The sequence below is a fragment of the Arthrobacter rhizosphaerae genome, assembly GCF_023062595.1.
GTDB classification, from domain to species: Bacteria; Actinomycetota; Actinomycetes; order Actinomycetales; family Micrococcaceae; genus Arthrobacter; species Arthrobacter rhizosphaerae.
The window spans coordinates 1-57,671 of sequence record NZ_JALLAN010000016.1 but is presented as its reverse complement, the minus strand read 5'-3'; the positions used below and the strand labels follow the sequence as shown (position 1 = coordinate 57,671).

Here is a 57,671-nt window from a genome sequence, read left to right as displayed (position 1 = left end):
GCAGGGAAGGGGTAGTGAGCCCTTCAACGGAAAGTACGACGTCGTCGGCGCAGTCTGCAGCGTCGGCCGGCGGGCGCTGGTTACCGGAAATCGAACGTCCCACCATCAGCGAGATGACCTCCTGCATGCTGGTTTGTTCGGTGTCCACAGTGTCCACGTACTCGCCGTCACGGATAACGGTAACGCGCTGGGAAATCTGCTTGAGCTCATCCATTCGGTGCGAAATGTAGATGACTCCCGTCTCTGGCGAGACAAAGCCGCGGATCAGTTCGTGCAGGGTGGCCACCTCGGCATCGTTCAGGGCAGCAGTGGGCTCGTCCATGATGATCACCTTGGAGTCATGGCTCAGGGCCTTGGCGATCTCCACCATCTGCTGTTTGGCCACCGTCAGGTCACCGCAGCGCTCCCTTGGATCCAGCTTGAGGCTCATCCGGTCGAACAGGTCCTGGGTCTTCCGGTTCAGTGCCCGCTCACTGAGCATCCCAAAGCGGCGGGGTTCCCGGCCAATGTAGATATTCTGGGCGACGGTCAGGTCGGCCATGAGGTTGAACTCCTGATGGATGATGCTGATGCCCAGCTCCTGGGCATGCTTGGGTCCGGCTGGTGTAAAGGCCACACCGTTGAGTTCAAACGTTCCCTCGTCCGGGACGTAGATGCCGGAAAGCAGCTTCATCAAAGTGGATTTGCCTGCACCGTTTTCGCCCACCAGAGCCAGCACTTCACCGCGTCGAAGGTCCAAATGCATGTTGTGCAGTGCCCTGACGCCTGGGAAGCTCTTCTCCACGCCGTGCACCGACAACAGTGGTGTCTGATCCGCCGTCATGCTTTCACCTCGTCCTGCTTGGTTAGTGTCGATTCCGTTTCCGGGGCCGTTCCGTCCTCAGGCAGAGCTGACAGCGCGGAGGTTTCCAGTCCATAGGTCCGGACCGCTGTGCCCTCGAGGAAAGCGTGCCGCTCTGCGGGGCTCAAGTCGGCCGCCAGTTCGAGCAGTACCTCCACGGTGCGGCGGTAGGGTGCTCCGAGAGTGCTTACCGGCCAATCCATGCCGATCATCAGCCTTTCGGGTCCAAAGGCTTCAAGCGCCTCTTCCCAGAGGGGACGCAATGCCTTGGCCGTGTATTCCAGTCCTGGCAAGTGCAGACCGGAGACCTTGGCCACCGTGTTGGGCAGTTCAGCCAGAGCCCGGAATTCGCGGCGCCAGCGCTCCAACTCGCCGCATGACCCGTTGCCGCCGGAGGTGACGGTGCCCGAGAGCGGGGGTTTGCCCAGATGATCCAGCACCACGGTGAGTTCCGGAAGGTCCTTTGCAAGGTCTACCGCACGCTGGAGATGCCTCGGATAGGCGTCCGGGACATCCAGTGTCAGTCCCTTGGCGGACAGCAGCTTCAGTGATTCCCGAACCTCAGGTAACGCCAGGAAGTTATCCCGGGGGTCGTTGTGGACCAGGTGGCGGACACCGCGGAACTTTGGGTTCTGGCCCAGGCGTTCCAGCGCTGCCTCGGCCTGGTCAGGCTCTTCCAAAGGGATCCAGCCCACGACGGCGAGCACCCAGTCGTTGCGGTCAGCTGCGGCCAGCATAAATTCCGTATCAGAGAGGGCGTCGTCGGCCTGCACCAGCACCGCTCCGCTGACGCCGGCGTCTACGAGCGTTTCATGTGCCTCTGCTTCGCCGTAGCTGCGGAAGAGAGAACCATGCTGAGGACCGAGCCACGAGTAGGGTCGCCGCGGCGCCCCCGGTTCCGTTGGCTGGTCGGCGGCAGGCGGCAGTTCCCAGAGATGAAGATGCGAATCGATCATGACGGGATCAATCCTCGGCGTGAAAACTCGCTCCAGAGTTCCTCGGGAACCTCTTCAGCCATCCGCGTGGCATTGTCGAGGATCTGCCCAGGCGACGTGGCCCCGACTGTCACGTTGACCACCGCCGGGTGCCGCAAACCAAACTGCAGCGCCGCCGTCGGGAGCTCTACGCCGTAGCTGGCGCAGATCGCTGCCAATTGGCGGGCGCGTTCCAGCAGCTCGTGCGGTGCCTGCCCATAGTTGTAATGGGCGTCGTCGGGAACGTCCTGCCGGGCCAGCAGCCCGGAATTGTACGCTCCGACGTTGACCACGCCTGTGCCCTTTCCGATGCAGCGCTCCATCAGCGGCACCTGTGGCTGCTCCAGCAGCGTATACCTGCCGGCCAGCATCACAAGGTCCAGGTCGGCCGCCTCCACGCATTCGAGGGCAGCTTCGGCTGAGTTGAGTCCGACGCCGATGGCGCGGACCAGTCCCTCAGAGCGCAGCTTTTCGAGAGCGGGAAGTCCCTCATTGATGCCTCCCGCGAGGTCATGCATGTCAGCATCGTGCAGGTAGGCGATGTCCACCGCGTCCAGGCCCAGGCGTTCCAGCGATTCCTCGATGCTTTGCCGGATTCCGCGCTCTGTGAAATCCCAGACGCGGCGGCTGGCGGCTGGCACGTCGAATCCTTCCGGATCGCGTTCGTTGTCCGTGGGGGTCTCAGCCGCGGTAACTCCCTGCTTGGGTGCAAGGAGGCGTCCGACCTTCGTGGAGATGACAAATTCCTGCCTGGGCTTGCCTCGGAGGAAGGCACCGAGGCGGTGTTCAGACAAGCCCAGGCCGTAGTGCGGGGCTGTATCGAAATACCTGATGCCTGCATCCCATGCCGCCTCCAGGGTTGCCGCGGCAGTGCTGTCGGTCATGGCACGGTAGAGATTGCCGAGCCCGGCAGTGCCGTAGCCGAGCTTGCCGAGCTGCAGGCTGCCCGGTCCCCGGCTGCCGGCGTCGGTAGATGTGTGTGCGCTCATGGCAGCTCCCAGACCAGCGGAACACCTGAATCGTTGCCGCTGTAATCGTCTTCGATTTCCAGTAATTCAGCCATACGGGCCTGCCAAGCAAGGTTCGCTGGGTGCTGGGCAAGGTCACGGCGCATGGCCTTGTAATCCTCCACTTCCACCACATGAATCAGCTCCAGGCCACTGCGCCAGATGCGCCAATTGGCAACGCCGGCGGCCTTCAAGGCAGTGACCAGCTCGGCCGGGATGGCAGCGTGCGCGTCGGCATAGGCCTGTGCTGCTCCCGGCTTCAGCCGGGTGTGCAGGACGATGGTCTCAGGCATCAGCCGCGGCTTCTTTGAGGGCCAGTTCCCGCTCGGCAGGCTGCTGACCGTCCGCGGCATCGCTGCTCCAGGTGGCGCCGTCGGGGAAGCTGAAGACGGACAGCGTCTGCCGGTGCATTTCGGCGCCGGCGCCGGGTGCTGAGGGCGGCCAGTAGCAGCCTCCGCGGACATCCACGGGGGTGACGAAATGCTCGTGGAGGTGGTCCACAAATTCAATCATACGGTCGTCCTTTTCTCCGGAGACAGCGATGAAATCGAACATGGAAATATGCTGAACGGCCTCGCAAAGGCCAACCCCGCCGGCATGCGGACACACCCGGATGCCGAACTTCGCGGCAAGCAGCAGGATGGCGATGTTCTCGTTCACTCCAGCCACCCGTGCAGCGTCCAGCTGGAGCACTCCGATGGCGTCTGCCTGCAGAAGTTGCTTGAACATGACCCGATTCTGCACGTGTTCGCCCGTGGCAACGGGGATTGGCGCCACGCCACGGGCAATGGCGGCATGTCCCAGAATGTCGTCCGGGCTGGTGGGTTCTTCAATCCATGCGATGTCGTAGGGCGCCAGATGTGCCATCCAGTCAATGGCTTCCTGGACATCCCACCGCTGGTTCGCATCGACGGCAATTTTTATATCAGCACCCACAGCCTCGCGGGCTACACGCACACGTCGGATGTCATCCTCCAGCGAGGCGCCCACTTTGAGTTTGATCTGGGTGAAGCCGTCCGCAACAGCTTCCTTGGCCAGGCGAGCAAGCTTCCGGTCGCTGTACCCCAGCCATCCAGGGGTTGTGGTGTAGCCGGCATAGCCCTCAGCGAGGAGCCTGGCGTGCCGTTCAGCCCTGCCCGGCTCGGCGCGGCGCAGTATCTCCAGCGCTTCCTCGGGGGTCAGCGCATCACTGAGGTACCGGAAGTCAACCAGGGCCACGATCTCCTCGGGACTCAAGGAGGCCAGCAACTCCCACAGCGGAAGCCCCGCACGCTTGGCCTTCAGGTCCCACAGGGCATTCACCACGGCGCCGATCGCCATGTGCATCACACCTTTTTCCGGGCCCAGCCACCGCAGCTGGGAGTCATGGACCAGGAGGTTCCACGTGCCGCCCATGTCGGCCAACAAGTCTTCGACGTTCTGGCCCATAATGTGGGGTCGCAACGCGTCAATGGCTGCAGCCTCAACTTCGTTTCCACGCCCGATGGTGAATACGAAGCCATGTCCCTCCAGCTCATCGCCTGCATCCGTGCTGATGATCAGGTAGGCCGCTGAGTAATCGGGATCCGGGTTCATGGCGTCGGAGCCGTCCAGTTCCTGGGACGTGGGGAAGCGGATATCAAAGGTTTCTACCGCAGTAATGACGCTCATAGTGCTCCTGACTGTGCAGCCGCCGGAAGTGGCGCTTCGTGGCCGACCGGGCACATCATGAAGCTGCCGGGTCGGGGAATCTGGGATTAACCTAAACATCCGATGTTTCACTTGTCAATGGGTAACTAATGCGTACTATTAGGGAAAGCCCGCAGCAAAAGCTCGGATGTTAGCGGCATACCGTGCGCCAAAGTCAGAGGAGATCATGAATATCAAGCTGGCCCGTTTGGGCGAACGCGGCAATGAAGAGCCGGCGGTGGTCATCAGTGACGCCAACGGGGACGACAAGTACTTCAGCCTGGCACCACTGACGCGGGACATCGACGGCGTCTTCCTGGCAAATGAGGGCATCTCCCGCACCCGGCAGGCCCTCGCAGCAGGGACATTGCCGGAGCTTTCGGCCTCCGGCCTCCGGGTCGGAGCGCCCGTAGCCCGGCCCGGCGCCATCGTCTGTATAGGGATGAACTACGCTGCCCACGCCGCCGAGTCGGGTGCAGCGCCGCCGGAGATTCCAGTGGTGTTCCTCAAGCCGTCAAACACCATCAGCGGACCATTCGACGCCGCCCCCATCCCGCCGTCGTCGGAAAAGTACGACTGGGAAGTGGAACTCGGCGTGGTCATCGCACGGGAGGTCAGTTATCTTGCTGACCCCGCCGATGCCATGGATTATGTCGCTGGCTATGTGGTGGCCAACGATCTCTCCGAGCGCGATTACCAACTGCCCGGCGCGGCGGGCCAATGGACCAAGGGCAAATCCCTGCCGGCATCCACACCGCTGGGCCCCTGGCTTGTTCCCGCAGATGAGATTGATCCCGGCCGGCTGAGGCTGCGGTCCCTGGTCAATGGTGAAGTGCGCCAGGACTCCTCAACAGCGGATCTGATCTTTGACGTGGCTACCCTGGTGCACCACGTCAGCCAGTACATGCTGCTGGAGCCGGGCGACGTGATCCTCACCGGCACCCCTGAGGGAGTGGCGTTGTCAGGCCGCTTCCCGTACATCCAGCCGGGGGACGTAGTAGAGCTCGATATAGAAGGACTCGGCCGCCAGCGCCAGGAGTTTTACCGGCACGGAACAGCCCAGTGACTACGTTAGGAAACAGTCCAGTGAACAGCGAATTTGAAGGCCTGGTGGCCCTCGTCACCGGAGGAGCGTCGGGGATCGGGGCGGCAGTCGCGGACAGGCTCGCGGCAGGCGGCGCCCAAGTAGCTGTCCTGGATCTGGATCCCGACGGCACGCCGCACTTCGGAATTGAATGCAATGTTGCGGACGACGCCTCGGTGCGGACCGCCGTCGAAAGGGTCACTGCCCGCTTCGGCCGGCTGGACATCGTGGTGAATAACGCGGGCATCGGAGCCATGGGTGATGTTGCCGCGAACGACGACGGCGAGTGGGCCCGCGTGCTGGACGTCAACGTTGTGGGGGTCGCCAGGGTGACCCGCGCGGCCCTCCCCCACCTGCGCCAATCACCTGCAGCAGCCATCGTTAACACCTGCTCCATCGCGGCCACCGCAGGACTGCCCCAGCGGGCCCTCTATTCAGCGTCGAAGGGCGCGGTCTTGTCCTTGACACTGGCCATGGCCGCCGACCACATCCGTGAAGGCATCCGCGTGAACTGCGTCAACCCTGGAACAGTGGACACTCCCTGGGTCTCCCGGCTGCTAAGCCAGGCGGCCGATCCTGAGGCCGAGCGGGCTGCCCTCAACGCACGCCAGCCGCATGGCAGGCTCGTGGCTGCCGAGGAAGTGGCTGAGGCTGTGGCTTACCTGGCGAGCCCGCGGTCAGGGTCAACGTCCGGCACGGCCCTGGCGGTCGACGGCGGTATGCAGGGACTGCGGCTCAGGCCCGTCAGCTGATCTTGCGACGGTAGATGGTGGCCGCGAAGGTGTAGGCGACCACCAGAATCCCGACCAGCCAGACAAGGGCGATCCAGATGTCACTGCCGACGGGCTCCCCTGCATACAGGGCCCGGATGGTGTTCACGATGGAAGTCACGGGCTGGTTCTCGGCGAACCATGCCACCGGGCCAGGCATCGAGTCGGTGGGCGCGAACGCCGAGCTGATAAACGGCAGGAAGATCAGCGGGTAGCTGAACGCGCTGGCACCGTCGACAGTTTTCGCCGATAGCCCGGCGATCACGGCGATCCAGGTCAGGGCGAGGGTGAACAGGATCAGGATGCCGGCGACTGCGAGCCAGGCGGTTACGGATGCTCCCGTGCGGAACCCCATGATCAGTGCGACGGCGATGACGACCGCCACGGAGACCAGGTTCGCAGCCAGCGACGTGAGTACGTGCGCCCAGAGCACGCTCGACCTCGCGATCGGCATGGACTGGAAGCGTTCGAAGATGCCGCCCTGCAGGTCGAGGAACAGCCGGTACGCGGTGTACGCGACGCCGGACGCGATGGTGATGAGGAGAATGCCCGGGAGCATGTAGTTAAGGTACGACTCGTCGGATCCGGTGTTGATCGCACCGCCGAACACGTACACGAACAGCAGCATCAGGGCGATCGGGGTGACCGCAGTGGTGATGATCGTGTCGGGGCTGCGGAGGATATGGCGCAGCGAGCGACCGGTCAGGATGCCGGTGTCGCCCAGGACGTGGGTGCTCATCGTGGTTCCTTTCGTGCCGGGACCGTGTCACCGACGAGGGCAAGGAAGACATCCTCAAGGGAGGGCTGCTTTTCGATGTATTCGACCTTGGCGGGCGGGAGGAGTTGCTTGAGTTCGCTCAAGGTCCCGTTCTGGATGATTCTGCCTTTGTGCAGGATGGCAATGCGGTCGGCGAGTTGTTCGGCCTCGTCGAGGTACTGCGTAGTGAGCAGCACCGTTGTGCCTTGACCGGCAAGCTGCTTCACTGTCTGCCACACCTCGATGCGCGCCTGGGGGTCAAGTCCGGTGGTCGGTTCGTCCAGGAAGATGATGGGCGGGTTCCCGATCAGGCTCATCGCGATGTCGAGCCGGCGCCGCATGCCGCCCGAGTACGTTGAGGCCTTGCGGTTCCCTGCTTCTGTGAGCGAGAAGCGTGCGAGCAAACCATCGGCGATTGCGCCGGGGTCATTCAAGTGACGCAGCTTCGCGACCAGTACGAGGTTTTCCCGGCCTGTGAGCACCTCATCCACTGCGGCGAACTGGCCGGTGAGGCTGATCGACTCGCGCACATCACCTGGTGATGTGGCGACGTCGTGGCCATTGACAGTGGCAGTGCCGGCGTCGGCCTTCAGCAGCGTCGACAGGATCCGCACGAGCGTAGTCTTGCCCGCACCGTTCGAACCGAGCAACGCGAAGATGCTGCCCGCGCTTACCTCGAAGTCGACGCCCCGCAGTACGTGCAGGTCCTTGAATGACTTCTCGATGCCCTGGACCCTGATCGCTGGTTCGAGGGCCTGGCTGGTGGTCATGCTGTGGTCTCCTTCCCGTTCTGACTGGTAGCGGCGTCGATCGCCTTCATCAAGCGGGCGCGCTCCTTGTCGATCCAGCGCGTTCCGCCATAGGCCTGGGTGAAGGTCTCGGCGAACTCCACCGGATCCTCACCTACGATGCTGCGCACCGGCGTCCCGTCGACGGCGGCCCGCTCCCAGAGGTCGGCGAAGTCGCCGAACATCGTGATGAGGGTGTCGCCGTCAGTGACTCCGCCGTAGTACATGAAGTACCGTTCGAAGGCCTTCGCGGCGCCGCGGTACGGCTCGGGGAGTGCCTCGATGCGGGCCTTGTACTGCCGGTACTGTTTCTTCTGCTCGAGCGAACCGGTGAGGGCTTCTATCCACTTTGCGGCCATGATTATTTCTCTCCTTGTTCCTGCGCGTGCTCAATGTGGTGGTGGAGCTGTTCGATCCGTTGTTCGAGGAAGCGCCAACTCCTCCAGAACTCTTCGAGGTAATCGCCGCCCAGTGCGTTCAGTGAATAGACCTTGCGCGGCGGCCCCTTCTCGGACGGGATTTTCGCGACGTCGACGAGCCCGCGCTGCTCGATCCGGACCAGCAGTGCGTAGACGGTGCCCTCGACAATGTCGGAGAAACCCTGCTCACGCAGCCGCGCTGTGATCTCGTATCCGTATGCCGGCTGCACGGCCAGGATCGCCAGGACGATGCCTTCCAGCGTGCCCTTGAGCATCTCGGTCATCTGCTTGCCCATGAATCCTCCCTTGACCTACCTAGTAGTGCTGACTACTGGTACATAGTAAGCATGACTACCGGTAGATAGCAATACTGAATACCGCACTGGGAAGGGAGATTTACGGTCTAACCGATGATCGGTCGTTCTTCCGGCAGTTGGTAGAGCCTGGGGCGGGAGGAGAGTGCGATGGCTGAGGCGACAGTGATGGTGCCTATGCGACCGGTGTACATGAGGGCCATCAGGACCCATTCGGCGCTGGCGGGCAGATTGTAGGTGATACCGGTACTTAGGCCGACGGTGCCAAAAGCGGAGATCGATTCGAACAGCACCTTTTCGAGGCTGTAGTCGGTGAACATGAGAAGCAGCATGGTGCCGGTGACCACTGCGGCTACACCGAGCAAGGCAACAGTGAGCGCTTGCCGTTGTGAGGATGAGCTGATGGAGCGGTGCGCGATGGTGACCTGGTCGCGGCCGCGGATTTCGTTCCAGATCGCGAAGCCGAGCACCAGGAATGTGGTGACTTTGATGCCACCGGCTGTTCCTGCACTGCCGCCGCCGATAAACATCAGAACGTTGGTGACCATTAGGGTTTCCGGTGTCGCGAGGCCGTAGTCGATGCTGTTGAAACCGGCGGTTCGGGGGAAGACGCCCCCGGCCAGTGAACCGAGCAGCTTTCCTCCGAAACTTAAGGGGCCGAGGGTTTCAGGGCGGTTCCATTCGAATGCCGCGAACAGGGCGATACCGGCGGCCAGCAGCAGCAGTGTGCCATAAATCGTCAGGCGGAGGTGGACACTCCAGTTTTTGATCCTGGTTTCGCCTCTGATGAGTTGAATGATGACGGGGAAACCCAGTCCCCCGGCGACGATGGCTGCGCAGATGGGCACGATGATCCAGGGATCTTCGGCAAAGCCGATCAGGTTGTCACTGTAGAGGCCAAAGCCGGCATTGTTAAAAGCCGAGACGGCATGGAACATGCCGTGCCACAGGGCTGTGGCAGGGTTGTCGTCGTAGGCGATCCAGAAGCGGACTGTCAGGACCAGGGCTGTGACGGCCTCAAAAAGGATCATGATCCTGGCCACTCTGAACAGCACGGCCCGGACGTCGCCGAAGTTCAGGGTGTGGGTTTCGGATTGCGCCACGAGCTGGCCGCGTACGCCGATACTCCTGCGGACGAGGAGTGCCAGTAGGGTCGCCAGGGACATGATGCCGAACCCTCCCACCTGGATCAATCCGAGAATCACGCCTTGGCCGAACGGCGTCCAGAATGTTGCCGTGTCCACGGTGATCAGGCCGGTGACGCAGACAGCGGAGACAGAAGTGAAAAGAGCTGTTGTGAAGGTGTCGCCCTCGTCTCCGGTCCGCGACACTGGCAGCATCAGCAAAAGTGCGCCCACAATTATCACAGCCAGAAATGCCAGCGGCACCAAGCGGACCGGATGCAGCAGACCCCTCGCAAGGTACTCTCCTCCGTCGGCGAGACCCTGCAGTGTTCGACGGAGGATGGGATTCACTGTCATGCCGGGTCACCTCGTATTGATTCTGCTTCTGCTGCGATGTAGCCGATACCGTGTGGGCGCCCGACGGTCTTCCTGCGGGTACTCACCCGACGTGGATGCCCGGGCGGCGGGCGGGGTCAGGTTCGTTTTCGCGGATGATTTCCCGGACTACCGGGGCGGTATCGCCGCGTCCCAGGAGCAGGTAGCGCATCAGGTGGGCAAGGGGGTTGCCTTCGGACCATTCGAAGTAGGCGTGCGGACGGACGCCTGTGGCGTCACGCAGGGCCAGGAGGATCGCAGCTATGGCGTTGGGAGCGGCCGGGCTTTGGGCACGGAGAACCCGGTGGCCGTCTACTTCGACGCCGCGGACTTCCAACGTGTCGCTGAAGTCAGAAGGGTCCGTGATGTCAATTTCGAGGAAGATGACGTCGGCCGTCCCGGGTACCGGGTTGTTTTCGCGCTGGACTGCTTCTTTATCCGCGTATTCGGCACCGTTACGCGCTTGGGGACGGTTGGCGATGAGATTTATGCGTCCGTCGAACTCGAGGGTGTCGATGATGAAGCGGCGCGCCTCGTCGTCGAACTTAATATTGTCCACGCGCAGTTCGGTGGTACGGCTGACTCTGGAAACAAGCGAGACGGCGACGATGCCGAGAATAAAGAACCCGGAGATGGTGATGCCATCTGGTTTCTCGATAACGTTGGCCGCCAGGGCATAGAGCATCACCACAGTCAGGACAGTGAAGCCGATGGATGCGCTGCGTTGTTTCTTGCGGATGGCGGAAATGGTGACAGCGATGGCTCCGGATACCATCATGGCGAGGATTCCGGTGGCGTAGGCTCCGGCTTGAGCGTTGACGTCGGCGTTGAAACCGATGGTGATCAGGACACTGATGGCGGTATAGACGAGCACTACGGGGCGGACGGCGCGGGACCAGTCCGGCGCCATGCCGTAGGAGGGCAGGTACCGGGGGACGATATTGATCAGGCCTGCCATCGCGGAAGCGCCCGCGAACCAGAGGATCAGGATGCTGCTGATGTCGTAGACGGAGCCGAAGCCGTCACCGAGGCGCTCGTGGGCCAGGTATGCCAATGCCCGGCCGTTGGCTTCGCCTCCGGCCTGAAATTCCTCGGCGGGAATCAGCACGGTGGTGACGAAGCTGCTGCCCAGCAGGTACACGCTCATAATCAGTGCCGCCGCCGTGAGGAGCTTGCGGGTGTTCTTGATCCGGCTGGCCAGCCTTTCCTCGGGTGTGGTGCCCTTGGAAGCAACCAAGGGCATCATGCTGACACCGGTTTCGAAACCGGACAGGCCCAGGACGAGCAGGGGAAAAGCGACCAACGCTGGGCCGATGATCCCGCTGAAGCCGCCGCCGGAAGAGGTCAAAGCTTCGGTCCAGTTACCGAGTGATCCGGGGGTGGCAAAAATGTCTGCTATCCCTGCCCCGATGATGATGGCGTTCATCAGCAGGAAGACAGCCACAAGGGGAATTGCGACCGCGACGGCTTCGGAAAAGCCCATCAGGAACACCGCGCCCAGGATCAGGAGGAGAACCACGGTGATGGCGACAGCCTGCCCTTCAAGGAAAGGCGGCAGGTAAGGGTTTTCCAGCAGGTGCACCGTCGCGTCTGCCGCTGAAAGGGTGATGGTGATGATCCAGGAAGTGGCGACAAAGCCCAGCAGAACCAGCACGAAGATCTTCCCTTTCCAGAAGGGCAGGAGCCGCTCAAGCATCGCCACGGACCCTTGGCCATGCGGGCTCTCCTTGGCCACCCGCCGGTACATGGGCAGCATCCCGAGCAGGGTCAGGGCCACAATCAGCAGCGTCGCCAGCGGCGAGAGTGCACCGGCAGCAAGGGCTGCGATCCCGGGCAGATAGGACAGCGTGGAGAAGTAGTCCACCCCGGTCAGGCACATAACCTTCCACCAGCTCTGCTGCGTTGCATGAGCCTCAGACGTCTCCGGACCTACAGGCTGGTTTACCCGGTGTTCAAGCAACCACCTGACCAGGGGGCTGTCGGGTCTGGTCTTCTGTTCAGGCTTGGGGACGCTGGCAGGAATGGTGAATCGGGCTGAAGCCGTCAAGGAGATCACTTTCTGTACTGCCTGAAATGGGCACAACGGGGTACCTGTTTCAGGCGCGGCGCTGTGCTGATAACCACCGGACGGTAGCACTGGGCCGGACCTGCCAAGGCGTATTTCCGCGGATCCTTATGTTTTCTTAACGCCCTTCCCCTGCGGGAACTTGCTGAGGATGATAATCGGCGGGCTTCCGCGGGGACTGTCCTGGCTCATCCCACGTGTACCCAGGGCCGCTTGGTAACGTCCGACTCGGCTTCGCGCAGTACCTCACGGGTGACCGGCGCGATCTCACCTTCACCAAGGAAGAGGAACCGCAGCAGGTTCGCCACCGGATTTCCTTCAGTCCAGCGGAAGTAGATGTGGGGCATCAGGCCTGTTGCGTCGCGGATGTGGAAGAGCACCGAGGCGATGGTATTGGGCACCACGGGACCGTGAACCTCCAGGATGCGGTAGCCGTGTCGGACAACCCCGCGAACGTGGAGTTCTGTTTCAAAGTCGGAGGAATCGTCAACGATCACCTCAAGGAAGAGGGCCTCGTGTGCAAGGGGAAGATGGCTGACCTCGATCGCGGATATGAGTTTGTCCCGGTATGCCTCTGCGGATGTCCGGAGTGGCTCGTGGGCGATGATGGTTATCGGCCCGTCCAGGTTGGAGGACATAAACTCCAACGCCTCCTGGTCAAGGTGGACGCGGGTGGCGTGCAGCTCGAAAGAACGCCTGACACGGGACAGCAGGGACACAACAACAATTCCCAGAATGAACACGCCGGCAATCCTGATGCCCTCGGGGCGTTCAATAATGTTTGCCACGGTTGTGTACGTAAACACGACAGCGATGACTCCGAAGCCGATGGTTTGTTTGCGCTCCTTCCGCCGTCGCGCGGACAATGTTACGGCTACGGCTGCAGAGGTCATCAGCACCAGCACACCGGTGGCGTAGGCACCGCCCTGGGCATCGACGTCGGCCTCAAAGAGGTATGTAATCAGGAAGCCGACCATGGTGAACACGAGCACCAGCGGTCGCACAGCTTTGGCCCACTCGGGTGCCATGCCGTAGCGGGGCAGGTACCTGGGAACGAGGTTCAGGAGTCCGGCCATCGCGGAGGCGCCGGCGAACCACAGGATCGCGATGGTGCTGATGTCATAGACGGTGCCGAACCCTACGCCGAGGTATTCGTGAGCGAGGTAGGCCAGGGCGCGGCCGTTCGCCTGGCCGCCGTCCTGGAATTCGTGCTCGGGGATGAGCACCACCGTAATGAAGCTGGTGGTGATCAGGAAGGAACTCATGATCACCGCGGCGGTGGTCAGCATGCGCCGGGTTCCGCGGATGCGCCCTGTTGGGTTGTCCTCGGTGTCATCCGCATCTCCCCGGACCTGGGGCATCACAGCCACGCCGGTTTCGAAGCCCGACAGCCCTAGTGCCAGCTTCGGGAACACAATGAGTGCAACGGCGACGGCCATCAGCGGGTTGCCGTGGGACGTCCACAGGGTTGTCCACCAGTCCCCGACGGCGACGGGATGGTTGATGACGCCAACGATCGTTACTGCCACCACCACAGCATTGAGGCCAAGATAGATGATGACCAGGACGACGGCGACGTTGATGGCTTCCTTGAATCCGCGCAGGAACACCGCTGCCAGGAGAGCGAGCAGGAAAAGTGTGACGAGGACGTTCTGACCATGAAGCCAGCCGGGGACGATCGGGTTCTCGATCAGGTGGGCGCTGGCATCAGCGGCCGACAGCGTCATGGTGATCATGAAGTCCGTGGCAGCGAACCCCAGGAGTACAAGGACGAAGAGCTTGCCACCCCAGCGTGGCAGCAGGCGCTCCAGCATCGCGATGGACCCCTCCCCGCGAGGGCTTTCCCGTGCGACTCGCCGGTAGACAGGCAATGCGCCGAACAAGGTGACCGCTACCAGCACGAGTGTGGCCAGCGGAGAAATAACACCCGCAGCCAGGGCAGCGATGGCCGGCTGGTAGCCGAGGGTGGAGAAGTAGTCCACACCTGTCAGGCACATCACCTGCCACCAGGAATGCTTCTTTTCCTGCTGCGAGGTCACGCCGCCGGGACCCTGGTGGCTGCCTTTGCTGTCCTGGAGTCCGAAGAGCAGCCAACTTTTGACTGCTGCCTTGCCGCTTGGCTGCTGAGCCGAGGGGTCAGCCGGCGGCCTGCTTAAAGTGGTCACTGGTTCCTTTCCGTGCGGCGCACCAAGCACCGCGACCAGAGCCGAAACTAGCAGCGGCAGGGAACCGGAATTTCGGAAAGGGGAGTTTTTTGATGAATCCTTTACGCCTGTATTCTCCGGGAATGCACCACTCACAAGGACGGCACGTAGCCCCGGTCAGGGCTCGAAGCGGTATCCCATACCGGCTTCGGTGAGCAGGTGCCTGGGCCGGGCGGGATCGGCTTCCAGTTTGCGGCGGAGTTGTCCCATATAGACGCGGAGGTACTGGGTTTCACTCCCGTACGCGGGACCCCAGATCTTTTTCAGCATCTGCTGCTGGGTGATAAGGCGCCCCGGGTTGCGGACCAGGAGTTGCAGGATGGCCCACTCCCGCGGAGTCAGACGCACTAACTCGCCGTCCCTGATGACCTTCCGATTGATCAGGTCAACACTGAAGCCACTGGCCTCGACGACGCTGAGCTGTTCGCCGCCGTCGGAGGCCGTGAGGCGCCGTTCCGCGACGCGCAGCCGGGCAAGGAGCTCGTCGAGGCCGAAGGGTTTGGTGACATAGTCATCCGCCCCGGCGTCCAAGGCCCGGACCTTGTCCTCGGATCCGTGCCTGGCGGACAGCACGATGATTGGGGTGCCGGCCGTGCGGCGGACCCTGGTGATGACGTCCACGCCATTGATATCGGGCAGTCCAAGGTCAAGGACTATGAGGTCAGGATGGTGGTTTTCCGCGTGCTGGAGCGCTGTCATTCCGTCGAGGGCGACCAGGACCTGATATCCCTCTGCCTGAAGGTTGACCTGGAGTGCGCGGAGCAGCTGCGGTTCGTCATCCACCACAAGAACTGTTCTCATGAGGCACTTCCGGCGGAGAGGGGCAGGCGGATGATCATGGTCAGCCCGCCCCCCGGGGTTGGTTCTGCCGTCAACGTTCCGCCCATCGCTTCGGTGAAACCCTTGGCAACGGCCAGTCCGAGCCCGATCCCTAGACCTTCCGGAGCGTCGTCGAGGCGCTGGAAAGGCAGGAACATGGCAATGACGTCAGTGGCCGGGACGCCTTGGCCATGGTCCACAACCCGCAGTTCACCGCAGGGCCGCCCATCGACGGTGCCAACCACGGAAGCGCTCGAGGGTCCCAGAATGACGACGTCGGACTCGGGCGCGTATTTGAGGGCGTTCTCCACGATGTTGGCAATGACCCTCTCCAGCATGCCCAGATCGGCGTCAACCGCCGGCATGTTCGGGGCCAGTTCCACGCGCAAGCGTCCGGCGGGTATTCCCCGCAGCGAGTCTTCGATGGCATCGCGCCAAGTGACTGGAGCGGTCTGCGGCGTGATGGCGTCGCTGGAGATCCTGGACATGTCCAGTAGATTCCCGATGAGAGCCTCCAAGCGGTCCGAGTACGAGTCGATGGTATGCAGCATCTCGGCCTGGACCTCTTCCGGCAACCGGGATTGCTGCCGCTGGAGGGCGGTGACTGCCAGTTTGATTCCTGCCAGCGGTGTCCGCAGGTCATGGCTGACGGCACGCAGGATTGCAGTCCTGATCTTGTTCCCCTCGGCAAGCTTCGTCGTTTGCTCGAGGCTTCGCTTGAGTGCCTGCCGTTGTTGCAGCAGGAGAAGGTGTGCCCCGTGGGCTGACAGGAGCCGGCGCTCCCCGGCAGTGAGGGTTCTGCCGGACACGACCACGGCGGTCACCGGATCAGCCAGTTCAGTAGTTTCTGTACCGGAGTCCGGGGTTCCCGGAGGGAGGGGCGGGGCGTCGCCGGCATACGCCTTCAAGTCCCACTCCTCCTGGTTTGCGGCGGCCCCTCTCGTGAACAGCCCGGCCGATCGGACGCGAAAGGTTTCCCGGACTTTTTCAAGAAATGCTCCAACGGTGTCGTCCGCTAACAGAGCACCGCGGGCCAAATCAGCAAGCGTGGCTGCCTCCGCACGGGCGAGGGCGGCCTCACGCGATCGTTTCGCGGAGATGCCCACCACCAGGGACACGGCCACTGCCACACCCAGGAAAACCACAAGGGCAAAGAGGTTTTGGGGATCATCGATGCTGAATGTGCCTATGGGTCCCGTCTCAAAATAGTTGATCAACAGTGAGTCCAGGATCGCTGCAACCACGGCCGGCCAGAGGCCTCCGATGAAGGCCACAGCTATAACGCCCGTCAGGTGAACCAACACGTGCGTCGCAAGGTTCAGCTCCGGGCCAAGGGACATCAACGCCGTGGCCAGGACCGGAAAAAGTACTGCCAGCAAAAAACCCAGGCCCGTTCTGGTCCGGCCCAGGAGCCCGGGCACCCGCCGTGGCAGTGACCGGGGTGCCCAGGGGTGCGTCACCATGTGGACATCAATGTCACCTGAGTCCCGGACCACCTTGGCCGCCACGCCGCCGCCCAGGAACCTTTTGAAACCGCGGGACACGCCCACCACGATCTGGGTGGCGTTCACGTCGCGGGCAAACTCAAGCAGGCCGTCGGCCGGGTCATCAACGGCCACCGTGTGGTAACTTCCGCCGAGTTCGGTCACCAGGCGGTGCTGGATCTCCAGGTCCTGCAAAGACTCTGCGGCTGCACTGTCAGCACGGCGGGCATGAACCGCCAGCAGATCGCCGCCGCTGACCCTGGACAGGATCCTGGATGCGCGGCGGATGAGCACTTCCCCCTCGGGGCCTCCGCTGAGTCCGACAACCACGCGTTCGCGTGCGGGCCAGCTGGTGCGGATGCCCTCCACCTCCCGGTACTTCGCAAGTCCTTCATCCACCCTGTCGGCAAGCCAGATAAGGGCGATCTCCCGGAGCGCCGAGAGGTTGCCGAGCCTGAACTCGTTGGCGAGCGCAGTGTCGATCATGTCCGGCGGATAGACGTTGCCTTCTGACAACCGTTGCCGCAGCAACTCGGGGGAAACATCGACCAGCTCGATCTGGTCGGCCCTCCTCACAACGTCATCAGGCACCGTTTCAGGCTGGGGGACCTCCGTTATGGCGGATACAACATCACCAAGCGACGTCAGCTGCTGGATATCCATCGTCGAAAGGACATCGATGCCGGCGGCCAGGAGCTCCTCCACGTCCTGCCAGCGCTTTTCGTTGCGGCTCCCGGACGCGTTGTTTCGCCCATATTCGTCAACGATGGCCACCTCAGGATGGCGGGCCAGGACGCCGTCGACGTCCATTTCGCCGGCGTCCGATTCCGGCTGCGCATCCCCTGCCCCAGCGGCAGCGGCCGGTATGGCTTCCAGCCCTGTCAACAGATTTCGCGTCTGCGGCCGGCCCTTGTCATACGCGGCGGCCACCACAACATCCCGTCCGGCGGCCACGAGATGATGGGCTTCCTGCAACATGGCATACGTTTTGCCGGCACCTGGAGCTGCGCCCAGGAAAATGCGAAGAGAGCCCCGTGACATCCTCACATTCTGTCAGCCCTGACTGGGGGACGCGTCCGTTTCTACTGGCGCAGACTTGGGGACCGGCGCTTCGGCGCCAAAGCTCCCGAGCAGCGTAAGGGAATCGGCCGACGGCGACCCCGGCTTGGCGGAAAACACCCGCAGCACCTGATCCGGGTCATCCAGGCGTGCCAAATCTTCGAAGTTCAGTTCCAGGTCTCCAACGATCGGGTGATGGAGGCGGACTACACCGGCCGATCCTTTGGCCACGCGGTGTCCTGCCCACCACTGGCGGAAGTGCTCGCTGCGCACCGCGAGTTCGCCCACCAGCTGATTGGCCCGGGGATCGTTGGGATGCCGTCCGACGTCCGAGCGGAGAGTTCCCACGGCTTCGGACGCGACCGCCTTCCAGTCCCGGAAAAGCTCCCGTGCGGACGGATCGAGGATAAGCCAGCGGGTGAGGTTCCGCTCCGTTTCCGGCATGGCCGGGAAGTCGGCAAGCAAAAGGAACGCAAGAGGATTTCCGGCCAGAACATCGGTCCGGCGCCCCAGGACCAGGGCCGGCACATTTCCCACGGCGTCGAGAAGCTGCAGCAGCGCAGGACGAACGCCCTGTACCGGTAGCGGCAAGGACTCCTCACAGTTTTCGAGGAGGTCGATCATGTGGGTGTATTCGCCCGGACTCAGCCTCAGTGCGCGGGCTACCGAATCCAGCACCGCCCGGGAGGGATGGATGTTCCTGCCCTGTTCGAGCCGGGTGTAGTAATCAGTGCTGACATCGGCCAAGCCCGCGATCTCCTCGCGCCGCAGGCCAGGCACACGGCGGGCACCCGACGTCGTGTTGATCCCGGCTTGCTCCGGACTCAACCGTGACCGCATCGCCTTGAGGAACTTTCCAAACTCCACGCTCTGACCCATGGTTTCCATTGTCCATGGCCCGACTCGTGATTCTGGCAACTCCGTTGAAGCGCTTGGGGCTTCCTTAGCTCAGCTTTGGTTCTCCCATCTCCGGTACACCCTCAGCCCATCACTGTGAAGGAACAGTGCCCGGCCCTGTCCTTCGTCCTGCTGCAGCCAGAGGACGCTGCCATCCATGGCGAGCATGTCGATCCGGCCAGACGTTATGACTCGTCCGTGCCTGTGGATCTCCACTTCATCCGTGCGGGAAAGTGTTGACCAGTTGAGAACAGGTTCAGGCGTCCGGGGTCCAGTGTGGGTCTTAGCCGTGCGAGAGCGGATGTCCATCTCGGTGATCCTTCATCTAGTGCGGTTCGGCAGAAAGTTCTTCCGGGTAGTTATAGAAGGAGGCAGGGCGACCATTTGGTCACCCTGCCTCCCTTTGCATGCTGCGCTGTTCGCGCGCCCGTCCTTCGGGCTACCTGTTGCGATGGAGTGCGGGAACGGCAGCACGCTCACCGGACAATGAGTCCGGCAGCCATGGCGTTCGGTCAGAGTTTGTCAGACCGGACAGCGAGTACGGGACAAGTGGCGTCCAGCAATATGCGCTGTACGGTGCTTCCCAGGATGAGCTTGCCGACCATGGACCGATGCCTCAGTCCAATGACAATCATTTCGGCGTTGCGGTCCTGTGCGATCTGGATGACCGCGTCCCCCGGATCTGCCAGGATGGAGGATTCGATCGTCAGTGCGAGCCCGGCATCGGTGAGTTGGCCCTCCAGCTCCTGCAGTTCCTGCTCATCCAGGTCGTGGTGGCCACGGCCAACATTGACGATGAGCAGGTCTGACTTCCGCAGATGGGCTTCCTTGATCCCCTCCGTCAACGCCTCCCTGCCTTCGGGAGCGGGTGCGTAGGCTACGAGTACGGTCATTCTTGATTCTCCAATGGCTTTCGATGGGCAGTGCTTCGGACGCTAGACGATTGTGTTGAGCCATCCCTGCGGAAGGTCGATGGGCAGGAGCGATGGCAGTGCCAGGAGTACGACGTACAGCACCAGGGTATAAACGACGGCCGTCTTGACCCGGGCCCGTGCCACGATCAGCAGGAACGCCGGGATAAAGATCGTGACTGCAATCAGGTATCCGAAGGCGGCCGTGAGAGCCAGGAAGCCTGTCATCCATAGGAAGGTCTTCAACGCGAACTTTGCATCAAGGGTCCAACCTGCCTTCGTGGTCTGTGTGTCAAGGATCCCCTCTGCCTCCGCCGCAAGGGTCGCATCTGCTTTCGGGGTTCTGTCGCGAAGCCTTCTCCGGGTCTCAATGAAGAGCAGGATGCCGGAGAAGATCAGGCCTCCGGTGCTCACCAGCTGGGGGACCAGCCTGGCTTCCGGTGAGAATGAGAAGGACGCGATGAAGGCCGCGGCGAAGGCGACGAAGAAGATTCCTGATGCTACGAGGGACCAGGTTGAATTCTTCAGCGGGGCTTCGTCGTCCTCGGGCTGCTCGTCGCGGTGTCCGTCGTCGACATTGGTGTGGCGACGGGCGCGGATGAACTTAATGAACGCCCAGATCATCGGCAGGATCAGGATTGCCAGGAAGAACAGAACACCGGGGCGGGCCATCCAGTCGAAGCCTTCGTACAGGCTGTCGGTGAGGAAGTAGTAGCGTTCCAGCGGGATTGCCAGGACGAAGCCGATCAGGAAAGGTGCCCGGGGGAAGCCTGTCGATTTCAGCAGCCAGCCGAAAGCGCCGAGGACGATCATGATCCAGAGGTCGCCGAGCTGGCCGCCTTCCTGGAATGATCCCAGGAGCATGATGGCTACGAGGCCTGCCGCCAGTACAGCGAAGGGGACCTTCGTCAGCTTGGCGAGCTGCTTGACGCTGAGGAAGCAGAGCAGCGCGCCAAGAACGGAGGCGATGGCGAATGACCAGACGATCAGGTACATAAGGTCGAGGTGCTCGGTAATGATGGACGGGCCGGGCTGGATACCGTAGGTGAGGAGCATTCCGAGAAGCATCGCGGAGGGGACCCCGCCAGGGATGCCGAACAGCAGGGTGGGGATCAGGTCGCCGGCCTCCACGGAGTTGTTGGCGCTTTCAGGGCCCACGATGCCGCGGGGGTCGCCCTTGCCGAACTGCCGCTTATCCTTTGCCGTTGCGACGGCCTGGCCGTAGGCCATCCAGGTTCCTGCCGTGGCGCCGACGCCGGGCAGGACGCCGGCCCAGATGCCGATGAGTGCTCCGCGGATGACCTGAGTCCAGTGGGTGAGCCACTCTCGGATGCCTTGTCCCCAGCCGCCGCCGAGGGTGATGACTTGCTTTTGTCCACGGCGTTGGCTGGCGCGGGACGCAATTTCGGCCAGTCCAAAGACACCAAGGGCTACAGCAACGAGGGACAGGCCGTCGCCGAGGAACAGACTGCCGAACGTAAAGCGCTCCTCCGCCGTAGTCGGTGACGTCCCGACCATCCCGAGGATCAGGCCAAGGAGGCCTGCGGAGACTCCCTTGATGATATTTCCCCGGGAAAGGACGGCGGCAAGAGCCACACCGAGGACGGTCAGCATGAAGAGCTCGGGACTGGCAAAGGAAAGGACCAGAGGCCGGGCCAACGGGATGGCCAAGGTCAGACCGACGGCGCCGATGATGCCGCCGGCCATGGAGGACAGGAACGCCAGCGTTAGGGCCCGCGCCGCTTGTCCTTTCTTTGCCATGGCGTATCCGTCGAGCATGGTCACGCTGGCTGAGGCGGAGCCGGGGGCGCCGAGCAATACCGCCGAGACGGTGTCCGAGGTATGAACTACGGCCAGGGCGCCGATCAGGAGTGCCAGGGCCTGGGGCGGTTCCATTCCGAACGTGATGGGCAGAAGGATCGCGACGGCGCCCGTCCCGCCGAGTCCGGGGATGAGGCCCATGATCAGGCCGGCGACGGTGCCGATCAGGAGCATGATGAGCAGGGAGGGGTCAGCGAGCGATGCCAGCGCTGCCATTGCGGAGTCAAGCATGATGGTCCTTACTCAACGTGGATGTTGTATTTGCTCGCGAGCAGCCCTGTGACATAGGACCGGACGGAGCCGCTGACTTTGTAGGCGTCCCGGACGCGGTCGGCTGTGCCGGGGTCCGCAACCAGGGGGTAGCCGCCGAGCACTTTGGCGGCCTTCTCTTGGAATCCTTTGTCTTCTCCGAGTTTTTCGCTGGACTGGCGCAGCAGCTCGTAGGCGCTTTCGGGGGTCTCTTGTGGAACCCAGAGTCCTTTTTGGTAGGTGTAGGTCAGTCCGAGCAGGGTCTTGTAGGCCTCGTACTTTTCGCCCGAGGGTTTCTTGCCGTGGAGCGTTTCGTATGCTTCGGCCACCGTGGGCACGTCAGGGAAGTTGGGGTCACGGACGACGTCACCGGCTTCGTTCAGCTGGCCGAAGGACATCAGGACGACGGCTTTGCCTTCCTTGACGATGCCTGCGACGGCGGAGCCGTAGGCGGAGGTCGTCTGGTAGTCCAGGTCGATTTCCCCGCGCTGAAGGGCAAGGTTGACAGGGCCCCGGCCCTCGAACCCGAAGGTGCTTGTCACATCGGCTTCGAGCAAGTCGAAGGCTACCAGGGTGGTGATGTCCAGGCCTGTGGCGCTGATACCGCCGAACTCGAGCGGCTGGTCCCTGTTGATCAGGTCTTCCAAACCGGCCACCCCTGCTTCGGCACGGGCGTAGATGACTCCGCCGGTGCCGTTCACAACCACAGGCTTAAGGTCTTCGAAGGAGTACTTCACGGCCGAACGTCCCAGAACCCACGGCACCACGGTTGAGGCCGTGCCAACCAGGATCTCCGTGCCATCGGTCTTGGCTGAGCGGGCGAATCTGTTAGTGCCCAGAATGCCTTCGCCGCCGGCGTCGTTCACGGGTGCAAAACCGGGCCGGCCTGGAACATAGTTAGTCAGTTCAGTGCCGATGAACCGCGCCCAGGTATCTGTTCCGCCGCCTGAGGCCAGGGGAATCAGGAATTCGAGGGTTTCGCCGCTGAAGTCGCCATCTTCGGTGCTGGAGGGCGGGTTCAGCAAACTTCCACCCAGGACGGTGGTCGCGGTGCCCAGCAGCGCGAAGGCGCCTACGGCTGTAAGGATGGTGCGCCGGGAGTGCTTGGGCGGATCAGGCTGTTCGCCTTGCCCTTCGCTACTTTCCGGAGAAAGCCCGGGCGGTTCCAAGGATGACATTTTGCTCGTCATTGAGAAATCCTTTGGTTAGGGCCTACCTCAATGCAACACCACTCCGGCGTCAATAAGAGGTCAGCCTGTTGTTTTTGTGTTCCGCTTACCAGGACTCTGGCAGCAGCAGTTCGGCGTCCGCGATGAGGCGGGCGCTCCGAATGGTTCCGACGACTGGCACGCCGTCGCGTATCTCCGCCCATGTCTGGACGATGCCGGCCGGAGTGCGCATGATCAGCCCGGATGAAGGATCAGTTGTGAGGAGGTCTCTGACCACCGTGCCTTCTTGCTGCGCGGCCATGGTCAGTGCGACGCTCCCCGTGATAGCCAAGGCCGGATGAAGCCTTCCCATAGACAGCATCCTCACGTTGAGGTCAGCTTCGTCGTCCTGGGACGCTTTGCTGACCAGTGCCAGCTTCGGTATCGCCCGTGCGGCTTCAGCTCTTGTGGCCGCAAGTCCCATCCGAACGGCGGCATCCCTGCGAACGTCGTCCAAATGGACAAGGAGTGCAGCCTGGCTGTCGATGTCTGCGGCCGTCTCTGTACCGGTGAGGCCGATGGACTCCGCGTCCAGAATGATCAGGGGAGCACCTGCATCGATGAGCGTGGCCGAAACTTCACGCCCGTCGAATGTCACTTTCTCCACCGGTTCGCCGGTCGGGAACAGTTTTCCGGTGGTCCTCCCGGCTGGGTCCAGGAATCCCATGCCCACCGACAGCCCGGGGAACGGAACTCCGGGAATCATCTGGGTGCCTGGATCCTGAAGTTTGCCGTCCGGCGTCGGAACCTTCTGAAGGATGAGCTGGTCGGTGTTGGTGTTCAGCGTTCGGACCGATGTGTTCTCCTGGCCGGGAGCCACCCAACCGCGTTGGATTGCGTACGGGGCAACTACGGCTGAGCAGTTGCCGCAATTGCTGCCCCAGTCCACCCGCTGCTCGTCAATGGCAACCTGTGCGAAGGTGTAGTCGACATCGGCCTCTTCGCTGAGGGATCGGGACAGGATGACTGCTTTGCTGGTGGTGGACGTTCCGCCTCCGACACCGTCTACCTGACGGTTGTCGGGGCTGCCGAAAAGACGCAGAAGAACTTCATCCACTGTTTTCCCGGGAACCTGCAGGTTGTCCCACTCAAACACCCAGCATTTGCTGGTTCCGCCCCGCATCCACGCCGCTGGGATCTTGAACATATTTGCTTTCACACCTTCCCTGGCCCTTTATTTGGGGCTCGCAAGCCCTGTCGGCTGGTCTCAGTGTGATCCGTGGCTCAGATGAATTACAAGCGCCAATAAATGCACATCCATGCACTTATACTTCAATCATCAGCCCTTGAAAGCGCCCGGGTCAGAGGGATTCAACCGTGCCGAGCGACAATCCAGTCATTCAATCTGCGAAATTGCGCCCTGCCTGAAGCATGCGCATAAGATTGTGCAGGGGGAGTAAGAAATACTTCAAAGGAGGCGAGCGCTTGTGCTTAACATTCGACGACTCGAATTGCTGTTGGACGTGGTCGAGCTTGGCTCGATTACCGCTGCTGCAGAAAAGCACGTGTACTCCCCGTCGGGAGTGTCACAGCAACTGCGGCGCCTGGAAGCCGAAATCGGGCAGCCGCTTCTTCAGCGGCAGACCCGCGGCATGGTTCCGACGGATGCCGGGCATGTTCTCGCCGCGCACACGCGCCGCATTCTGCGCCAAATGGCGGCCGCGGAGGCGGATCTCGCGGAAATCGCAGGGCTTCATCGTGGCAGCCTCACGATGGGCACCTTTCCCACTTTGGGTGGTTCCTTTCTTCCGCTCGTGATCAGCCGGTTCAAGAAGGAGTACCCGGCGATCGAGCTGCACGTCCGCAGCAGCCGTTTCGAGGAACTGGTTGAAATGCTGGAAAACGGCCAGGTTGGGATGTCTCTTCTCTGGGACTACGAATGGAACCGGATCAACCCGAGGGACTTTGCCTTAACTACTGTCTTCGAGGACGCCACAGCGCTCATTGTGGGCAAGGACCACCGACTCGCGCGTCGGAAGCAGGTGGACATGGCAGACCTTGCCACAGAAGAATGGATCGTCCGCGGTGAGGCCCATCCGGTGGTTGAAGTGCTGCAGAGAAGCGCACGTGCGGCAGGGTTCACTCCACGGATCGCTTTCCAGGCCAACGACTACCAGGAGGCCCAAGCCATGGTCAGTGTTGGCCTTGGTATCGCGCTGGCTCCGCGGACAGCAGTCGTTAATAAGCACCCAGGTGTCAGCATAGTTTCCCTCGGTTCGAGCGCACCATCCCGAAGGGTGCTCCTCGCTCACCGCCACGACAGGGTACGCGCCGCCGCGGAAATGGCCTTCCAGGCAACGCTCCTGGAGGTCGCCAAAGATACCACCGCGGACTTCCGGTGAGGAACTCCGGGCGGTGGTTGTGGATGCTGATTGCATCAGCAGTCCTTTGCCAGATCGCGCTCAACCTGGCAAGGCCACTTATCTCCTACAAGGTGCTGGCGCTCGGCGGCGACTCGGTAGCAGTGGGCCTGACGTCAGCCTCCTTTGCCCTCCTTCCGGTGGCGATCGCCCTCTGGCTTGGGCGGATGTCAGACCGGCGAACATCGATGAGAGGCATCACCGTGGCAGGGACGCTCTTACTCACGGCCGGCCCATTCCTCCTATCCGCCGCCCCATCCCTCCTGCTCGTTGGCATCTCCAGCGCGGTGCTGGGCGTTGGGCATTTATGCTTCACGATTGCCGGACAGTCGGCCATCGCACGATTCGTTCCGCTCAGCCGGATGGATGCGGCCTTCGGCTGGTTCACTGCAGCGTTCTCCCTCGGCCAACTCCTTGGTCCACTTGCTGCAGGCCTGGCCATGGGTTCTGCAGGCAACGCGTCGGCAGCCGCCCGCCTCATGGACGCCAACGCAGCATTGCTACTTGCTGGGGCAATAGCCGTGCTGGCCATTCCGGTAGCCCTTGGGGCAACGACGAAAAAACGCGCAACTGCCCCGGAAACCTCAGCCGCAGCGCCTGCGAAGACTCCCACATCGAAGTCTGTGGCCCACCTTCTGGGTATCCCCACCGTGAAAACCAACATGCTCGCCAGCCTTGCATTGCTGGCCACGACCGACATCATCGTTGCGTTCCTCCCTCTGCTGGGAGAGGAAAAAGGGATCGCCCCCGTCGGCATCGGAATCCTGCTGGCCGTCCGGGCGGCCGCCTCCATCACGTCCCGTCTGCTCCTATCCGTAATGCTGACCCGATGGAGCAGAACCGGACTCATAACCGCCAGCCTTGTAGGGGCGGGGGTCTCCCTGTCGATCCTGCCGTGGCTGTTTGGGAATCCTGTCTCGGCGGCGGTCCTCTTAGCCATCGTTGGATTTTTCCTCGGACTCGGACAACCGATCACGATGACCCTGATCACCCAGGCTGTTCCTCCGGACGCACGAGGTGCCGCCCTGGCGCTGAGGCTGCTTGGCAACCGCCTCGGACAGGTGGTCCTGCCGATCGGCGCAGGATTGCTGGCAGCCCCAGCGGGACCGGGCGGAGCTTTATGGATGTCGTCAGCAGTTCTCTGCGCCGCGTCCATCAGGTGGCCCAGAAGGTCCTGATCGAGCAGTCCGCCGAGGGTAGGTTTCCGAGTCCTAGGAAGAACAGGGACAGGCAAAAGGGTTTATCCCGGGACGGGAAGCACCTAGGTTGGAGACAACCTCCGCAACCGCAGTGCTATCCGCTGCGCCTGTGGGGAATGACTGTTCAATTCAAGAGAGCGAGCTTCAAACACTATGGAATTCCGGTATCTGGGCAACAGCGGCTTCAAAATCTCCGAAATCACGTTCGGCAACTGGCTCACCCACGGCTCACAGGTGGAAAACGACGTCGCCACCCAGTGTGTGCAGGCGGCCTTGGACGCTGGCATCAGCACTTTCGACACCGCCGACGTTTACGCGAACACTTCCGCAGAAACCGTCCTCGGAAACGCACTCAAGGGTGAACGGCGCGAATCCATCGAGATTTTTACGAAGGTTTTCTGGCCCACCGGCCCCGGCGGAAAGAACGACGTCGGGCTTTCCCGCAAGCACATCATGGAGTCCATCAACGGTTCGTTGAGCCGGCTGCAGACGGACTACGTGGATCTGTACCAAGCCCACCGCTACGACGTCTCCACTCCCCTTGAGGAAACCATGCAGGCCTTCGCGGACGTCGTCCGACAGGGCAAGGCACTCTACATCGGCGTGAGCGAGTGGAATGCGGAGCAGATCCGGGCTGGTCATGCACTCGCGAAGGACCTCGGCATCCAGCTGATTTCCAACCAGCCGCAGTACTCCATGCTGTGGCGGGTCATTGAGGAAGAGGTTGTTCCGACGTCGGAGGAACTGGGCCTGTCCCAGATCGTCTGGTCACCGCTTGCTCAGGGAGTCCTCACCGGAAAATACCTTCCCGGCCAGCCTGCACCGGAGGGCAGCCGGGCCACCGACGGGAAGGGCGGCGCCGACATGGTCAAGGGCTGGATGAAGGATGACGTCCTCACCGGCGTACAGAAGCTGAAGCCGATCGCGGACGAGGCCGGGCTGACCATGGCGCAGCTGAGCATCGCCTGGGTCCTGCAGAATCCGAATGTGGCCGCCGCCCTCATCGGGGCTTCCCGCCCGGAGCAGGTTGAATCGAACGTCAAGGCCGCCGGAGTGAAGCTCGAACCGGCCGTTATGAAGCAGATCGACGACGCCATCGGCTCCCTCGCCGAGACCGACCCGGCAAAGACCATCTCCCCGAACCTGCGCGACGTATAGAAACCCAAGAGCCGTCACCCGTCGTCGGCTTCGACGGTGACGGCTCTTGGAACGCCTTTGGAATGAACCCGCCACTGGGTCAATTCGGGATCCGTGCAGCTGACGTTCACGTTACTGTCACCTCCCGCTGATACGTTCTGCGGATGAACCAGCTACTGCCCGACCCTCTGTCCCTGATGGTGAACGATCTCTCTGACCGCGCTGGATACGACGATCAATTCCTCGGGACCCGTGTTCCCCTCCCCACGCTGGACGACGTCGACACTGCCCTGCTCCCATACACGCACTTCTCAGTTCTGATGCGGCTGGACAAGCGACTGGCCGCCGTAACGGCCCTCTGCGTTGATGGTGGGAAGCTGATGAACCTGGACCGCGATGGAATCCAATGGAGGTTGGACCCGAGGTTGTCCGAGGATCAGCAGACAGGTGAAAGGGTCTACGCCCGCAACGACATCGACCGCGGTCACCTGGTCCGCAGGGCATCAGCCGTGTGGGGTGACACCGTGGCAGAAGCCGCCATGGCGAACGAAGACACCTTCCACTACACAAACGCTGCGCCACAGGCGGCCAAGTTCAACCAGGGCCTGGAGCTTTGGCTGGGTCTGGAGTCTTACCTGCTCGAGAACGCGGCCGACAACCGCCGTCGCCTTGTCATTTTCACCGGCCCCATCTTCGGTGAGGCCGATCCCGTCTACCGGGGTGTCGAGATCCCCTTGCAGTACTTTAAGGTCGCCGTGTTTATCGAGAGCGGCGCGCTGGCTGCCACCGGGTACGTCGTAGATCAGTCACCACAACTCGCAGAGCTGCCGGATGTGCCGCGGCCCGGGGTCGGGGAAGACGCTCCTCCGCTTGGACCGTTCCGCACGTTCCAAGTACCGATCCGGGATATCGCCGCTCTAAGTGGCCTGGAACTCGCCCACCTGATAGCCCTGGACCGGATGCCCATCGCGGCGGTATTGCCATCCGCCCGCCTGGGTTCGGCCTGGCGGCGGCTCCACTCTCCGGAAGACCTTGACCTGGACTTCGATCTCCCGGCGTAACCAAAGTTCAGGATCTCTCCCGGCTACCTTGGCGCTACCTGTGGTCGCATATGCTCGAAGGGCACTCATTGGCTCAACGACGAACCACACGGGAGACACCTCATGACCACCTGGCGGATCAGGGATTTTCATTCGGCCGACCTTGACGGGATCCTGCACCTGTGGGAATCCCTCAAAGCCACCAACGTCGAACCCGTCTATGCCCTGTCTGAAGTTCTGGCCTCCTGCGAGAAGGACTACGCCGTAGTGGCGGTGCAGGGCGAGCAAGTGGTGGGTGCCGCCGTCGGACGTGCCGCCCATGACCAGGGGTGGGTGGTTTTCCTGGCCACGCTGCCTGAGTTCCGCGGCCGGGGAATCGGCACTTCACTGTTGGCCGCCGTCGAAAACCGGATGGCGCCGCACGGGCTCAACAAGCTCTCCGCGTTGATGCCGGAATCCGAGACCCGGGTGGAGGCCTTCCTCAGCCGAGGCTTCCAGCTCAAGAAGAACCTGCGCTACTTTGAACGCAAAATTCCAGTGGCACGCCAGGAACTGGAACCTTTGGGCCTGCTGGGCGGCCGGGTGCTGGCCCGGAACCTCTGGGAGAACGTCGCCGGCATGCACAACGAGAAGGAGCTGCTGGAGCGGCGCCTGGTCCTGCCGCTGGCCGAGGCCGATCTAGCCGACGAATACGGTGTGGTGCCGCCGCGGGCAGTGGTACTGTTCGGGCCCCCAGGTACCGGCAAAACCACGTTTGCGAAGGCCATTGCTTCCCGTCTGGAGTGGCCGTTCGTGGAGGTGTTCCCTTCCCGTTTGGCCTCGGATCCCAAGGGGCTCGCGGGTGCGTTGCGCGAAACCTTCCTTGAAATCGCGGAGCTGGAGCATGCCGTGGTGTTCATTGACGAGGTGGAGGAGATTGCGGCCCAGCGCTCGGGCGAACCCCCGTCGCCGCTGCAGGGCGTCACCAACGAACTGCTCAAGATCATCCCGGCCTTCCGCGAACAGCCCGGCCGCCTGCTGGTGTGCGCCACCAACTTCATCCGGGCCCTGGACACTGCGTTCCTGCGCCACGGCCGGTTCGACTATGTCATCCCCATCGGTCTTCCGGACCGTCTCGCGCGTGAGGCCATGTGGCAGCGCTTCATCCCTCCGGCGGTGGTGGACGACGTCGACGTCGAACTCCTCGTTGACCGCACGGAAGGCTTTTCGCCGGCGGACATCGAGTACGCCGCGCGCAGTGCGTCCCAGCGGGCGTTGGAAAAAGCAGTGTACGACGACGGCGGGCTCGCTTCCGGCGGAAGCCTCTCAGTCCGGGACGCCATCCGGAAGGGACCGGCCACGCAGGACTACCTGGACGCGATCGGCGAAACGCGGACCACCGTCAGCAAAGAGGTCTACGCTGAGTTCCTGGAGGACATCGACTCCCTCGGCCGCGTATAGCAGGAGGCGCCTTTATGGCCACGAACCCACTCGGGCATGCACTCATCCGGATGGGAGGCCGGGACCCCGGGGAGAAGCACAGGGCCGCCACTCCGCTTGAGCTCTTTTTCGATCTCACTTTTGTGATTGCCTTCGGCGTGGCCGGCAGCCAATTTGCCCACGAGATTGCCGAGGCCCACTTCGGTGCAGGCCTCCTGGGTTTTTTGTTCGCCATGTTCGCGGTGATCTGGGCGTGGATCAACTTCAGTTGGTTTGCCAGCGCTTACGACACGGACGACTGGATCTTCAGGGTTGTCACCATGGTGCAGATGGTGGGCGTCCTGATCCTGGCCATGGGGATCGAGCCGATGTTTCACTCCCTGGTGGAGGGTGGCCATGTTAACAGTACGGTGATCGTGGCCGGTTACGTGATCATGCGGCTGGCCCTCGTCTCCCAGTGGCTGCGGGCTGCCCGGCAGGATTCGCAAAGGCGGCAAACCTGCCTCAACTATGCGAAGTATCTTGTGCTGGCACAGCTCGGCTGGATCGTAGTGATGATCGTCCAGGCCGATATCCTGACCACTTTCCTGATGATGGTGCCGCTCATGGTGTTCGAGATGGCCACCCCTTCCCTCGCCGAACGGAAGATCAGGACGCCCTGGCACGCCCACCACATTGCCGAACGCTACGGCCTCCTGGCCATCATTGCTCTGGGCGAATGCCTGACCGGGGCCATCGAGACCTTGCGCGCGATCGTTGCGAACCACGGATGGAGCCTGGACGCTGCGGTGGTGGGCTTTGCCGGGACTGCAATCGCCTTTGGGATGTGGTGGATCTACTTCATCCTGCCGGCGGGCCAGTCGCTGCATCTCCAGCGGCACCGTTCTTATCTTTTCGGCTACGCCCACATGCCGATTTTTGCCACGATTGCCGCAACGGGCGCCGGTCTGCATGTTGCCGCCTATTTTATTGACCATGAGGCCCATATCAGTGCCGCCGTTGCTGTAGCCACCATCGCCGTTCCAGTCGCGCTCTTCAAGCTCTCGCTGACATGGCTGTACAGCGCCATGCTGGGCTTTGACCGGACAATTGTCGGTGTGGCAGCGGTAGTGGTGCTTCTGCTTGGGCTGAGCGTGGGGCTGGCCACCGTGGGCGTGGCCGTTCCGGTGTGCATGCTGGTGATTTGTGCCGCCTTGGCTGTCTCGGTTGTCGTTGAGGAGCATCCCCGGGCGAAGGCGGCCCACCGTCGGAAGATTGCACTGGAACGCCTGCATTCAAGGGTGGCCGTGGCCGGCAGCTGAGCGTAGCTTGTGAAGGACCAGCCAGTTCCCGTCAGGAGCCCCGAATGACTGAGCAGAACACCGTCGGCATCCTCGCCGACTTTGGCGCCGACGATCTTTTATTGGCTGGAGGAAAAGGCGCCAACCTCGGCGAACTGCGACGCCAAGGCTTCCCGGTGCCGGCAGGTTTCGTTGTCACCACCGACGCCTATGGCGCCCTTCTGGCGGAAAGCGGCTTGCGAGACAGGCTGGACAGGCTGCTTGCGGGGTTCAACGACGCTGACCAGGCGCCCGCATCGCAAATCCGGGATCTGTTCAGCCAGGCGAAGATACCGGACGCTGTCCGCGCGGAAATCGCCGCGTCCTACACGGCAATGGGAGGCGGGCCGGTGGCCGTGCGTTCAAGCGCCACGGCTGAGGACCTGCCCGGGGCCGCTTTTGCCGGTCAACAGGACACTTTTCTGAACATCGTCGGCGAGGAGTCACTTCTTCAGGCCGTGTTGGATTGCTGGGCCTCTCTGTGGACGGACCGGGCCATCTCGTACCGGCAGCGGCAGGGGATCGACCAGCGGCAGGTTGCCATCGCCGTCGTCGTTCAGGACATGGTGCAGGCGGAGATGGCCGGTGTCATGTTCAGTGCGAATCCGGTGACCGGCGAGCGCGGTGAGATCGTCATCGATGCCAGCCCCGGTCTCGGTGAAGCCGTGGTTTCAGGGCTGGTCACACCGGAGCACTATGTCCTGGACACCACAGGGAAGGTCCGGGCGTTCACCCCTGGCGGCCACCAGTTGAGCATCCGTTCCGTGGCCGGCGGGGGCACCGAGGAGAGTGCCGGTACGGGCACCACCCGTCCCGCCCTCTCTGAGGGGCACCTTGAGGAGCTGGCAAGATTGGCGCTCCGGGCACAGGACCATTTCGGCAGGCCCCAGGATATGGAATGGGCCGTGGCGGACGGCCGTGTGTATGTGCTCCAGGCACGGCCGATGACGGCCCTGCCGCCGCCGCCGCTCCGGTTGAACCCGTTCCAGAGGCTGATGGGACCGTTCTTTGTCGAGATGTTCCAGATGCGGCCCTATCCCTTGGACGTCTCGGGGTGGATGCAGCGCGGGGTCCTGGCCATGCTCCGGGGCATGGCGGGCAGCGTCGGCGTCGTTTTTCCCACGGTTGAAAAGTTGCTTCCCGAGGAGGACGGCGTGGTGCTCCGGTTGGTTCCTCCGGTGCCGCACCCGACGCTTCGAACCCTCGCCGCCCCCGTCTCGGTGGCGCGGAGGGCCCGACGGTTCAATCCTGCTGTGTGGACGCGGGACAGCAGATTCACGATGTTCCTGGATAACGTCAGCCGGCTCGAGGCGCAGGATCCACGGTCCCTGACCTGGCAGGAGGTGGTGGGGCTCGCCGAGGAGACTTTCGCTACGATGCGCGGGATCACCGATTTGCGGATCTCTTACCTGCCTGGCGCCTTTGTTCCGCAGCTGAAGCTGCGGCTGATGCTCCTGCTGCTGGGCAAGAAGCACCTCGGTTCAGTACTCATTGCGGGTGCGGAAACACGCACCAGCCAGGCCAACCGTGCGCTGGAGGACCTGGCCCTGCAGGTGAGGTCGCATCCCGGCCTGATGCTTGCCTTCGCCGGGCCCGGCGGCCCGGGCGAACTCCTGGCGCGGCTGGAGTCCGAGCCTGAGTTCAGGGAATTTCACAGCGGCTTTCGGGCCTTTTTGGCGGAGTACGGGCACCGGGAAACGGTGAGCATCGTGCTGAGCAGCTCGCCCACGTGGTCTGACGCCCCGGACGTCGTGCTGGGCCTCGTCACCTCGATGCTGGGTGAGCGGAAGCCGGCCACAGACCAGACCGGGGCGGCGTTGGCCGAGCTGATGAGGCACCCCGCCATGAGGAGGATACCGGCCGTACGCCGGCACCTGCTGTCCGCCGTCGAGGCCGCAAAAACCGGCATGGCCTTCCGCGAGGACAGCCACTTCTACGCCACCAAGGTGATGCCACCCCTTCGCAGAGCGTTACTTGACCTGGGCAGGCGCCTGCACGATGGCGGAGTGTTGGCAGACACTGCGGACGTCCATCACCTCCGCTTCGAGGAACTGGCGGAAATGAACGACGGCGGAGCGCTGCCCGCCGTCGAACGCGAACGGTACCGCCGGCTGGTACTGGCCAGGATGGCCAAGCGCCGGGAACTGGAGGGAATTCCGCTGGTGGATCCGGCAGTCTTGTTCCTACACAAGCGCCGTGCCGCGGGAACACTCGTATCGGGCATGCCGGCCAGCCGTGGTGTTGCCACCGGAACTGTTCGGATCATCCGGGGGCCGGACGAATTCGGGTTGCTGCGCAGCGGTGAGATCCTCGTCTGCCCCTACACCAATCCCGCCTGGACACCCCTGTTCCGGCGGGCAGCCGCAGTGGTGGTGGATGCGGGCGGCATCGGCTCCCATGCTGCGATCGTGGCAAGAGAATACGGAATCCCGGCCGTCATGGGCACGGGCTCGGGGACCAGCACGCTGGTGAACGGGCAAAGTGTGCAGGTGGACGGAACTCTGGGGCGGGTCACGGCGGCTGGCCCCGATTCCGGTCAAGCCAACCTGTAGTTCAGCGTCGTACGAGGTAGCATCAGCCCCATGCGCGAGACGCCCCAACCAAGCAACCTCGATCCCCTGGTGCTTCACACCATCCGCTGCATCGGTTTCGCGAGCCTCCAGCGCATCGCTGCTACTGCCGGACTTTCTGAACCCGAGACTGAGTCGCAACTTCTGGACCTGGCTGTGGCCGGTCTGGTGACCCGCGTTCCCGGCCATTTCGGCGGGTGGGGCCTGACGGAAGCCGGCCGAACAAAAGATGCGGAGCTGATCGCCAGCGAGCTCGCCGCGGCCGGCACAAGAGAAGCTTTGACTGAGGCATATGGGCGCTTCCTGGTGCTGAATCCGGAGCTGCTGGATCTCTGTACAGCGTGGCAGACAATACCCGGTGACGGAACTCTGAAGATGAACGATCACAGCGATTCCGGCTACGACGCGCGCGTCCTGTACAGGTTTGTGGAGTTTCATGCCCGAGCCGGAGTTGTTTGTTCCGAGCTGGCCACGGCACTGCCCCGGTTTGAGCGGTACGCCCTACGGCTCGGGGACGCGATCACGCGCAGCAAGTTCGGAGACCTGGACTACGTGACGGACAGTCCGGCCTCCTATCACTCCGTCTGGTTCCAGCTGCACGAGGACCTTCTTTCCACGTTGGGTATACCGCGTTTCTGAGGCGGCTCGCGGGCCCAGTGTGAGCCCGCCCCCTGTGCTGTGGCAAACGCGTAGAGGGAGGGCAGGCTTTTGGGCCTCCCCTCCCTCTTTGCCAGTGGGGGTCAGGATGAGTGATGCATCGTTCTTACTTCACGAAGAACTCTGCGTCACTTCAAGGCGGTCACCCGAATGCGGTCGATGTTTGGTGCGTATTTCGACCTCAACAGTTCCGGAGCGGACGCTGAGAGCAGTTCGGTGCTGTTGAAGTTCGGCAGCTCCTGGGAGGAGAACCGGATGGTGTTCGTTCCTGCTTTCAGCTCCACGGGGATTGTCAGCTCCCAGAAGTTGTCCGCGTGGAACGTGTGGGGGAACCAGCCTCGCTTGGTGGTTCCGCCGTTGACCTGGATTTCCGCATGGCGTGCCAACGGGTCGGGATTGTAGTGCGTGGCCGGAGACTGCTCCTGGTTGGAGTAGCGCACGGTCAGCGCATACGTACCGGCTACGGGTGCCTGGACGTTTCCGAAAGTGAGGGTGTTGGTGTTGTCAGGATCTCCGCCAACATTCGTCACTGCCTTGCCGCCTGAGGCCAACAGGTAGTTGGTGATGGCAGCGGAACCGGAGAGCGTAGCCGTCTCCCCTTCATAGGCGGTGGAGGTGAGCTTCCCGGTTGATGCCCCTGTGCGGACCCGGTCCACGTAGAGTGTGCCCGAATCAGCTGTTACCTCGACCTTGTTGATGCCTCCCGCGAGGAACACCGCCTTGGTGAGCGGCCCGGTGATTCCTTCGGCCACCTTCTGGCCGTTTACGCTCAGGTTCGCCGTACCGGTGCCGAGGACGTCCGCGGAGAGCTCAGCCTCGCCGTCAGCGGCAGAGTAGACCCAGAACGTGGCGCTTTGGCCCTGAGTGATGCGTGCCGTTCCCGAACCGGAAACCCCGGTGCGGGTGTAGTCGGCCACTGCCCCCTTGAGGGTTGCGTTTTCGCCTTCATATACGGTCTGTGCCGCAGCTGGGTTTTTCAGGGTGAGGTCGATCTTGTCCACAATGGCGTCGCCCTTGGTCCCCTTGGTTCCGGCCAGGTTCTTCGCAGACAGGGAAATGGTGTGTTTCCCGGCGGTCAGTTTCACCTTGGTGTCTGCGTGATCCCAGACCACCCACTTGTAACCCAGCGGGAGGTACATTTCCTGCTCCGCTCCGCCGTCGACGGTGAGGAACACGTTTGTGGGCCCTTGTTCCTGGACCAGCCCGAAGGTGTTCAGGGAGTTTGCGAAGACGCTGAGATCGTAGTCCCCGTTCTGCGGCACGGTGACATCGAAGTTCAGCTTGATGTCTGAATCCGTGCGAAGGCCGCCGACGTTGTAGTTTCCTGAGGTGTAGAACTTCGAGACGGCCGACGGCGTGCCTTCCGGCCCGTTTTTGGTGTAGCCGGTTCCGGTGAAGGCGGCGTTCTCGGCCTCGTACGTTCCCTTCCACAACGTGGTTGCGGGGGTGCCGGTGGAGGCTTTCCCGCCGGGGGTGAGGATGATCTCATAGGAGGAATCAGCGTTGAGAGCGGGCAGGTGCGCACCGAAATCGAAGCCGATCGAGCCGTTCGTCACCGGGAGGTTCAGCTGACCAACCACCGACGGCTGGGCCGCATCACCCAACTGCCCGCTCCAGCCGATCTCCCTGACCAGGGCGTGCACGCTGCTGCCGAACACTGCCGGATCCACTCCGTTGACCTGCACATGCTGATTGCCGCTGGTCCCACCAAGGAGGATACGCGATTGCGCCTTGGCCTTGTCCAGAGTTGCCACGCCCTGAAGGGTGTAGCTGACGTTGGGCTTGGGCGGGGTGACCTTCACAGTATCCCCGGACATCTGGGCGTAGGCGTTCAGCAGCCACCACTGGCCATTGGCGCGGTTTGCCTGGACGGCCGAGTCGCTGAGGTTACCGTCAATGTTCCAATAGGCGATGTCGCCGTCCACCTTTGAGTCCTCGATGGCGGAGAACCACTGGATCATCTGCCCCGGGACTGACGTGTGGTAGTTGAAGGCATATTCGTTGAGATTGATTGGCAGATGCTTCCCGGCCAGGGCAGTGCCGGCGAACGCTCTATCTTCCCAACCGCGGTAACGGGCAACATTGGTGCGGATCAATTGCGGAGCGCTGAGTTCATGCCAGGTCATCACGTCCGGCACCGTTCCGGCCGCCACCGTGTGCTTTAGGAAACCCTCCACCTGGTTATAAAGCGTGCTGGTATTCGGGCCGCCGATCCGGGCCGTCGGCATCTTCGCCCTGATGATCTTGTACGTGTCGTCCCACGCCTTAAAGAAATACTGCGGGTCGTTCAGCCAGCTGATGTTGTTGTAGCTCCACGTGCTGGTGCCGAACATGTTCCCTTCGGGTTCGTTGTACGGCACGAAAACAATATTGTCCCGGTACTCGACGGGAAGCTGCAGCACCTGATCAACCTGGGCAGCAACCTTGGCCTTGTAGTCGTTCAGGCGTGCTTCCGGCGTGCTCCCGGGCCATTGGTAGGGGAAGCCGCGGTAGATGTCGGTCATGTAGATATAAACATCACCATTGGAGGCATCAGCCAGAGGTTTGACCACTTCCAGGGCGTCGGCTCCGGGGTGCTGGGGTCCGTCCTGGGCCTTGGTGGAGACCGTGCGCAGTTTGATGGCTTCCAGGAGATTGGCGGAAGGCAGCCCCTCGCCGTACACGCCGTAAAGCGTGCCTGAAGCTCCGCCGTGGAAGGGGCCGGTGCTGGTTCCCAGATCCACCGTGAAGTCCGCCCTCGCAACCGTGTCACCGGCCAGGGTCCGCACCTGCTCCGGGCTCAGCGCCTGGGAATAGACCCTGAAGTCATCAATCGCGCCGTCAAAAAAGGGGTGCCCTCCCCAAAACGCCTTACCCAAGGCCCCGGACGTGGTGTTCGTCGGCGAGTACATCTTCGCCACCAGGTCCACCGTTGCCGGCTTTGTCCCCAGGCTTACGCCGTTGAGGTAGTACGTGATGGTTTGCTGGTCGATAGTGGTGGTCACGTTGACCCAGCTGCCAATCGGGATCTTGCTGCTTCCTGAAACACCGACTTCGACTGCCCCGTTGACAGGCTTGATCGATGACCGCGTTTTGGAGTCTCCCGCGAACGACGGCGTCAGGAACGTCGCGTTGTTCAGGTCCTTGCCGAGGCCGTACAGCCACTGAAAATCAGCGCCGCCATCCCACTTCATCCACGATGACACCGTCATGGCTGTCGCGCTCTGAAAGAGCCCGTTCGGCACTGTGACGTAGGGCGCCGTCGTCGAACCTGACGCACCGCCGGGGAGGCTGATGGCCCGCGTGCCCGGTGTGCGGCCGTCCACGAACGTAGCGTTGGCTACGTTCGCGATCGCACCGTTGAGGTGCTTGGCTGACAGGTCCGTAACTGTAGAGCCGGCCACCTGGTTGGCTTCGAAATCGTAGTGGAGGATCAGGCTCTCATCGGGAAGAGGAACATCAGCCGCGGCCACCATCATCGGCGCCGGGGCAGCTTGTGCCCCCGAAGGGGCAAACAGGGTGAGTCCTCCACCGACACATAATGCGCCGGCGAGGGTGGCGGAGAGGACACGGCTGGGGAGTGGACGTTGTTGTCGTTTCACCGAGTATCGCTTTCTTGGTTGGGGACGTTGGGTTCGTAGCGCTGGGAAACGACGTCGTTATTCCTGCTGGGCATAGCTTTTGAGGGGACGTCATAACGTTGTCGAACCGGTTCGAGCAGTGTACATATGCGTGATGGAGGCCACAAGAGCAGGGCCGAAATCCGTCTTATTCTGGCCTTCTGATGCCTTATGCCACGCTTCCGGAAGCGGATTGGAGGCATTTCGACTACACGTCATTGCCAGAATGAAAAATCGAGGTTACATTTAGCGAACCGATTCGACTCAGGAGGACCCTTGGCAACCATTGGTGACGTGGCACGTGAGGCTGGTGTCTCGCGCAGCACTGTCTCATACGCCCTTTCGGGGAAACGCTCCATCTCCCCGGAAACCCAGGAACGCATCCGGGCGGCAGTGGAGAACCTGGGTTTCACCCCTAACGCCGGAGCACGCGCACTGGCGAGCCAGAAAACCATGGTTCTGGGGCTTCTGCTTCACTTCAACGCTGACGAGTTCGCGCCGGCAATGATGCAATACGTCATGTCAGTCTCCAGCGCGGCACGGGAGCGTGGCTACGACATCCTCATGATTACCGAGGACGACGGCGCCGCGGCCCTGCGAAGGGTGACGGAGTCGAACATGGTCGACGGAGTGGTCCTCCTGGACATCCACCATTCCGATCCGAGGATTGAGGTGATGAGGTCCGCGCGTCAGCCCGGCGCACTCATCGGGCTTCCCGGTGAGCCCAATGGACTTGACGTCTTCGATCTCGACTTCGGAGAGGCGGCGAGGGTTATAGTCGACAACCTTTACGGGTTGGGGCATCGCGACATCATGCTGCTTTGCCCGCCAAAGCATGTCTTTGACCGGGGTGCAGCGTATACATGGCGTTTCCGGGATGCGGCACAGGAGCGTGCAGCCCGCTACGGCATCCACTTGCACACCTACTATGGCGAATCGCGGCAGCCTGCCATTCAGACCAGCCTCGAGGCAATGCTGAGTTCACGGCCCGACGCGACCGCGTTGATTGTCCACAACGATGCGACCATCGCAGCGCTGCCCGCGTTCCTCAGCAATCGTGGCATGTCAGTTCCATCCGATCTGTCCGTCGTCAGTCTCTATTCCAAGGAGTTCGGACGGGACTTTTCACTCCCGTACACCGCCGTCGAGACTTCCCCTGGCGAGCTTGGCCGGATGGCAGTCGAGCGGCTTGTTCAAAGGATCAATAATCCCGACCAGGCTGGCGAACCACTCGTCCGCTTTGTCGCCCCCGAGCTCGTGGACCGGGGCACGGTCCGCTAGCCAGTACACCCCATGTCGCGGACCTCGCAGGGTCCGCGAGCTACTCCCCCACGCCCAAAACAGCTCCACCCCCAGCTACCGCATACCCAAAATCCCGTTCAACCCCCAATACCTGCACGTTTTTCAGAGAGGATCACCGTGTTTTACAAGAAATCAATCCAAACCAGGTCCGCCGCTGTCCTTGCCTTGGCCGTTCTGGCCGGTGGCGGGCTGGCAGGCTGCGCCTCAGGTCCGTCCCAGGCCACGTCTGCAGCCAGCAGCGAATTCACCTTCTGGGATCCCTACCCCCAGTACGATGCAACGTCCGCTTGGGCGGGATCCATCGATAAGTGTGGTTCCGAGGCCGGAGCCACCATCAAGCGGACTGCCTATGACACCAGCGATCTGACCAGCAAGGCCCTGCTGGCCGGCCAGCAAGGCTCTTCACCTGATGTTCTGCTGGTGGACAATCCGGTGGTTTCCACACTTGCCGAAGCCGGCGTGCTGACCTCCGCCAAGGACAGTGGCCTGGACGCTTCTCACACGCAGGCGAACCTCCTGGCCGCAGGTGAAATCGATGGAGATGCGTTTGGCGTTCCCATCGGGGCAAACACGCTTGCCCTTTACTACAATCCAAAGGTTCTCGAAGCGGCCGGCGTTGACGCAACCTCCGTGACTGACTGGGCATCCCTGAACGCAGCGCTGGAAAAGGTGAAGGCGTCAGGCAAGAAGGGTATTACGTTCTCCGCCGTCGGAACCGAAGAAGGAAGCTTCCAGTTCCTGCCGTGGTTCTGGGGGTCCGGAGCACAGCTCGATGACCTTTCCTCCAGCGACGCCGTATCCGCCCTGGCCCTGTGGACGGACTGGATCAAACAGGGGCACGCTCCCAACTCGGTCATCAACAACACCCAGACAACAAGCTGGCAGGAATTCATGGCAGGCGACTTTGCCTTCGCCGAGAACGGAACCTGGCAGAAAGCAGACGCCGCGAAGGCCGGCTACAAGGTCATGCCGATCCCAGCTAAGTCCGGCGGCGCCGCAGCAGCCCCCACCGGCGGGGAATTCCTGACCATCCCTGTCCAGAAGGAGACCGCGCGGTACGAAACGTCCAAGAAGATCATCGCGTGCCTCACCAATGCCTCCAACGTCGTGGCCACCGACAACACACTGAACTACATCGCGCCCACCGAGGAAGCCCAGAAGGCCCAGCTGGCAGCCGATGCCACGCTAAAGCCGTGGATTGACGCCGTCGCCGCCGCCAAGGGACGCACCAGCGACAACCTGGGCACCAAGTACCCCAAAATCTCGGAACAGCTCTGGACGGCAGTCCAGGCTTCAGTGACGGGATCCGCCAGCCCTCAGGATGCAGCCAAGACCGCACAGACGGCCGCAGCCGCCGCAACAAAGTAGTGGCAACGACGTAGCGGTCCGGGCGCAGGGAACCAACTGATCCTGCGCCCGCGCCGCCCGCGTCAAAGACCGCACCTCAACAGAAGGAATCACCATGTCACCCGTGAACATCGGGACCGCACTGCGGGAAGTAAGCCCGGCCGTCGCGACAGCGGACGCCGTGGATACCCGCGTGCGGCGGGCGGCGGCGTCGACCCGCTGGTCTGCGGCGGCTTTCCTGGCACCCCTGCTGCTCTACTTGGCCATCTTTTATGCCTACCCGCTCTACCGCAACATCGAACTGAGCCTCAAGGCCTATACCGTCCGCAGCTTCGTCCAAGGCAACGCCCCCTTCGCAGGCTTGGACAACTACATCGATGTCTTCACGTCACCCACTTTTGGGCCGGCCCTTTCCCACACGGCCACCTTCACCGTCGTCTCGATTGTCTTCCAGTTCGGGATAGGCCTGGCGCTGGCAGTGTTCTTTCACTCAGGGTTCCGGCTCTCCGGCACTCTGCGTGCCCTGTTTCTTGTGCCCTGGCTGCTGCCGCTGATTGTCTCCGCCTCCACCTGGTCCTGGATGCTGAACAGCGATTCAGGCATAGTCAACGCGGCCCTCACAGCGATGGGGATGCCGCAGATCAACTGGCTCACCTCACCGGACTGGTCCCTCGTGGCCGTTCTGATCGCCAACATCTGGATCGGGGTGCCGTTCAACCTGGTGATCCTTTACAGCGGCCTGCAGGGAATCTCCACCGACGTGTATGAAGCCGCCGCCATCGACGGAGCCAACGCCTGGCAGAAGTTCTGGCGCATCACCCTTCCGCTGCTGCGGCCCGTTTCAGCCATCACCATCCTGCTGGGCCTTGTCTATACCCTCAAGGTCTTCGACATCATCTGGATCATGACAAAGGGCGGTCCGGCAGGTTCGTCCACCACCTTGGCAACCTGGACATATCAGCTGGGCTTTGGCTCGGTCCTTCCCGATTTCGGTCCCGCAGCAGCCATTGGAAACCTCCTGATCGTGCTCGCGGTGGTCTTCGGCTTCATCTATATCCCTGTGCAGAGCAGACAGGAAAATCAGTGAGTACCCGCCGCTTCTCTTTCAAGACGATTCTCGGAATCGTGCTGACCGCAATCATGCTGTTCCCGGTGTACTGGATGATCAACGTCTCCTTGACGCCCAGCAAGGATATGAGGAAGTCCCCGCCCAGCCTGTTTCCCGTGGACGTGACTTTCGAAGGCTATTCAGCTGTCCTCCAGCAGCAGATGCCCTTCCTGGGGACCAGCCTTATCCTGGGGCTGGGCACAGTGATCCTGACTGTCGCTGTGGCAGCCCCGGCAGCCTTTGCACTGGCCAAACTACGCCCCCGCGGAGCAGGGCTCCTGAACTTCCTCATGCTGATCGCCCAGATGATTCCGGCCATCATCATCGCGATGGGCTTCTACGCCATCTACCTGGGCATGGGAGTTCTGAACACGCTTCCGGGGCTGATCGTGGCCGACTCGACCATCGCTGTTCCGTTTGCAGTGCTGATCTTTTCAGCCTTTATGTCCGGCATCCCTGATGAGCTGCTGAATGCGGCGAAGATCGACGGCGCATCAAACTGGCGCACCTTCCGCTCCATCGTTATGCCGGTAAGCCGAAATTCAGTGGTCACCGTCTCGCTCTTCGCCTTCCTCTGGGCCTGGTCGGACTTCATCTTTGCATCGACCCTGAATAACGGCGGTGCCCTGCGGCCCATCACCCTTGGCATCTACGCCTACATAGGGAACAACAACCAGCAATGGAACGCCATCATGGCAACAGCCGTGGTCGCTTCCATCCCGGCAGCCGTCCTGCTCGTGGTGGCGCAGAAGTATGTCTCAGCAGGTGTCACGGCCGGCGCCGTCAAAGACTGAAGCAGCCCGCACCGCTCATTCGCCTGGCTCGCGGCCTCCCCTCACCGTTGAGCCGCCCATTACCGTTGACAGGAATCACCATGCCCAAAAACTCCCGCGTTGCCTTCGACATAGACCACATCCCCTTCAGCACCCGCGGATCATGGCTGAATCTGTCGCGTGTTATCGGACTCCACAAAAGTGCACCGGACATCCACCTCGTAACCCATCAAAACGGCCACCAGAACGGACTCACAGGCGTTCTGGGGCTCACACCGCGGCGGGACGGAGGCGAAGTGGATGCCTCCATTGAGGCCAACAGTTCAATGCTTTCATGGGTCGACGGCGACGCGAGAGTCGACGCCGTCTTCGATGGCCCCGAAATCCTTCGCCTTTCCGGCCAAGGACTGGCTATGCGCCTCGAAGATGCAGCCGCAAGCCTCACGCCCTTTACAGGAACGTTCTTCTACTACGACCCTGCAAGCAAAGGATGGTGCTTCACCTCCTATGAAACAGGCCTTAGGTACAGGATCACGGTCTTGAAAGGCGCACTCTCCGCCGTAGGCGCCGAAGCATTGGGCCAGGCGAAGCGATGGGTTGAAGTGAGCGCCTCGAACGGGACGTGGGAAATCGCCATCGATGAATTCCGTACTGCGCGGGAGCCACTGGTGCTTCACACGTCCTTCGAGGAATCCATCGCAACAGCCGACGCCACCTTCGCCGGCTATCTGGACCGGATCGCTTCATGGCGAAACCAGGAGACCCCGGCTGCTGCGCTTGCCGCCTACGTCCTCTTTTCGGCAACGGTCAGCCCGCTGGGATTCCTCCACCGTGAATCTGTCCTGATGTCCAAACACTGGATGGACAAAGTCTGGAGTTGGGATCACTGTTTCAACGCCGTCGCCCTGTCCTCGGGCTTTGCGGAGGAAGCGTGGGACCAGTTCCTCGCCCCCTTCGACCACCAGACGCCCGAGGGCGCACTCCCTGACTCGATCTCCCACTCCGAGCTTCTGTACAACTACGTCAAGCCTCCGATCCATGGATGGGCCTACTCCAAGCTCCGGGAGAGCCTGCCTGTGATGGACGGCGCGCTGCTGACGGAGATCTACGGTGCTCTTTCGCGGTGGACAGGATTCTGGGTCAACCACCGCACAAGCCCGGGCCGCGGGCTCCCCTACTACCAGCACGGCAATGACAGCGGGTGGGACAACTCGACGACGTTTGATAAGGACCGGCTCATTGAGTCTCCCGATCTGGCTGCTTTCCTCGTCTACCAGCTGGACGTCCTCATCGACATTGCCCAGGAACTGAACACCGGCGAGGAGGGCGTCTGGCGTGGTCACAGGGACAGGATTTTCCAAGGACTGATGGGGCTCTGGGACGGGGACGCCTTCCGGGCCTACGCCCCGTTGACGGGACGCTGGAGTACCTCCACCAGCCTCCTGAACCTTCTTCCCCTGCTGATCTCTGACCGGCTTCCCGCGGAAATTGGCCAAACCATGGCGGTCCGCCTCACCGAACACCTCACCAATTGGGGTCCGGCAACCGAGCCGCCGAATTCCCCGCTCTACGAACCCGACGGATACTGGCGAGGACCCATCTGGGCTCCATCGACCTACCTGATTGAAGACGGGCTGCGAAGAGGCGGCTATGTGGACCTGGCAAACGGAATCAGCACCCGGTTCCGGACCCTCTGCGAAACCAGCGGGTTCGCTGAGAATTTTGACGCCCTGACCGGCGAGGGGCTGCGCGACCGGGCCTATACCTGGACCGCCAGCACGTACCTTGCTCTCGCCGCCGATGCCGTTCGGCGGTCAGCAGAAGCTCAGGGTTCAGCGGCCTCCCCTGACGAGTTGCTTATCGACGCTATCTGAATGACCGGCCGCCCGCCGCCAGCCTCTATCACCGTGGTGCCGCGCTCAGGCTGAGGAGCCGTCGTCGGCCATGGTGACGATGATCTTGCCCTTGGCGCGGCCCGTTTCCAAAGCGGCAAAGGCATCGGAAATCCGGGCGAGCGGATAGGTGCTGTCAACTACCGGCCGGACTTTCCCCTGGTCCACCAGCCCGGCCAGGAACCGGAGATCATCACCGCTTGCATGCATGAACAGGTACCGGTACGAGACTCCGGATCTCCAGGCGCGGAGCCGCACGCCCAGGCTGATCATCCAGAACAGGGCGGCGACAGCGCGGGAGGTATGGAGGTCCTGGAGGGCAGTCTTCGGTTCGGGGATTCCGGCCACGGAGACGACGCTGCCGCCGCGCTTGAGGATGCGGAAAACACCCTTCAAAGCCCTCCCGCCTACCGCGTCCAGGGCGGCATCGAAGCCTCTGAGGGTCTGCGCGAAATTCTCCCGGGTGTAGTCCACCACGTGGTCGGCACCCAGCTCGCTTACCAGGGTAAGGCCGCGGGGAGAGGCAGTGGTGGTCACCTCAGCTCCGTAATACTTGGCGAGCTGTATGGCAAGGGTCCCCACTCCGCCTGCTCCACCGGAAATGAAAAGCCTGGTGCCCGGTTGGATGCGTAATTCGTCCCGTAGTGCCTGCACAGCTGTGAGTCCGGCAAGGGGAAGGCCGGCAGCTTCTGTAAACCCCAGCGATTGAGGCATCAAGGCCACGAGCTCTTGGGGGACGCAGGCGAACTCGGCGAAAGCACCCAGCCCCGGAGCGTCCACCCGCGAATACACCCGGTCCCCCGCCGTGAAACGGTTAGTGCCCGGCCCGACGCCGACGACGGTTCCCGCCAGCTCGCAGCCAGCAATGAACGGCAGCCTCGGCCGGAAGAGGGGCCGCAGCTTCCCCTGCCGCATCTTGTAATCCACCGGGTTGAGGCCGGCTGCTCCCACCTTGATGAGCACTTGGCCGGATCCTGGACTCGGCACCGGGACATCCTGCAGCACCATGGCTTCCGGCCCGCCGTAGCGGGTAATCACATAGGCGCGCACGGAAGAGCTCTACTGTTGATGGCCCTGCCCGGCATCTTCCGCCGCTGCTTCCCGTGTATCGGGCTCTTCGTCCTCAAGATCTGAGTCCAGAGAGGCCCCTTCACCGGGTCCATATGCCAGCGACGTGTAATCCGTCTCGTCGTCGGCGTCCAGCAAGTCGTCGAGTTCATCAAGGAGCCAGGGGTTGACGCGCTCCAGGATCTTGCGGACTTCTGCCTCGGGGACCGCTGCATACAGGACGGGACGCGCCTCCTTGTACCGTGTGACCGGCGGCTTGTCAGGCCACTTCTCGGCCAGGGCCTTGACCCTCTCGGGGAGGGAATTGTGGGCGTTGTCCGCGATCTTCACGAGAGTGGCGTCGTGGTCCTCAGCGATGAAGCGGATGCCGGCCTGGTAGTCGTCCGGGTCATCGTGGAGGCGCTTGGTGACGCGTTCGATGATGCCAACGGCCCGTTCCGAGACGCCCATTTCCAGAAGCGCCTGCCGGGTGATGGGGGTGTCCTCGGCAATGTCGTGGAGGTATCCGGCGATCCGGATGTCGTCGTCGAAGTCCGCGAGTGCGTCCCCCACTGCCAGCACGTGCTCGCGGTAAGGGCGCTTGAGCTTGTCCTTCTGGCGGTTGTGGGCCACCTCGGCAAGGACCATGGCCGTCTCAACGGTGAATCGTGGTTCTGGCATGTGTGCATCCTCTACTCGGCAGGCGGCCGGTTCCCGTCCGGAAGGCCGCACTCCAGCGTAGCCCCTCGCTCCCGGCCCAGCCCCGCTGCCTCTATCCCAGCGCGAGAATGGCCTGCCGTACCGCCTCGCTCAGCATGATGTTGCGGCACCCTGCCCCGCCCATTTCAGCCTGCTGGGGCACGTAGCCAAACCCGAGACCATACAAAGGATCGGCAAACCCCAACGAGCCGCCGGCGCCGTCGTGCCCGAACGCCCGGTAACTTCCGAACGGCAGGGTGGCCCTGGGCTTGAGGAACACTGTGCCGAAGCTGCCCATCTCGCCGAAGAGCCGGTCGATCCCATAGACCTGCTCCGCGCTGATGTCCTCGATGGTATCGGCCGACAGGAGCGGCGCGAGCTCCGGACGGCCGTTGTTTGCCGGCAGCCCCGAGAGGGCGGCAGCATAAACGCGAGCCAGACCGTCGGCACTGGCAACACCGCCGGCCGAGCTGAAACCGGCTGCCCGCACTTCGGGGATATTGGGAAAGTCGAACAGGTTGCTGCCATCGGGGCTGAGTGCCAAGCCCAGGTGGCTGTTCGGATCAAGCCAGCGCGGGTTCGGATCCGGAGCAGACCGGAAGGCAGCGAACCGGTGGTCCTGGTCAGAAGGGAGCCCCAGGAAGAAGTCCGCGCCCGTGACCGACTGGATTCGGTCCCGGTACACCTCCTGCAGGCTGGTTCCAGTAACGCGGCGGCAGATTTCTTCCATGAACATGCCCAGGGTCAGGGCGTGGTAGCCGAAGGCAGCCCCCGGCTTCCAGGCCGGCCGGGCAGCCGCAAGTTTTTTGGTCGCGAGTGCGGAATCGTTGCACTCTTCAAGGGTGAAGCCGCCTTCGAGGCCGAGAATCCCGGCTTGGTGGGAAAGCAGTTCCCGGACGGTGATCCGGTCCTTCCCGGCAGCCGCGAACTCCGGCCAGTAGGCGGCCACGGCAGCGTCAAGGTCCAGCACGCCGTCCTGTACCAGCAGTGCCATCACCAGTGCACCCGCGCCTTTCGAGCAGGAGAACACCCCTGTAACGGAGTCCGGCCTGGTGTGCGGGCCTCCGCTGATATCAAGCACCTTGACGCCGTGGTGGTAGGCCGCCACCTGGGCTGAGTACTCGGGATCCTCAGCGACAAAAGTGCCAAAGAGCTCAGCGACGGCTTCAAATCCTGGTGCGACAGTCCCCATATGCATTCCCACACCCTACCGAACGCCCCGCACTGAATGCCGGGCTCACGTTCTACCGGAGCGGCCAGACCCACGGCTCCTGGGGCAGCACCAAGGGGTCGAATACACTCAGGGCCTGATCCAATGGCCCGGCCGGAAGCCCCAGCGACTCCAAAAGCATGTCCCGGGCTGTCTCAGCCGGGATCCCCTTCTCTGCCAGGTCACCGAGCGTCACGGCACCATCGCGCTTGGCCAGCCGGACGCCGTCGGAATTCACCACGAGCGGTACGTGCGCATATTCCGGAACGGGCACCTCCAGCAGGGATGCGAGGTACGCCTGACGCGGCGTGGATGGCAGCAGGTCGTCACCGCGGACCACCTGATCGATGCCCTGGGCTGCGTCGTCCACCACAACGGCCAGATTGTAAGCAGTGACGCCGTCATTCCGGCGAAGGACGAAATCGTCCACGATTCCGGTGTAGCTGCCATGCAAAATGTCCTTCACGGTCCACTCGTCAGTCCAGGCACGCAGGCGGATAGCGGCCGGTCGGCTGGAGCGCCGGAACTCCACCTCGGCAGGGGACAAATACCGGCACGTTCCCGGATAGGCCCCCTGCGGAGCGTGCGGCGCCGAGGGTGCTTCCTGGATCTCACGCCGGGTGCAGAAGCATTCGTAGGTCAGGCCTGCTGCGGTGAGCCGGGCAATCGCCTCCGCATAGATCGGCTCGCGCTCGGTCTGGCGTACGACGGCGCCGTCCCACCTGACGCCGATTGCCGCCAGATCGCGGAGCTGCTCTTCTTCCGCCCCCGCCCGTGCACGATCGAGGTCTTCAACACGGAGCAGGAACTGCCGGCCGGTTGACCAGGCAAAGAGCCAGGCGAGAATGGCGGTACGCAGGTTCCCCACATGGAGTTGGCCCGAAGGGCTCGGGGCAAAGCGGCCTGCTGACGTCATGCCTCCAGCCTAGGCGCACGTCCAAGAAGCTTGCAGGCACACAAGAGCCCCTCAGCTACCGCAGGATTCAATGGAACCGGCGCCGGTGGCTCAGGGGCTCTTGTCGTGAAGGGTCCGGATGCGTCTTTCCTGACCCGCGTAAAAGCTTTTATGGAGACGATGTTTGCTGGCGACTATGCGTGAACAAGTGTCAATCAGCGGCTTCCTCCTTACGGGAGGCGTTGTCCGGGGGCCGGGTGGTGTACCGGGGTGCCCTTAGCCTGTGCGGATTCGGCGGTAGCCTCCTCCACGAGTGCCACCATTTGACCAGAAGCCCTACAGTTGGAGCAACAGACTGCCGCTAGCTTGATCAGACTGACCAACTTTATCCACCAACTGTCGACAGGAGTGGTCATATTGCAGGAACTCGACGCGACGGACCGCCGCATCCTTGGAGCTTTGGACGAAGATCCGCGCCTGCCCATCATGGTCCTTGCCCAGCGCCTCGGCCTCGCCCGCGGAACTGTGCAGTCGCGCCTTGAGCGGATGTCGACGTCGGGCGCCCTTCGCCCGAACAGCAGCCGTGTTCTTCCTGCCGCCCTCGGACGGGGAGTCGCGGCCTCAGTGAGTGCTGAACTGGACCAGAGCCATCTGAACGAGGCGATTGCCGCCCTGCGGGAGATCCCCGAAGTACTTGAGTGTCATGCGCCCGCCGGGGACACCGACCTGCTGATCAGGGTGGTGGCCTCCAGCCCGGACGACCTCTACCGCGTGTCCGAGGAAATTAGATTATGCCCGGGAATCGTGCGCACCTCCACCAGCATGTTCCTGCGGGAAGTTATCCCGTATCGGACCACGGGTCTGCTGGGAGGGTAACAACGTGCGGGAAAGCAGCGCCGCCTTCAGTCCCCACCGAGCTGTTTCCAGTCCTGCTCCCACAGTTTCCGCATCTCGTCGTCCTTGCGGATGGCACGGACAGCCTCCAGCTCGGCAGGCTTCCTACGCTGCCAGTCCCGCGGATTAAGCGATTTCCTGCCCGTGTCCAGCAGCAGGAGTGCCCGGTCCGTCAGGGCGTCATTGCGCAGCGAAAAGTCAGTCTTCCGCCGCCGCAGCACCTCTTGAAGGGCAGCCCGGGCGGCGGCGTAATCACCCCTTTTACGCAGTGAGCGGGCCCTAACCAGCAGCAGGGCTGCCGAAAGGTCATCAGCGTTCAACAAGCCTTCCGTCTCGGCCACCACCTCGGCGTCGCGGCCCAGTGATGCGGCGAGGGAACAGCGGGCCAGCGCCAGCGGAAGCGAAGGCGGCAACGCCACCAGGGCAGCCAGGGCCGCTTCCGGCTGACCCGTCTCCCGGAGGGCGTGGGACAACGCCAGGAACACGGCCTCTTCGCTGAACAGCACCGGAACTTCCACGCGTTCGGCAACTTCCACATTCGTCACCACGTGGGTGAGGTGCGCGGCAGCGTAACTGTTGGCGTCGTCGTCGTTCCTGGTGGACAGCCCTCGCTGGAGGAGCTCCGAGGCGCGCAGGAAACTGCCATGCCGGTACGCGAGGAGTCCAGCCATAAGATAGCAGAGCCCGGCCCAGCCCGGATGGGCCCGCGCCAGCAAGATGAGCCTGTCCGGTTCCCTGCTCGTAAAGATCGCGTCGTGTACGGAGCGGGCCGCTTTGCCGGGCATGCGCTGGAGCCTGGGAATGCTTCCCTCGATGGTGAGGGTTCCCCGGTCGCGCCGCCCAACAACCCCCGAAACAAAGCCTGCAACACCGCCTGCTAGTTCCCTGACCGGAGTTCTGATCAGGGGGCTGCGGAACGGGGTGAGATCGCGGATGTCTCGGTACAGGGGTGCGGATTCGCTGGGTCCGGCGCTCATGAGTCCATGCTAATAGCCGCGGCTTTAGCTGACGGCCGCTACCCACACGCCGATCAGCCACGTGCTTGCGGCGAGGCACGCAAGGCCGAACTCCACCAAAATGCCCAAACCGGTGGCCTTGAGCGCGGCCCAACTCGTGGTCACTGCGGTTCCGAAATTGCGCGTCCGCTGGTATTCGCTCAGAAGCAGGCCTGCAGCGAAGCCCACAAAGAGCCCTACTACCGGGATCAGGAACATCCCCACAACGGCCAGGATCAGCCCGACGACGACACTCCGGTTGGGGATGCTGTGCTCCCTGAGTTTCCGCCCGGTCAAAACAGCGCTTGCGGCCATGCCGGCAAGAACGAACACCATGCCGATCCCGAACACCACCCAGCCGCCTGCGCCCGCCCCACCCCAGATGGCCCAGGACAGCAGGCTCAGGGCAATCAGGATGCTGCCGGGCAGCACCGGAATCACCGTTCCAGCGACTCCAACCAGGATGGCCAGGCCGCAAAGTATGGTCACGACGGTTTCGGAGGTCATGGCCCCAGTCTAAAGGCGGAAAGAGTGCGGACATGGAAAAGGCGGGTTCCTGCAGAGACCGCGGGGAGTCTGCAGGAAACCCGCCCTTCACCCTTTAGTAGCCGTAAGGCGGCGGGGTGTAGACGTCAGGCACCAGTGTGTACGAGAAGTGCGAGATGTCCTTGCCCGAAGTGGTCGACACAGTCACCTCGGCCAACGGGGGATTAACCGGAATGATCTCGAAGCCGGGCCCGGACTTGAGGCAGACTGACGAGATCAGGAAGCCGTCGGGAGCCGTCAACGTAATAGTGTCGTCCTCGCCGACCTGTGCATCAATCTTGCCGGAACTCAGCCCCGGGCAGACCAGGTCTGCAGGCGGGGCAGCACTGGCCGGCATGGCGCCGCCGCCCAGAAGAACCAATCCGGCGACTGCACCGGCAGCTAGCAATTTCTTCATTTTTTGCTCCTTATCGGGTGATTCATCAGAACGGTCCCCTTGCCTCGTTCTACGGCGTCAACGCAGGGTCCGGTTTATCCAGGGCAAGGAACTTCCACAGTTGTGCTCCGGCCTGCCGGATCCCGCCATTCGTATGTCGAGACTGCATGTTCTCCACCGCCCGGTCAGCAGCGACCCGTTTCCGCACTGCGCGGCCTATCTGGGTTCGCCCGCTAGTCCTTAGGCTAGGGATTCCGGGCTCCACTGACCCGAGTAGTGTGTACTCGATTCGGGTGGAGGGCTTCCCCTTGGTACTCGCAAAGTCGAGCCTTGTGCAGAGCGCACGTTAAAGCCCGACGGCGGCACCCCCGGCTAAGGGAGATGCCGCCGTCGCGAGGCTTTTTGTGTCGTTGCCGCTTTACTCGGTGACTGCCGCGGCTACTGCTGCGGAGACGGCCGGAGCCACCCTGGGGTCCAGCGGGCTCGGCACAATGTAGTCTGCGGAAAGCTCCGGCTCGGCGAGTTCGGCGATGGCGCGTGCCGCGGCAAGCTTCATGGCGGGCGTGATCCGGCGGGCACCGGCGTCGAGCGCCCCACGGAAAATTCCGGGGAAGGCCAGCACGTTGTTGATCTGGTTGGGGAAGTCGCTCCGGCCGGTAGCCACAACTGCGGCGTACTTGGAGGCGACCTCCGGCAGTACTTCGGGGTCGGGGTTGGAGAGGGCAAACACGATGGAGCTGTGGTTCATCAGCTTCAGGTGCTCCTCGGCCAACTGCGATGACGATACGCCAATGAAGACGTCCGCGCCGAGGAGTGCCTCCGCAGGGCCGCCTGACAAAGCACGCGGATTGCTCTTCTGCGCCAGCTCTGCCTTCTTGCTGTCAGGGTTCGCCGCGATGTCTGCCCGGTCCTTGACGATGACCCCACGCGAGTCCAGGACAACGACGTCTTCGATTCCCGCGGCGAGAAGGATTTCTGCAACTGCAACACCGGCTGCGCCGGCGCCGGATACGACAATCCGGAGGCCTGTCAGTTCGCGTTCAGTGACTTTCGCGGCACCAGTGAGGGCGGCCAGGACCACGACGGCGGTGCCATGCTGGTCGTCATGCATCACAGGGCAATCCAATGCCTCTATGAGCTTCTCCTCCAGCTCGAAGCAGCGCGGCGCCGAAACGTCCTCCAGGTTCACGGCGCCAAAGCTGGGACGCAGGCGCACCAGGGTCTCCACGATCTCGTCGACGTCGGTGGTGTTGAGGACCAGTGGAATGGAGTCGAGGTCACCAAAAGCCTTGAAGAGTGCTGACTTGCCTTCCATAACCGGCAGTGAAGCGCTGGGGCCGATGTCACCGAGACCAAGAACCGCTGTTCCGTCACTGACGACGACGACGAGGCGCTCTGCCCACGTCAGGGTTTTTGCGAGCTTCGGATCGGCATGGATGGCCCGGCTGACCTGAGCCACTCCGGGCGTATAGGCGATGGAGAGGTCACGCTTGGTAGCCAACGGGACGGTGCTGGCTATGGACAGCTTGCCACCCTGGTGGGACGCGAAAATTTCCTCTTCGCTCAAGGTTGCAGCGGATTCAAGGTCGGTGGGAGTGGTCGTTTCAATGGACACGTCGTTGTCTCCTGGTCTAGGCCGTGGTCGCACGGGATAGGGAAGGCTCAAGCGCGGGCCGCTTGAGTTGGGCAGGTCAGCGAAGTCCATGAACGATCCAAGGGGTGGCTGGACCGCCGTGTCTCCTGCGGGAGGAACTGCTTGCCCTCCGGTACTGCCATGGTAAATCGCCGAACGTGACCAACCAGACCACTCTTGGGCCCAGCGCCCGGATTAAGGCGTGCCTAGGCTGTCTGAGTGACGTAAATTACTGCCTTGTGTCTCGATTGTGACTAGCTGGTCTAGACCACTGCCTGTAACGACCGGGTTGCCGCCAGAAGCGAACAAGCCCTCTTCAGATCCTCTTCGGCCTCAAAAAGGGAGAGTCTGCGGCACCGGACTGCCTGCACCAATCCGGTGATGGTCAGCAGGAGTATGCGGGACTTGGCAAAGTCCCCGCTGGCCACCGTTACCGCCTGCTCCGCGATCGCGTCGATTTCCCGCAACAGGTCAGTGGTGTCCCTGTCCTTCTGGTAGCTGGTCCGGCTCAGGCACTGCTCCACGGCCGGCTGCATGACCCGCATGTGGAAGATCTCCATGGTGACGCCCACCAGGGCATGGACGCGGATGTTGCCTTTTCCAGGCCAGCTTCCCACCTGCAGCTCGCCGAGCTGTTTCCGGTAGAGGGCCAACATCAGATGCGTGGCGGATGGAAAATAGCGGTACAGCGTACCCAGCGGGACGTCAGCTTTTGCGGCAACTTCGGAAAGAGTGATGGACTCAAGCCCTTTGCGGGCGAATCCGGCGGCTTCATCCAGGATCCGGGCGTAGCGCAGCTGCTGGCGCGGGAGCAATGGCGGAGCGGCCATGGGTGGCAGATCTGAATTTAGTTCAAGCATCAGCACGTTCCGGGAGAGGGCTTATTTTGCAACGGCAAAGCAGGCCCCCGGTCACCGCACTGCAGCAGCAATTCGCTGACAACTATACGGCACGTAAGTTTGGCGTATTCAGGAAAAGGGGATGAACCGACCAGCAGACGCGGTGTGCACGCCTCCTATTGAACGCCCTTGATCTTGACCACGAATACTGCGCCGAGGAGTCCAATGGCAGCAGCCGTGCTGAAGAGGGTCACGTACCCGCCAAGGTACTGGAGTGAGACGAACGCGATCACCGGGGCGACTACCTGTGGGAGTGAGTTGGCCACGTTGATCACCCCCATGTCCTTTCCACGGTCTACGGCCGTCGGAAGAACCTGGGTGAGGAGGGCGAAGTCGACGGCCAAGTAGGCGCCAAAGCCGATTCCCAGCACTCCGGCGCCCACCAGGGCACCCGTCCACACCGGGAAGAAAGCCATGATGAGACCGGCGGTGGCAATGGTGGCAGATGAGCCGATCACAAACGGCTTGCGCTTTCCCACACGGTCGCTCCAGGGCCCGGCAAGCACAGCGGTAATCATCACCATCATTGCGTAAATGCCCGTCAGGATGAGCACACCCAAGGCCGGGTCCTCGTGCTTGATGACGTCCCGCAGGAAGAAAAGCAGGTAAATGATGGTGGACTGATTCCCGACGTTAACAAGAAAGCGTGTCAGCCAGGCCCAGGCAAAATCAGGATGCCTTACCGGGCTGATCCAAAAGCCTCGCAAGAACCCCAGCCAGGTGAATACCGGCCTGGCGTTCAGCGGCAACGCCGGGTCATTCCTGTTAAAGAGGTACGGAATGATGCTCAGAATCAGCGCCGCCGCACAAAGCCAATAGCCCACCATGTAGTTCCCGGAGACCACGGCGCCGAACACTGCCCCCAGGAGAATCCCGGCAGTCTGCCCCATGGCCGCGAGTCCGCCAACCCCGCCGCGCTGGAAGACCGGAACCCTGTCCGGGACTGCCGCAGTGATGGCGGCATAGGCCGCGTTTGCTCCCAATTGAACGAGGCACCAGCAAAGCACCAGAAGGGCGACGGCCGTTGCGCCGGACATCGCCAGCAACGCGGCCGTCGCAAGGATGGCACCGGCCAGGACCCACGGCGAGCGCCGGCCAAAGCGGGAGACCGTGCGGTCGGACAGTGCCCCGAACAGCGGGTTGGCAACCAGGGAAACAGCAGCTCCGCAGCCCGTGACAAGCGAGAGGATGGCTTCCTTGTTCGCCGGATCGATCCCGATGGCATGCTGGCCGATAAACACATTGATAGGGCCGAAAAACGCAGCGTTGATCCCGACATTGACCAGGACCAGCCCGGTCACCCAGCCAGGCGTTACCTTCCGGGTTGGCTCCGCGAGGGCAGCTCCGGCCGTCGTCGTCCCCTCGGTCTCAGGCGTCATGCCAGGTGTTTCGGACAGGCTCATCGGTTCCCCCTGGAAGACACGGACAGTGTGAGTTCAGACTATCGTGGGCAGCAGCCATTCAGGCGATCCCTTCAGCCCTGAACCAGCCATTAAGCGAACATCATCTGAACCGAGGAGAAGTTATGAGCGACACACCAGTTGCCACTGCCGACCTGTACGACGAACGCGGCGAAGAGCTGGCGTCCGTCTCGCTTCAGTTTCAGTCCTTGGGCGCCCACAGCCACTTCAGCGGCCCTGTCCGAACGATCAAATGCTTCGAGGACAACGCCTTGGTCAAAGAAGTTCTCGGCACCCGGGGAGACGGCGCTGTCCTGGTGGTGGACGGCGGCAGCTCGCTGCGCACCGCTTTGATGGGGGACATGATTGCGGCGAGTGCCGTTCAGAACGGGTGGGCCGGCGTCGTAATTAACGGTGCGATCCGAGACCGGGAGGCCATCGCGGAACTGCCACTGGGAGTGAAGGCGCTAGGCAGCAATCCGCGCAAGAGCTCTAAGACGGGTGCCGGGGAGGCCGACGTCGATCTCGTCATCGACGGCGTGACCATCCGGTCCGGCGCGATGATCTGGTGCGACCCTGACGGCATCCTCGTTGAACGCTGACGGGATGGGGTGAAGACGCGGATTGCACCTGATTCAGCCCCTGCTGGAGCCTCGACGAAAACTTCCCATCAGAAAAAATCCTTCATTCGGGAACAATCGGGACAGTAAGATAGTTACTGAAAGCAACTATCCTGCTTAATTCCGTTCGTACCCCTTGGAGAAACCATGTCCAAAAGCACCGCCGTGCGGGCACCGGGTGAAACCCTGACTCACCGCCAGACCCTGACAGTCATGGTGGGACTCATGCTTGGCATGTTCCTGTCGTCACTGGACCAGACCATCGTCTCCACCTCTATCTACACCATCGCAAACGACCTGGACGGCTTGTCGCTGCAGGCCTGGGCCACCACCGCCTACCTGATCACTTCCACTGTGAGCACTCCGCTGTATGGGAAGCTCAGCGATATCTTCGGCCGCCGTCCTCTGTATCTGGCCGCCATTGTGATCTTCCTGCTGGGATCCCTTTACGCGGGGTCCGTGCATTCGATGATGGAGCTGGCAATTGCCCGCGGCATCCAGGGACTCGGCGCCGGTGGTCTGCTGGCGTTGGCCCTGACCATCATCGGCGACATCGTTGCCCTCAAGGACCGCGCCAAGTACCAGGGCTACTTCATGTCGGTCTTCGGCATCTCCTCGGTTCTTGGGCCTGTGATCGGCGGTGCCTTCGCGGGGTCAGCGAACATCCTGGGATTCGACGGCTGGCGCTGGGTGTTCTTCATCAACCTTCCGATCGGCCTGGCCGCCCTCGCCGTCGTGTTCCTCTACCTTCACCTGCCCGTAAAGCACGTCAGGCAAAAGATCGACTACTGGGGAGCTGCGGCCATCACCCTGGCGATCGTTCCGCTGCTTCTTGTGGCTGAACAGGGCCGCGTCTGGGGCTGGACATCGCTCAGCTCGTTCCTCTGCTACGGACTGGGTGTGCTGGGAATCGTTGCTTTCCTGCTCGCCGAAAAGCGTGCCGGCGACTACGCCCTGATCCCGCTGCGTCTGTTCCAGAACATCACGTTCGGCCTGTCCTCGATGCTGAACTTCATCATCGGCATCGGCATGTTTGGGGCCATCGCAATGCTGCCCATGTACCTGCAGCTGGTCAAGGGGCTCACTCCCACGCAGGCCGGGCTCATGATGATCACGTTCACGCTGGGTATTCTCACGGGTTCCATTACCGCCGGCCGCACCATCTCGGCGTCCGGAACCTACCGGATCTTCCCCATCATGGGCACAGCAATCCTGACGGGCTCCGCCGTCGTAATGGGCCTTTCACTCGGAGCTGACACCGAGCTGTGGGTCCCGGGCCTGATCGCGGTGTTCTTCGGCATGGGACTGGGCTTCTGCATGCAGCCTCTGACACTTGCCATGCAGGTTTCCGTTCCGCCCAAGGACATGGGCGTTGGGACCTCCTCGGCAGCGTTCTTCCGGTCAATGGGCGGCGCTGTGGGCACTGCGGTGTTCATCTCGATGCTGTTCAGCATGGCGGCTGACAAGATCGCCAGCGGCATGAAAGCTGCCATGCAGAACGCCGACTACCAGGCCGTCCTCAACGATCCCGCAGTGGCCGCCGATCCCGCCAACGCCAAGCTCTACGAGTTCTTCAAGCAGGGTGCCACCAACGAATCCCTGAACGACACCAGTTGGCTGCACACTGCCAACGCCACGCTCACCAGGCCCATCACCGAGGGATTCGCCCAGTCGATCGACATCGTGATGCTCACGGCTGCGGCCCTGACCGGCATCGCCTTCCTGATCAGCTTCGCCCTGCCGAACAAGAAGCTCACGGATGCCAAGCCTGCTCCGGCCAAGGAGCCGCTGGGCGCAGAGGCAGTGCCGGCCCACTAGGGGAACCTGGTTCTTCCCATTGGAACGTCCGACGACGGCGGGAGCCTCCCGCCGTCGTCGGCCTCCCTGCAGACCCTCC

The 57,671-nt window shown here is 62.5% G+C and carries 49 protein-coding genes (1 of these 49 running past the window's edge); 18 read left to right on the top strand and 31 right to left on the bottom strand.

The annotated features are described in order from the left end of the window. The 5 genes in view from MU551_RS18835 to MU551_RS18815 are tightly spaced (each overlapping or abutting the next) and all read right to left on the bottom strand, a layout consistent with a single transcriptional unit that may run on beyond the window. A protein-coding gene (locus MU551_RS18835; RefSeq protein ID WP_247047790.1) for a sugar ABC transporter ATP-binding protein crosses the window boundary here: on the bottom strand, positions 1–823 show its 5' portion. Its footprint begins 710 nt before the window's first position; only the first 823 of its 1,533 coding nucleotides appear in the window; the start codon lies at positions 821–823; the stop codon falls past the left edge of the window. Then, on the bottom strand, positions 820–1,797 hold the full coding sequence (locus MU551_RS18830) for an amidohydrolase family protein (RefSeq protein ID WP_247047788.1): 978 nt from the start codon (positions 1,795–1,797) through the stop codon (positions 820–822). The genes MU551_RS18835 and MU551_RS18830 overlap by 4 nt, the downstream gene beginning before the upstream one ends. Then, on the bottom strand, positions 1,794–2,804 hold the full coding sequence (locus tag MU551_RS18825) for an aldo/keto reductase (protein WP_247047772.1): 1,011 nt from the start codon (positions 2,802–2,804) through the stop codon (positions 1,794–1,796). Before MU551_RS18825 ends, MU551_RS18830 begins: the two co-directional genes overlap by 4 nt. After that, a complete protein-coding gene (locus MU551_RS18820; RefSeq protein WP_247047764.1) occupies positions 2,801–3,115 on the bottom strand; it encodes an L-rhamnose mutarotase in 315 nt (104 codons plus the stop codon). Before MU551_RS18820 ends, MU551_RS18825 begins: the two co-directional genes overlap by 4 nt. After that, positions 3,108–4,472 (bottom strand): L-fuconate dehydratase, encoded by a 1,365-nt coding sequence (locus MU551_RS18815; protein WP_247047762.1) that lies wholly within the window; start codon positions 4,470–4,472, stop codon positions 3,108–3,110. The genes MU551_RS18820 and MU551_RS18815 overlap by 8 nt, the downstream gene beginning before the upstream one ends. A gap of 205 nt (positions 4,473–4,677) precedes the next feature. On the opposite strand from MU551_RS18815, the gene MU551_RS18810 reads away from it, so the two are divergent. Together MU551_RS18810 and MU551_RS18805 are read left to right on the top strand one after the other, a co-directional pair. After that, the gene (locus tag MU551_RS18810; protein ID WP_247047752.1) at positions 4,678–5,556 is read left to right on the top strand and encodes a fumarylacetoacetate hydrolase family protein; all 879 of its coding nucleotides are present in this window, start codon (positions 4,678–4,680) and stop codon (positions 5,554–5,556) included. Between the two features lie 20 nt (positions 5,557–5,576). Then, positions 5,577–6,326: an SDR family NAD(P)-dependent oxidoreductase gene (locus MU551_RS18805; protein WP_247047749.1), complete on the top strand. Its 750-nt coding sequence runs from the start codon at positions 5,577–5,579 to the stop codon at positions 6,324–6,326. On the opposite strand, the gene MU551_RS18800 is transcribed toward MU551_RS18805, so the two are convergent. The 15 genes from MU551_RS18800 to MU551_RS18730 all read right to left on the bottom strand — a co-directional run bounded on the left by MU551_RS18800 (position 6,319) and on the right by MU551_RS18730 (position 23,985). Continuing rightward, complete coding sequence (locus MU551_RS18800) at positions 6,319–7,083, bottom strand: ABC transporter permease (RefSeq protein ID WP_247047747.1); 765 nt, start codon at positions 7,081–7,083, stop codon at positions 6,319–6,321. The two genes, MU551_RS18805 and MU551_RS18800, sit on opposite strands and share 8 nt — an antisense overlap. Next, positions 7,080–7,871: an ABC transporter ATP-binding protein gene (locus tag MU551_RS18795; protein ID WP_247047737.1), complete on the bottom strand. Its 792-nt coding sequence runs from the start codon at positions 7,869–7,871 to the stop codon at positions 7,080–7,082. Before MU551_RS18795 ends, MU551_RS18800 begins: the two co-directional genes overlap by 4 nt. Next, positions 7,868–8,248, bottom strand: a complete 381-nt coding sequence (locus MU551_RS18790; protein ID WP_247047734.1) for a DUF1048 domain-containing protein — start codon at positions 8,246–8,248, stop codon at positions 7,868–7,870. The genes MU551_RS18795 and MU551_RS18790 overlap by 4 nt, the downstream gene beginning before the upstream one ends. Positions 8,249–8,250: 2 nt before the next feature. Next, the gene (locus MU551_RS18785; RefSeq protein WP_247047732.1) at positions 8,251–8,604 is read right to left on the bottom strand and encodes a PadR family transcriptional regulator; all 354 of its coding nucleotides are present in this window, start codon (positions 8,602–8,604) and stop codon (positions 8,251–8,253) included. 107 nt (positions 8,605–8,711) lie between these two features. Next, entirely contained in the window at positions 8,712–10,103 is a 1,392-nt protein-coding gene (locus MU551_RS18780; protein ID WP_247047724.1) for a TrkH family potassium uptake protein, read from the bottom strand. An 82-nt stretch (positions 10,104–10,185) separates the two neighbouring features. Further along, positions 10,186–12,168, bottom strand: coding sequence for an APC family permease (locus MU551_RS18775; protein WP_281507312.1), 1,983 nt, complete (start codon positions 12,166–12,168; stop codon positions 10,186–10,188). Between the two features lie 206 nt (positions 12,169–12,374). Beyond that, positions 12,375–14,351, bottom strand: coding sequence for an APC family permease (locus MU551_RS18770; protein ID WP_247047720.1), 1,977 nt, complete (start codon positions 14,349–14,351; stop codon positions 12,375–12,377). A gap of 156 nt (positions 14,352–14,507) precedes the next feature. Further along, positions 14,508–15,191, bottom strand: coding sequence for a response regulator (locus MU551_RS18765; protein WP_247047718.1), 684 nt, complete (start codon positions 15,189–15,191; stop codon positions 14,508–14,510). Next, positions 15,188–17,734 carry a DUF4118 domain-containing protein gene (locus MU551_RS18760; RefSeq protein ID WP_247047716.1) on the bottom strand — a complete coding sequence of 849 codons (2,547 nt, stop codon included), beginning with the start codon at positions 17,732–17,734 and terminating at the stop codon, positions 15,188–15,190. The genes MU551_RS18765 and MU551_RS18760 overlap by 4 nt, the downstream gene beginning before the upstream one ends. A gap of 12 nt (positions 17,735–17,746) precedes the next feature. Further along, the gene (locus tag MU551_RS18755) at positions 17,747–18,631 is read right to left on the bottom strand and encodes a helix-turn-helix domain-containing protein (protein WP_247047714.1); all 885 of its coding nucleotides are present in this window, start codon (positions 18,629–18,631) and stop codon (positions 17,747–17,749) included. 69 nt (positions 18,632–18,700) lie between these two features. Beyond that, on the bottom strand, positions 18,701–18,958 hold the full coding sequence (locus MU551_RS18750; RefSeq protein WP_247047711.1) for a hypothetical protein: 258 nt from the start codon (positions 18,956–18,958) through the stop codon (positions 18,701–18,703). Between the two features lie 203 nt (positions 18,959–19,161). Then, the gene (locus MU551_RS18745) at positions 19,162–19,542 is read right to left on the bottom strand and encodes a universal stress protein (RefSeq protein ID WP_247047709.1); all 381 of its coding nucleotides are present in this window, start codon (positions 19,540–19,542) and stop codon (positions 19,162–19,164) included. 42 nt (positions 19,543–19,584) lie between these two features. Continuing rightward, positions 19,585–21,612, bottom strand: a complete 2,028-nt coding sequence (locus MU551_RS18740) for a tripartite tricarboxylate transporter permease (protein WP_247047701.1) — start codon at positions 21,610–21,612, stop codon at positions 19,585–19,587. Positions 21,613–21,620: 8 nt separating this feature from the next. After that, a complete protein-coding gene (locus MU551_RS18735) occupies positions 21,621–22,820 on the bottom strand; it encodes a Bug family tripartite tricarboxylate transporter substrate binding protein (protein ID WP_247047699.1) in 1,200 nt (399 codons plus the stop codon). An 85-nt stretch (positions 22,821–22,905) separates the two neighbouring features. Beyond that, complete coding sequence (locus tag MU551_RS18730; protein ID WP_247047658.1) at positions 22,906–23,985, bottom strand: PrpF domain-containing protein; 1,080 nt, start codon at positions 23,983–23,985, stop codon at positions 22,906–22,908. Between the two features lie 280 nt (positions 23,986–24,265). Here MU551_RS18730 and MU551_RS18725 point away from each other — a divergent pair, with 280 nt between their 5' ends. From MU551_RS18725 to MU551_RS18690, 8 genes are all read left to right on the top strand, one after another. After that, positions 24,266–25,180 carry a LysR family transcriptional regulator gene (locus tag MU551_RS18725; protein ID WP_247047655.1) on the top strand — a complete coding sequence of 305 codons (915 nt, stop codon included), beginning with the start codon at positions 24,266–24,268 and terminating at the stop codon, positions 25,178–25,180. 23 nt (positions 25,181–25,203) lie between these two features. Continuing rightward, on the top strand, positions 25,204–26,376 hold the full coding sequence (locus MU551_RS18720; protein WP_247047647.1) for an MFS transporter: 1,173 nt from the start codon (positions 25,204–25,206) through the stop codon (positions 26,374–26,376). A 174-nt stretch (positions 26,377–26,550) separates the two neighbouring features. After that, positions 26,551–27,555: an aldo/keto reductase family protein gene (locus tag MU551_RS18715; protein WP_247047633.1), complete on the top strand. Its 1,005-nt coding sequence runs from the start codon at positions 26,551–26,553 to the stop codon at positions 27,553–27,555. Positions 27,556–27,698: 143 nt separating this feature from the next. Next, positions 27,699–28,595 (top strand): DNA/RNA non-specific endonuclease, encoded by an 897-nt coding sequence (locus MU551_RS18710; protein WP_247047625.1) that lies wholly within the window; start codon positions 27,699–27,701, stop codon positions 28,593–28,595. A 102-nt stretch (positions 28,596–28,697) separates the two neighbouring features. Beyond that, complete coding sequence (locus MU551_RS18705; protein ID WP_247047617.1) at positions 28,698–30,014, top strand: ATP-binding protein; 1,317 nt, start codon at positions 28,698–28,700, stop codon at positions 30,012–30,014. A gap of 14 nt (positions 30,015–30,028) precedes the next feature. Continuing rightward, the gene (locus tag MU551_RS18700) at positions 30,029–31,294 is read left to right on the top strand and encodes a low temperature requirement protein A (protein WP_247047600.1); all 1,266 of its coding nucleotides are present in this window, start codon (positions 30,029–30,031) and stop codon (positions 31,292–31,294) included. A 44-nt stretch (positions 31,295–31,338) separates the two neighbouring features. Then, positions 31,339–33,864, top strand: a complete 2,526-nt coding sequence (locus tag MU551_RS18695; RefSeq protein ID WP_247047576.1) for a PEP/pyruvate-binding domain-containing protein — start codon at positions 31,339–31,341, stop codon at positions 33,862–33,864. A 30-nt stretch (positions 33,865–33,894) separates the two neighbouring features. Beyond that, positions 33,895–34,521: a transcriptional regulator gene (locus MU551_RS18690; protein ID WP_247047574.1), complete on the top strand. Its 627-nt coding sequence runs from the start codon at positions 33,895–33,897 to the stop codon at positions 34,519–34,521. Between the two features lie 146 nt (positions 34,522–34,667). On the opposite strand, the gene MU551_RS18685 is transcribed toward MU551_RS18690, so the two are convergent. Continuing rightward, positions 34,668–38,120: a LamG-like jellyroll fold domain-containing protein gene (locus tag MU551_RS18685; protein WP_247047572.1), complete on the bottom strand. Its 3,453-nt coding sequence runs from the start codon at positions 38,118–38,120 to the stop codon at positions 34,668–34,670. A 294-nt stretch (positions 38,121–38,414) separates the two neighbouring features. On the opposite strand from MU551_RS18685, the gene MU551_RS18680 reads away from it, so the two are divergent. The 5 genes from MU551_RS18680 to MU551_RS18660 all read left to right on the top strand — a co-directional run bounded on the left by MU551_RS18680 (position 38,415) and on the right by MU551_RS18660 (position 44,542). Beyond that, positions 38,415–39,419, top strand: a complete 1,005-nt coding sequence (locus MU551_RS18680) for a LacI family DNA-binding transcriptional regulator (RefSeq protein ID WP_247047553.1) — start codon at positions 38,415–38,417, stop codon at positions 39,417–39,419. A gap of 138 nt (positions 39,420–39,557) precedes the next feature. Continuing rightward, positions 39,558–40,808, top strand: a complete 1,251-nt coding sequence (locus MU551_RS18675; protein WP_247047545.1) for a sugar ABC transporter substrate-binding protein — start codon at positions 39,558–39,560, stop codon at positions 40,806–40,808. 94 nt (positions 40,809–40,902) lie between these two features. Then, on the top strand, positions 40,903–41,874 hold the full coding sequence (locus tag MU551_RS18670) for a carbohydrate ABC transporter permease (protein ID WP_247047543.1): 972 nt from the start codon (positions 40,903–40,905) through the stop codon (positions 41,872–41,874). Positions 41,875–41,927: 53 nt separating this feature from the next. Then, on the top strand, positions 41,928–42,689 hold the full coding sequence (locus MU551_RS18665) for a carbohydrate ABC transporter permease (RefSeq protein ID WP_281507315.1): 762 nt from the start codon (positions 41,928–41,930) through the stop codon (positions 42,687–42,689). 80 nt (positions 42,690–42,769) lie between these two features. Then, the gene (locus tag MU551_RS18660; RefSeq protein ID WP_247047539.1) at positions 42,770–44,542 is read left to right on the top strand and encodes an amylo-alpha-1,6-glucosidase; all 1,773 of its coding nucleotides are present in this window, start codon (positions 42,770–42,772) and stop codon (positions 44,540–44,542) included. A 45-nt stretch (positions 44,543–44,587) separates the two neighbouring features. On the opposite strand, the gene MU551_RS18655 is transcribed toward MU551_RS18660, so the two are convergent. The 4 genes from MU551_RS18655 to gluQRS all read right to left on the bottom strand — a co-directional run bounded on the left by MU551_RS18655 (position 44,588) and on the right by gluQRS (position 48,432). Continuing rightward, the gene (locus tag MU551_RS18655) at positions 44,588–45,610 is read right to left on the bottom strand and encodes an NADP-dependent oxidoreductase (protein ID WP_247047537.1); all 1,023 of its coding nucleotides are present in this window, start codon (positions 45,608–45,610) and stop codon (positions 44,588–44,590) included. 9 nt (positions 45,611–45,619) lie between these two features. Then, positions 45,620–46,288, bottom strand: coding sequence for a phosphohydrolase (locus tag MU551_RS18650; protein WP_247047518.1), 669 nt, complete (start codon positions 46,286–46,288; stop codon positions 45,620–45,622). Between the two features lie 91 nt (positions 46,289–46,379). After that, on the bottom strand, positions 46,380–47,504 hold the full coding sequence (locus MU551_RS18645; RefSeq protein ID WP_247047516.1) for a serine hydrolase domain-containing protein: 1,125 nt from the start codon (positions 47,502–47,504) through the stop codon (positions 46,380–46,382). A 46-nt stretch (positions 47,505–47,550) separates the two neighbouring features. After that, the gene (gene gluQRS, locus MU551_RS18640) at positions 47,551–48,432 is read right to left on the bottom strand and encodes a tRNA glutamyl-Q(34) synthetase GluQRS (protein WP_247047508.1); all 882 of its coding nucleotides are present in this window, start codon (positions 48,430–48,432) and stop codon (positions 47,551–47,553) included. 387 nt (positions 48,433–48,819) lie between these two features. On the opposite strand from gluQRS, the gene MU551_RS18635 reads away from it, so the two are divergent. After that, complete coding sequence (locus tag MU551_RS18635; protein ID WP_372489897.1) at positions 48,820–49,287, top strand: Lrp/AsnC family transcriptional regulator; 468 nt, start codon at positions 48,820–48,822, stop codon at positions 49,285–49,287. 26 nt (positions 49,288–49,313) lie between these two features. Here the strand turns inward: MU551_RS18635 and MU551_RS18630 are convergent, their stop codons facing one another. From MU551_RS18630 to MU551_RS18605, 6 genes are all read right to left on the bottom strand, one after another. Then, positions 49,314–50,282 (bottom strand): hypothetical protein, encoded by a 969-nt coding sequence (locus MU551_RS18630; RefSeq protein WP_247047506.1) that lies wholly within the window; start codon positions 50,280–50,282, stop codon positions 49,314–49,316. Between the two features lie 24 nt (positions 50,283–50,306). Beyond that, entirely contained in the window at positions 50,307–50,807 is a 501-nt protein-coding gene (locus MU551_RS18625; RefSeq protein WP_247047498.1) for a DUF456 domain-containing protein, read from the bottom strand. A gap of 94 nt (positions 50,808–50,901) precedes the next feature. After that, on the bottom strand, positions 50,902–51,243 hold the full coding sequence (locus tag MU551_RS18620; RefSeq protein WP_247047496.1) for a hypothetical protein: 342 nt from the start codon (positions 51,241–51,243) through the stop codon (positions 50,902–50,904). A 397-nt stretch (positions 51,244–51,640) separates the two neighbouring features. Beyond that, positions 51,641–52,837, bottom strand: coding sequence for an NAD(P)-dependent malic enzyme (locus tag MU551_RS18615; protein WP_247047493.1), 1,197 nt, complete (start codon positions 52,835–52,837; stop codon positions 51,641–51,643). A 281-nt stretch (positions 52,838–53,118) separates the two neighbouring features. Continuing rightward, entirely contained in the window at positions 53,119–53,715 is a 597-nt protein-coding gene (locus tag MU551_RS18610; protein WP_247047485.1) for a TetR/AcrR family transcriptional regulator, read from the bottom strand. Between the two features lie 155 nt (positions 53,716–53,870). Further along, positions 53,871–55,157: an MFS transporter gene (locus MU551_RS18605; protein WP_247047483.1), complete on the bottom strand. Its 1,287-nt coding sequence runs from the start codon at positions 55,155–55,157 to the stop codon at positions 53,871–53,873. A gap of 122 nt (positions 55,158–55,279) precedes the next feature. Between MU551_RS18605 and rraA the strand changes: the two genes are divergently transcribed. Continuing rightward, entirely contained in the window at positions 55,280–55,756 is a 477-nt protein-coding gene (gene rraA / locus MU551_RS18600) for a ribonuclease E activity regulator RraA (protein WP_247047475.1), read from the top strand. 165 nt (positions 55,757–55,921) lie between these two features. Next, complete coding sequence (locus MU551_RS18595) at positions 55,922–57,592, top strand: MDR family MFS transporter (protein ID WP_247047473.1); 1,671 nt, start codon at positions 55,922–55,924, stop codon at positions 57,590–57,592. The last annotated feature ends 79 nt before the right edge of the window (positions 57,593–57,671 follow it).

Excerpts from the sequence above, each read along its gene's own strand:
- MU551_RS18830 (WP_247047788.1), bottom strand. The coding sequence starts at position 1,797 with ATGATCGATTCGCATCTTCATCTCTGGGAACTGCCGCCTGCCGCCGAC.
- MU551_RS18825 (WP_247047772.1), bottom strand. The coding sequence starts at position 2,804 with ATGAGCGCACACACATCTACCGACGCCGGCAGCCGGGGACCGGGCAGC.
- MU551_RS18820 (WP_247047764.1), bottom strand. The coding sequence starts at position 3,115 with ATGCCTGAGACCATCGTCCTGCACACCCGGCTGAAGCCGGGAGCAGCA.
- MU551_RS18815 (WP_247047762.1), bottom strand. The coding sequence starts at position 4,472 with ATGAGCGTCATTACTGCGGTAGAAACCTTTGATATCCGCTTCCCCACG.
- MU551_RS18810 (WP_247047752.1), top strand. The coding sequence starts at position 4,678 with ATGAATATCAAGCTGGCCCGTTTGGGCGAACGCGGCAATGAAGAGCCG.
- MU551_RS18800 (WP_247047747.1), bottom strand. The coding sequence starts at position 7,083 with ATGAGCACCCACGTCCTGGGCGACACCGGCATCCTGACCGGTCGCTCG.
- MU551_RS18795 (WP_247047737.1), bottom strand. The coding sequence starts at position 7,871 with ATGACCACCAGCCAGGCCCTCGAACCAGCGATCAGGGTCCAGGGCATC.
- MU551_RS18790 (WP_247047734.1), bottom strand. The coding sequence starts at position 8,248 with ATGGCCGCAAAGTGGATAGAAGCCCTCACCGGTTCGCTCGAGCAGAAG.
- MU551_RS18785 (WP_247047732.1), bottom strand. The coding sequence starts at position 8,604 with ATGGGCAAGCAGATGACCGAGATGCTCAAGGGCACGCTGGAAGGCATC.
- MU551_RS18780 (WP_247047724.1), bottom strand. The coding sequence starts at position 10,103 with ATGACAGTGAATCCCATCCTCCGTCGAACACTGCAGGGTCTCGCCGAC.
- MU551_RS18765 (WP_247047718.1), bottom strand. The coding sequence starts at position 15,191 with ATGAGAACAGTTCTTGTGGTGGATGACGAACCGCAGCTGCTCCGCGCA.
- MU551_RS18760 (WP_247047716.1), bottom strand. The coding sequence starts at position 17,734 with ATGTCACGGGGCTCTCTTCGCATTTTCCTGGGCGCAGCTCCAGGTGCC.
- MU551_RS18755 (WP_247047714.1), bottom strand. The coding sequence starts at position 18,631 with ATGGGTCAGAGCGTGGAGTTTGGAAAGTTCCTCAAGGCGATGCGGTCA.
- MU551_RS18750 (WP_247047711.1), bottom strand. The coding sequence starts at position 18,958 with ATGGACATCCGCTCTCGCACGGCTAAGACCCACACTGGACCCCGGACG.
- MU551_RS18745 (WP_247047709.1), bottom strand. The coding sequence starts at position 19,542 with ATGACCGTACTCGTAGCCTACGCACCCGCTCCCGAAGGCAGGGAGGCG.
- MU551_RS18740 (WP_247047701.1), bottom strand. The coding sequence starts at position 21,612 with ATGCTTGACTCCGCAATGGCAGCGCTGGCATCGCTCGCTGACCCCTCC.
- MU551_RS18735 (WP_247047699.1), bottom strand. The coding sequence starts at position 22,820 with ATGACGAGCAAAATGTCATCCTTGGAACCGCCCGGGCTTTCTCCGGAA.
- MU551_RS18730 (WP_247047658.1), bottom strand. The coding sequence starts at position 23,985 with ATGTTCAAGATCCCAGCGGCGTGGATGCGGGGCGGAACCAGCAAATGC.
- MU551_RS18720 (WP_247047647.1), top strand. The coding sequence starts at position 25,204 with ATGCTGATTGCATCAGCAGTCCTTTGCCAGATCGCGCTCAACCTGGCA.
- MU551_RS18715 (WP_247047633.1), top strand. The coding sequence starts at position 26,551 with ATGGAATTCCGGTATCTGGGCAACAGCGGCTTCAAAATCTCCGAAATC.
- MU551_RS18710 (WP_247047625.1), top strand. The coding sequence starts at position 27,699 with ATGAACCAGCTACTGCCCGACCCTCTGTCCCTGATGGTGAACGATCTC.
- MU551_RS18705 (WP_247047617.1), top strand. The coding sequence starts at position 28,698 with ATGACCACCTGGCGGATCAGGGATTTTCATTCGGCCGACCTTGACGGG.
- MU551_RS18700 (WP_247047600.1), top strand. The coding sequence starts at position 30,029 with ATGGCCACGAACCCACTCGGGCATGCACTCATCCGGATGGGAGGCCGG.
- MU551_RS18695 (WP_247047576.1), top strand. The coding sequence starts at position 31,339 with ATGACTGAGCAGAACACCGTCGGCATCCTCGCCGACTTTGGCGCCGAC.
- MU551_RS18690 (WP_247047574.1), top strand. The coding sequence starts at position 33,895 with ATGCGCGAGACGCCCCAACCAAGCAACCTCGATCCCCTGGTGCTTCAC.
- MU551_RS18670 (WP_247047543.1), top strand. The coding sequence starts at position 40,903 with ATGTCACCCGTGAACATCGGGACCGCACTGCGGGAAGTAAGCCCGGCC.
- MU551_RS18665 (WP_281507315.1), top strand. The coding sequence starts at position 41,928 with ATGCTGTTCCCGGTGTACTGGATGATCAACGTCTCCTTGACGCCCAGC.
- MU551_RS18660 (WP_247047539.1), top strand. The coding sequence starts at position 42,770 with ATGCCCAAAAACTCCCGCGTTGCCTTCGACATAGACCACATCCCCTTC.
- MU551_RS18650 (WP_247047518.1), bottom strand. The coding sequence starts at position 46,288 with ATGCCAGAACCACGATTCACCGTTGAGACGGCCATGGTCCTTGCCGAG.
- MU551_RS18645 (WP_247047516.1), bottom strand. The coding sequence starts at position 47,504 with ATGCATATGGGGACTGTCGCACCAGGATTTGAAGCCGTCGCTGAGCTC.
- gluQRS (WP_247047508.1), bottom strand. The coding sequence starts at position 48,432 with ATGACGTCAGCAGGCCGCTTTGCCCCGAGCCCTTCGGGCCAACTCCAT.
- MU551_RS18630 (WP_247047506.1), bottom strand. The coding sequence starts at position 50,282 with ATGAGCGCCGGACCCAGCGAATCCGCACCCCTGTACCGAGACATCCGC.
- MU551_RS18625 (WP_247047498.1), bottom strand. The coding sequence starts at position 50,807 with ATGACCTCCGAAACCGTCGTGACCATACTTTGCGGCCTGGCCATCCTG.
- MU551_RS18620 (WP_247047496.1), bottom strand. The coding sequence starts at position 51,243 with ATGAAGAAATTGCTAGCTGCCGGTGCAGTCGCCGGATTGGTTCTTCTG.
- MU551_RS18610 (WP_247047485.1), bottom strand. The coding sequence starts at position 53,715 with ATGCTTGAACTAAATTCAGATCTGCCACCCATGGCCGCTCCGCCATTG.
- MU551_RS18605 (WP_247047483.1), bottom strand. The coding sequence starts at position 55,157 with ATGAGCCTGTCCGAAACACCTGGCATGACGCCTGAGACCGAGGGGACG.
- rraA (WP_247047475.1), top strand. The coding sequence starts at position 55,280 with ATGAGCGACACACCAGTTGCCACTGCCGACCTGTACGACGAACGCGGC.
- MU551_RS18595 (WP_247047473.1), top strand. The coding sequence starts at position 55,922 with ATGTCCAAAAGCACCGCCGTGCGGGCACCGGGTGAAACCCTGACTCAC.